Below are 55,402 nucleotides of genomic sequence, written 5' to 3' on the forward strand. Positions count from 1 at the left end.
CTACGGCTCGGCCTTCACGCTGGCGCTGAGTGTGGTGTCGGCAGCGCTGGTGGGGGTGGGCGTGGCAGCACGGGCCGCTCGGCCCCTGGCAACCGCTGCCTGAGCGGGAGAGGCGAAGCGGTCCCTCGTTGGTGGATCGTCGGCGGGGCATCGATCAATGGGCCCGGTGCGCCAGGGGTTCTGGGCGCGGGTCAGCGCATGGATGGGGCTTGTGTTGCAATCGCTGTCGACTGCGCTGGGGCCTTTGAATGGCCTGCAGTGTGCAGCCCCCCAACACCATAAGGACCCCCCATGACCCACCCCATCTACAACGCCAGCATCCCTGTCTTCCGCCAGATGCTGGGTTCCCTGAAAGACGTGCTGGCCAAGACCGAGGCCCACGCCACGGCGCGCAAGATCGAGCCGGACGCTTTGCTGCAGGCGCGGCTGTTCCCCGACATGTTTCCGCTGGCCCGCCAGGTGCTGATTGCCTGCGACTTCGCCAAAGGCGTGGCCGCACGCCTGGCCGGGGTGGAGGTGCCGTCCTTCCCCGACGCCGAGCGCCCCGGTTTTGCCGACCTGAATGAACGCCTCGACGCCGTGCTGGCGTTTGTCGAAGGCCTGCCAGAGGCGGCGTTTGCCGATGCCGCCACGCGCCAGATCACCATCCAGCCCGGCACGCCGCGCGAGAAGCAGTTTGTGGGCGAACACTACCTGCTGCACTACGGCCTGCCGCAGTTTTTCTTCCACGTGAACGCGACCTACGCCATTGCGCGCCACAACGGCGTGGAACTGGGCAAGCGCGACTACATGGGCAAATACTGATCCGTACGCCTGAAAGGCAGCCCGGGGTGACCTGGGCCTGCCTTGTCCCCGGGCCAACCGGCACCCATGCCACAGGCCAGGGCGCAGAAGGTTCCTCAAGGGCCGCTACTGCGCGTAGTTCAGTGGCAGCGCGGTGGTGAACTTGATTTCTTCCATCGCAAAACTCGAACTCACGTCCGACAGCGCCACGGCCTGCGTGAGCCGCTTGTAGACCGCGTCGTAGGCACGGATGTCGGGCACCACCACGCGCAGCAGGTAGTCCACGTCCCCGCTCATGCGGTAGAACTCGACGATCTCGGGAATCCCCATCACGGTATCCCGCAGGGTCTCGAACCATTGCTGGTGGTGCTGGCTGGTCTTGACCGCCACGAACACCGTCACACCCACATTCACCTTGCACGGGTCCACCAGGGCGACGTGGCGGGTGATGTAGCCCTTCTCGCGCAGCCACTGAACGCGCCGCCAGCAGGGTGTGTTGGACAGGTGCACGGCCTCGGCCAGCTCGGCCAGCGGTGTCTCGGCATTTTGCTGCAGCATCGCCAGCAGTTGGCGGTCAATGGAATCCAAATTCTGTTTCACGGCAAATATGAAAAATCGTTTCTCATATTTGGCGCTAATCGGGGCATAAAAGCAAAATGATTCCGGGACCCGTGCCACATACTGAACAGGTGTTTCTGGCACGGAATCTGCGGTTCTATTGCCGCAGATCCTGGGCCCTGCATCCATTGTGGTGCAGGCAAGTCCGCCCACCGTGGCCCGCTGCCAGGGCCCGCTTTGTTCCTCCCGTTCTTCCAAGGATTTCATTCATGGCGCCTTCTGTCTTTCGACGCAACCCTTTTGCCACGGGCCTGAGCATCGCCGCACTGGCCGTGCTTGCCGCCTGTGGTGGCAATGACGGCCCCACGACCCCGGTGGCCACACCCGAACCCACCGAGCAGTACGTGCCGCCCGAGCCGCCCTCAGGCTACACCCCCAAAGCCATCAGCTACGCCAACAAAGACATGGTGGCTGCGGCCAACCCATTGGCGGTGAAGGCGGGCGTGGACATCCTGGCCAAGGGTGGCACCGCCACGGATGCCGCCATTGCGGTGCAGATGGTGCTGAACCTGGTGGAGCCGCAGTCGTCGGGCATAGGGGGCGGAGCCTTCATGCTGCATTACGACAAGGGCGCGAACAAACTGTTGGCCTACGATGGCCGCGAGACCGCACCCAAGGCCGCTACGCCCAACCTGTTCATCGGCGCCGATGGCAAGCCGCTGGCGTTCCTGGCGGCGGTGGATGGTGGCCTGTCAGTCGGTACGCCGGGTGTGTTGCGCATGCTCGAAGCCGCCCACAAGGCGCACGGCAAGCTGCCATGGAAGGACCTGTTCGAGCCCGCGATCAAGCTCAGTGAAGAAGGTTTTGCGATTTCGCCGCGCATGAGTGTGTCGATCGCAGGCTCGGCCGCACGCATCAAGGCGCAGGGCGAGCCCGGCGCCAGCTACTTTCTCAACGCCGATGGCACGGCCAAGGCAGCAGGCACGCTGCTCAAGAACCCGGAGCTGGCAGCCACGCTCAAGGCCATTGCGGCTGGCGGCGCCAACGCGTTCTACCAGGGCGACATCGCCAAGGACATCGTGGCCAAGGTGGCCAGCCACCCCACCAACCCCGGCAAGCTGGCGCTCGATGACCTGAGCGGCTACACCCACAAGGTGCGCGAACCCGTGTGTGGCGTGTACCGCGTGTTGTACCGCGTGTGTGGCATGCCCGCGCCCAGCTCGGGTGGCATTGCCGTGCTGCAGACACTGGGGTTGCTGCAGGGCTTTGACCTGGCGGCCATGAAGCCCAACACGCTCGATTCGGTGCATGTAGTGTCCGAGGCCTACCGCCTGGCCTATGCGGACCGCGCCCTGTACGTGGCCGACCCCGACTTTGTGAGCGTGCCCCAAGCGGGCCTGATCAACGCCGACTACATCAAGGAGCGTGCCAAGCTCATCAGCCTGCAAAAGAGCATCGGCGTGCCCGTGGCCGGCACGCCACCGGGGGTGAGCGGCGCCAAGGGGCAGGACAACTCGCTGGCCCTGCCATCGACCACGCACCTGTCCATCATCGACAGTGCAGGCAACGCGGTGTCCATGACGACCACCATCGAGAACGGCTTTGGCAGCCTGCAGATGGTGCGCGGCTTCTTGCTGAACAACCAGCTCACCGACTTCTCGTTCACGGCCACCGACGCGGCGGGCAACCCCATCGCCAACAGCGTGCAGCCCGGCAAGCGCCCCCGCAGTTCGATGGCGCCCACCATCGTCTTCAACGCCACCACGGGTGACCTCGAAGGCGTGGTCGGCTCGCCCGGCGGCAGCGCCATCATCCAGTACACCGCCAAGACCATCCTGGGCATGACGGACTGGGGCCTGAACGTGCAGCAGGCCGTCAACCTGCCGAACTTTGGTGCGCAGACCAACGCCACCACGTCCATCGAAAAGGGCTCGGTCATCGACACTGCTGCCATCCGCGACGGCCTCAAGGCGCGCGGCCACACCGTGGCGCAGGCCGACACGTTCACCAGCGGCCTGCACGGTGCGGTGTTCAATGGCCTGCGGTCCAACGGCAATGCGGGCCTGCTGGCGCGCAACCCCGGCGCCGGGACCTATGCAGGTGGTGCCGATCCACGCCGTGAGGGGATCGCGCTGGGCAACAACTGAAGCGCGGCGAGGTGACCGGTTCTGCCCCTGATGGGGTCGAGCCGACGCACGGAAGGGCTGTCTGGTGGGCTACCGGGCAGCCTTTTTCTTTGGAGGCTCTGTGGCCGCCGCCGGATGTTGTTCGCCCGCCAGCGTGCGCAGCAAGGCAGTGAAGGTGGCCGTGGGGCCCATGTTGTCGTCCGCACGGTAGACCAGGGTGAGCGGCACATCCAGCCGCCCGCCATCCACCAGCGACCGGTAGGCGATGGCGTGGCGGTGCACGCCCAGCATGGACGACGGCACCACGGAAATGCCGGTGCCCGCAGCCACGAGGTTGAGGTTGGTCAGCATGCGTGCCACTTCGGCCACCACACGGGGGCGCACGCCCTGTTCGCTGCACAGCGTGAGCAGGTTGGCGTATAGGCCGGGCGCGCCCGGGCGGCGCACCAGGATCATGGGCTCGGCCTCCAGGTCGGCGATCTGAATGGGCAGCGGCTTGCCGCGCCGTTGGCGTTGTGCCAGCGGGTGGTCGATGGGCAGCGCCACCATGGCGGGCTCGTGCTGCAGCGTGTCGAACGCCAAGCCCGCAGGCCGCGCCACCGGCACGCGCAGCAGGCCGCAGTGCAGGCGTCCATCGGCGACGGCCTCGGTGATCTCGGCGGCATTGTTCTCGCCAATCTCCAGCACCAGGCCCGGGTGGCGCGCGCGGCACTCACGCAGCGCAAACGGCGTGAACTCATGGGCCGCGGCGGAACTGGTGAACGCAATCGCCAGCCGCCCGGTTTTGCCCTCGGCCAGCAACTGCATGCGGCTTTGCAGCGCATCGAAGTCGTGCACCAGGCGCGTGGCGTCAGCTTGTAGTGCGCGGCCCGCTTCGGTCAGTGTCACGCCCTTGGCATGGCGCTTGAACAAAGCCATGCCCACCGTGTTTTCAAGCAGCTTGATCTGCTGGCTCAGCGGTGGCTGGGCCATGCCCAGCTGCTCGGCGGCGCGCGTCATGTGCCCGGCGTCTGCAACAGCGAGAAAGTAGCGGAGCTGGCGGATGTCCATGTCAGCGGTGCGATGGCGTAAGTAGTGATCTCATACGTAAATCGTATCGAAGATGGTGGATGGACCTATTTGACGTATCGGAACTCCGTTTCTACGATGCGCAGCAGCTACCCACCAGAACCATCATTCAACGGAGACTTTCCCCATGGCTGCTTTTCCGCCGCTTCGCGCCTGGCCCCGCTGGACCGGGGCTGCGCCGGTCGCCCTGGCGGCTGCTGTTTTGGCTGCCTGTGCGCCGGTTGCCACCCAACCCCAGGCGGTGGCCGAGGCAGCACCCGCCGCCACGCCCTGCCCCAAGGACTTGACGCCCATCGCCCGCTGCCTGTCGGGCAAGGATTCCGCAGGGGCGTATTACCTGATTGCCATGCCGCAGCAGTGGAACGGCCACCTGGTGCTGCACGCCCACGGCGGCCCGGCGCTGGGCGCGCCCAAGATGGAGCGCGCGGTGGAGGACCTGGAGCGGTGGTCCATCATGGTCCGCGCGGGCTATGCCTGGGCGGGCAGCACCTTCCGCCAGGGCGGCGTGGAGGTGCGCGCGGCGGCCGAAGACACCGAGCGCCTGCGGCAGATTTTTGTGCAGCAGGTGGCCCAGCCGCAGCGCACCATCCTGCATGGCCAGTCCTGGGGCGCCAGCGTGGCGGCCAAGGGGGCCGAGATGTTCCAGGCCACGGCGACTAGTGGCAAACGCCCTTACGACGCTGTGCTGCTCACCAGCGGCGTGGTGGCAGGCGGCACGCGTTCGTACGATTTCCGCACCGATCTGCGCGTGGTCTACCAATACCTGTGCAACAACCACCCCCGGCCCACCGAGGCGGCGTACCCGCTCAACATCGGCCTGCCGCGCGATGCGGCCATGACGCAGGCGGATCTGGCGGCGCGCGTGAACGAATGCCTGGCGCTGAACAAATCCGCTGCAGAGCGCACGCCCGAGCAGCAGCGCAAACTCAAGACCCTTGTCGACGTGATCCGCATCCCCGCCAGCTCCATCCAGGGCCACATGAACTGGGCCACGTTCCACTACCGCGATGTGGTGCAGCACCGCGCCGGGGGTGCGAGCCCGTTTGGCAACCAGGGCGTGCAGTACAAGGGCTCACCCGACGATGCGGCCTTGAATGCCGCCGTGCTGCGCTACCGCGCGGACCCCGCCGCCGTGGCGCGGTTTGCGCAGGACACGGACCTCAGTGGTCGCATCCCCGTGCCGGTGCTCACCGTGAAAGGTGTAGACGACCCCACGGCCTTTGTCGAGCTGGACACGGCTTTCAAGGCCACCATGGAGCAAGGCGGCAGTGCGGCGCGCCTGGTGCAGACCTTCACCCAGCACCATACCCACAGCTACCTGAGCGACCCCACCTACCCGACGCTGATGACCGCCTTGCTGCGCTGGGTGGACGGAGGTGTGAAGCCCACGCCCGAGGGCATCGCAGCGCAGTGCCCGGCCTTCGAGGCGCATTTCGGCAAGGGGTGTGCGTTCCTTCCCGGCTATGTGCCTGCGGCGCTGAGCACCCGCGTGGCCGACCGCGAACGGCCCTGATGTTCGGGCAGGGGTAGCGCCGCTCTTCCCCATCATTTGTGACCTGAAATGTGGCTCCCTCCAGGGGCTGCTTTTTTCCATACTGGTGCGGTCCGGCAATAAAAAAGGCCCCGACATGCGGGGCCTTTTTTGGGGAGCGGGCTGTTTGTCGTTTAAGCAGCCACGGTCTTCAACGCTGCATTCAGCGTCTTGCTGGGGCGCATCACGGCGTCCAGCTTGGCGGTGTCGGGCAGGTAGTAGCCACCGATGTCGGCGGGTGCGCCCTGCACCGCAGCCAGCTCGGCCACGATGGTCTGTTCGTCAGCGGCCAGTTGTTTGGCCAGCGGCGCGAACAGCTTGGCCAGGTCGGCATCGTCGGTCTGCGCGGCCAGTTCCTGCGCCCAGTACAGGGCCAAGTAGAACTGGCTGCCGCGGTTGTCCAGCTGGCCGGTCTTGGGCGAAGGGTTCTTGTTGTTGTCCAGGAGCTTGCCTGTGGCGGCGTCCAGCGTCTTGGCCAGCACCTTGGCCTTGGCGTTGCCGGTCTTCAGGCCCAGGTCTTCCAGCGACACGGCCAGCGCCAGGAACTCGCCCAGCGAATCCCAGCGCAGGTGGTTTTCTTCCACCAGCTGCTGCACATGCTTGGGTGCGGAGCCGCCCGCGCCGGTTTCGTACATGCCGCCACCCGCCATCAGGGGCACGATGGACAGCATCTTGGCCGAGGTGCCCAGTTCCATGATGGGGAACAGGTCGGTCAGGTAGTCGCGCAGGATGTTGCCGGTGGCGCTGATGGTGTCCTGGCCACGGATCACGCGCTCCAGCGTGTAGCGCATCGCACGCACCTGGCTCATGATCTGGATGTCCAGGCCCGCCGTGTTGTGCTCGTGCAGGTACATCTTGACCTTGGTGATCAGCTGCGCTTCGTGCGGGCGGTACGAGTCAAGCCAGAACACCACGGGCATGCCGGAATTGCGCGCGCGATTCACGGCCAGCTTGACCCAGTCGCGGATCGCGGCGTCCTTGACCTGGCACATGCGCCAGATGTCGCCGGCTTCCACGTTCTGGGAGAGCAGCACTTCGCCGGTGGCCAGATCGGTGATGTTGGCCACGCCGTCTTCGGTGATCTCAAACGTCTTGTCGTGCGAGCCGTACTCTTCGGCCTGCTGGGCCATCAGGCCCACGTTGGGCACCGTGCCCATGGTCTTGGGGTCGAACGCGCCGTGCCACTTGCAGAAGTTGATGATCTCCTGGTAGATGCGGGCGAAGGTCGATTCGGGCATCACGGCCTTCACGTCCTTCAGGCGGCCGTCGGCTCCCCACATCTTGCCGCCGTTGCGGATCATCGCGGGCATGGAGGCGTCCACGATGATGTCGTTGGGCGAGTGGAAATTGGTGATGCCCTTGGCCGAATCTACCATGGCCAGCTCGGGGCGGCCTTCGTGGCAGGCGTGCAGGTCCTTCAGGACTTCTTCGCGCTGGGCGGTGGGTAGCGTGGCGACCTTTTCGTACAGGTTGGCCATGCCGTTGTTCACGTTCACGCCCAGTTCTTCGAACAGCTTGCCGTGCTTGGCGAACGCGTCCTTGTAGAAGATCTTCACGCAGTGGCCGAACACGATGGGGTGGGACACCTTCATCATCGTGGCCTTCACGTGCAGCGAGAACATCACGCCGGTCTTGCGCGCGTCTTCGATTTCCTTCTCGTAGAACTCGACGAGCGCCTTCTTGCTCATGAACATGCTGTCGATGATTTCGCGGTCCAGCAGCGACACCTTTTGCTTGAGCACCACGGTCTTGCCGCTCTTGGTGATCAGCTCCATCTTCACGTCGCGGGCGCGGTCCAGCGTCATGGACTTTTCGCCATGGTAGAAGTCGCCAGCGTGCATGTGCGACACGTGCGAACGCGATGCCTGGCTCCAGTCGGCCATGCTGTGTGGGTTCTTGCGCGCGTATTCCTTCACGGCCTTGGGGGCGCGGCGGTCGGAGTTGCCTTCGCGCAGCACGGGGTTCACGGCCGAGCCGATGCAGCGGGCATAACGCGCGCGGATTGCTTTTTCTTCTTCGGTCTTGGGATCTTCAGGGTAGTCAGGGATCGCATAGCCCTTGCCCTGCAGTTCCTTGATGCAGGCCTGCAATTGGCCGACCGAGGCGCTGATGTTGGGCAGCTTGATGATGTTGGCATCGGCCTGCAAGGTCTTCTTGCCCAGCTCTGCCAGGGTGTTGGGTACCTTCTGTTCGGCGGTCAGCGATTCGGGGAACTCGCCCAGCACGCGTGCGGCCACGGAGATGTCGCTCTCGGTCACGTTGATGCCCGCGGGCGCCGCAAAGGTGCGGATGATGGGCAGGAAGGAAGCCGTGGCCAGACGGGGGGCTTCGTCGGTCAGGGTGTAGATGATGGTCGGTTGCTGGGTCGTCATGGCTTGTCTCACGAAACAGAGTGTGTAAATGCCCTCGGCTGCGTTGCAGCGGGGCCAAACGCGGATGCTCTCTGATTCTCCTTGCTCGGGGCTGTCTGTGCCCGCTGTTTTTGCAATCGAATCTCACAATGCAAAATTATCATAAGCCTGTGGCACTTTTTTTCACCAAAAAGGTGGTAATCACCCTTCTGCCACGAGCGGTTTGGGTGGGTGGGCACAGCCGTATAGTCACTCCGCGCGGGCTATGAAAAGCCTGCTGGGACCGCCACCACGCGGCCCGGCGTGACTGCAAACCGGACCCAGCTGCCAGGAAGTGCAGTGGGTGATGTGCCGGTAAACGCCCCAAAGGCGGGCAGGATCAGCTGCCCCTCTCCCCAGCCAAAACAAGGCGCCCGCAGGGAATCGCGCCCGGGGCCGTTCAGTCGCAGAGTGGGGTGCAGATGGCCTGCCAGCACGGTGTGGCCGACGACAGCGTGCGGGTGGTGGCAGGCCAGCAAAGGTGTGTCGGCATGGGGCAACCAGGGCTCGTTCACGATGGCCAGGGCCAACGGTGTAGGTGGGTCGCCCGCGTGCAGGTCGTGGTTGCCGCGCACCAGGGTCATCTGCAACTGCGCATGGCGCTCGCGCCACGGCAGCAACTGCTGCCACAGGGCATCGGCCGCACCGCTGCGGGCATGCAAAAAGTCGCCCAGAAAGACCAGGTGCTCCGCGCCCGTCACGGCCAGCACCGCGTCGAGCCTTGCCAGGTTGTCGGCCGTGGTGCCGTGTGGCACCGGCTGGCCCGCGCGGCGGAAGGTGGCCGCCTTGCCGAAGTGCACGTCGGCCACGAAGGCCATGCGCGCAGCGGGCCACCAGACGGCGCGCTGTGGCAGCAGCCACAGGACGGTGCCACAGGGCGGGGTGATGGCATGGGCGCCGGCAGGTGGGGATGCAAGCGAAGGGGTGGTGGTGTCGGTGTCTGCGGTCACGGGCAAGGTCGGTCATCGTCTTCGTCGTCGTGCTCAGAATCCGTGGCGTCCCCGGGGCCGGCGCGGCGCGGCACCGGCATCGCCGCGGCGTGCGCGCCGGGGGGATGCGGTGGCGCCGTCGGGGACGTCCCAGGCCATGTCGGCCGGGGCCACGGGATTATCGGCGTGGTGGGTGCCGGTGGTGTCGTCGGCCGCCTTCTCCAGCGCCTGCACCATGCGCGCCAGGCGGTCGGCCAGGGTCTCGGTGCTCAGGCGTTCGCGAAAGCGCTCCACCATCAGCGGCAGGGCGAACGGGGTGGGGCGTTCCAGCGCATGGATGGACAGGGCCTGTGCCTGCATGCCGCGCAGCGTGCGGGCCAGTCGCTCCATGTCGAGCTCGTTGGCCAGCAGCTCGGCGCGGGCCTGGGCCAGCAGCAGGTTGTCGGGGTCGTACTGCGCGAACACGTCGTAGTACAGCGACGACGAGGCCTGCAGCTGGCGGCTGCTGCGCTGCTCGCCCGGGTGGCTCTGGAAGATGAGGCCCGCGATGCGCGCGATCTCGCGAAAGCGCCGGCGCGCCATCTCGGTCGCGTTCAGGCTGGCGAGCACTTCGTCTTCGAGCCCGCTGCCGATGGTGGTGTGCGTGCCTTCGCCGATCAGGCGCGGCAGCAGCGCGGCCCAGTCCACGGGCTTGGCGGACAGCAGCTCCAGCCCATAGTCGTTGACGGCGATGGAGAAGGTGTTGGGCACCTGCTCCGATGCGCGCCACGCCAGCAGCCCCGCCAGGCCCAGGTGCACCAGGCGGCCCGCCAGCGGGTACAGGTACAGGTGCCAGCCTTCGCGCGTGTGCAGCGTCTCGGCCACCAGGCGGCTGGGCGTGGGCAGGGCCGACCAGGCGTGCTGCAGCGCGAGCAGCGGCTGGGCGCACTGCATCTCGGGCGATGCATAGACGCCGCGCTCGGCCTGCTCCAGCATCTCCAGCATGGCGTCGGCCAGTGTGTTCGACAGCGGCATGCGCCCACCGTTCCAGCGCGGCAGCGCGGCGCTGCCCTTGGGGGCGATGCGCACGTAGGCCGTCATCTGCTGGGTGCGCACCAGCTCCAGCAGGCGGCCCGCGAACATGAACACGTCGCCCTTGCGCAGCCGGGCGATGAAGCTCTCTTCCACCGAGCCCAGGCGCCCGCCGCTCACGAACTGCACCTGCATGCTGGCGTCGCTCACGATGGTGCCGATGTTGCTGCGGTGCCGGCGCGCGAGCCGCGCATCGGGCACGCGCCACACGCCTTCCTCATCGGGCGCGGCGCGCTGGAAATCGGGGTAGATGGCCAGCGAGGCACCGCCCTGGCGCACGAACTGCAGCGCCCACTGCCAGTCGTTGTCGGCCAGCTGCGCGTAGGCCGGGGCACGGCGCACTTCGGCCAGCAGCGCATCGGGTTCGAAGCCGCCGCCCAGGGCGATGGTGACCAGGTGCTGCACCAGCACATCGAGAGGCGCGCGGGGCGTGTGCCGGTCTTCGATGCGGCCCAGCGCCAGCGCATGGCGCGCTGCGGCAGCTTCCACCAGCTCCAGGCTGTGCGTGGGCACCAGCGTGATGCTCGACGTGCGCCCCGGCGCGTGGCCCGAGCGGCCCGCGCGCTGCACCAGCCGCCCCACGCCCTTGGCCGAGCCGATCTGCAGCACCTGCTCCACCGGCAAAAAATCCACGCCCAGGTCCAGGCTCGAGGTGCAGACCACCGCCTTGAGCAGACCGGCTTTCAGCCCGTTCTCTACCCAGGCCCGCACGTCCTGGCTCAACGACCCGTGGTGCAGCGCAATGGTGCCAGCCCAGTCGGGCCGCGCCTCCAGCAGCGCCTGGTACCAGCGCTCAGCCTGCGAGCGCGTGTTGGTGAAAACCAATGAAGAGGCGCAGGCCTCAATGGACTCCACCACCTGCGGCAGCAGTGCCAGGCCCATGTGCCCGGCCCAGGCAAAGCGGTCCACCTTGGCCGGCAGCATCACCTGCACCTGCAGCGCCTTGTCCACGCGGCCCTGCACCAGCACGGCCGGTGGTGCCGCGGGGGCGCCCGGGGCAGGGCGGGGCAGCAGCGTGTCCAGCGCCTCTTGCAGGTTGCCCAGCGTGGCCGACATGCCCCACACCTGCAACGCCGGGTTCCAGCCCGACAGGCGCGCCAGCGCCAGCTGCGCCTGCACGCCGCGCTTGTTGCCCACCAGCTCGTGCCATTCGTCCACGACCACCAGTTGCACGTGGCGCAGGCGCTCGTGGGCGTCGGCGCGGGCCAGCAGCAGCGACACGCTTTCGGGTGTGGTCACCAGCAGCGTGGGCAGGCGCCGGTCTTGTGCGGCGCGCTCGCCGCTGGCGGTGTCGCCGGTGCGCAGGCCATTGGTCCAGTCCGGCGCCAGATCGGGCAGGGGCGCGACCAGCGCACGCAGGGTATCGGCCGCCAGGGCGCGCATGGGGGTGATCCACAGCACCGTGAGCGGCGGCGCTGCCGCGCGGCGTGTGCGCAGGGCCGTGCGCGCACTGGCGTCTGCAGCGGGTGCCACGGGCGCGCCTGCCAGCGCCAGGTGCTGCAGCGCGCCCAGCCACACGGCATAGGTCTTGCCCGCGCCGGTGGTGGCATGCAGCAGGCCCGACCGGCCCTCGCCCAGGGCGCGCCACACCTCCTGCTGAAAGCCGAAGGGCTGCCAGCCGCGCGCGGCCATCCACCCTGCGGCCGCACTGGCGGCCACCGTGGGCAGCGGCTTGCGCCGGCGGCGGGCCGTGCTCATGCGGCAGTGTCCTGCCTTGGTAGCAGCGCCATCAGCGTCTGCAAGGTATCGGCCTCGGCCACGGTCTTGTCCTGGCGCCAGCGCAGCATGCGCGGGAAGCGCACGGCGATGCCGCTCTTGTGCCGCGGGCTCCTGCCGATGCCCTCGAAGCCGAGCTCGAAGACCATGGTTGCATCCACGCTGCGCACGGGCCCGAAGCTCTCGCGCGTGGTCTTGCGGATGATGGCGTCCACCTGCCCGATCTCCACGTCCGTCAGGCCCGAGTAGGCCTTGGCGAACGGCACCAGCTGGCGCTCTGGGTCGTCGGGCGGCCCGTTCCACACGGCAAAGGTGTAGTCGCTGTACAGGCTGGCGCGGCGGCCGTGGCCGCGCTGGGCGTAGATCAGCACGGCGTCCACGCTCATCGGGTCGATCTTCCACTTCCACCACACGCCCACGTCCTTGGTACGGCCCACGCCGTAGTGCGCCTGGCGGTGCTTGAGCATGAAGCCCTCGGTGCCCATGCCGCGCGCGGCTTCGCGCTGGTGCGCCAGGTCCGGCCAGTCGGCGCCGTGCAGCAGCGTGCTCAGGCGCAGGCCCGGTTGCGCAGCGGGAGCGATCGCCGCCGGGTCGGGCTGCAGTGTGGCCTCCAGCAGTGCCCGGCGTGCCTGCTGGGGTTGCTGGCGCAGGTCCTGGCCCGCATGTTCGAGCAGGTCGTAGGTCACCAGCACCACGGGCAGCTCGCGCAGCAGCTTGGGGCCCAGCGTCTTGCGGCCCAGGCGCTTTTGTAGGTCGGCGAAGGGGCGGGGCTGGGGCTCATCGGGCAGCCACACCAGGATCTCGCCATCGACCACCGAGCCATCGGGCAGCTGCGCCATCGCAGCCTCGGCCAGCTCGGGGAAGCGGTCGGTCACCAGTTCTTCGCCACGCGACCACACCCACACCGCGCCGCCGCGCCGCACGATCTGCGCGCGGATGCCGTCCCACTTCCACTCCACCAGCCAGTCGCCGGGCGCGCCGAGCAGCGCGGGCATCTCGGGCACGGGCTGGCTGAACGGGTGGGCCAGGAAGAAGGGGTAGGGCTGGCCTGCCATGCCGGCATCCACGGCATCGCCCGCGTCGCCATCCGCAGCCTCGCCCACGGGCGCCACCAGCGCGCTGTAGTCGTCTGCTGTGGGCTGCCGGCCGATCTGCGTGTAGCCCATCAGCCGGTGAGCGATGCGCTTGGGGTCCAGGGCGCTCACCGTGGCCAACGCCTGCGTGACCTGCAGGCGCGACACCCCCACGCGGAAGTTGCCGGTGATGAGCTTGAAGTACACGAAGCGCTGCTCCGGCGCCAGCATGCCCCACTGCGCGCGCAGGCGGGCATCGGCCTCCTCGGGTGGCAGGGTGCGCAGGGGCAGCAGCTGCGCCATCCACTCGGCCAGCGGCAGGTCCACCGGCTGCGCCGGCGGGGGCAGCAGCAGGGCCAGCGTTTCGGCCAGGTCGCCCACGGCCTGGTAGCTCTCTTCAAACAGCCACTCCGGCAGGCCCGCCGCCTCCTGCGCCAGGGCTTTGAGGCGCTTGGTGGGGACCATCTGGCGCGGCTTGCCACCGGCCAAAAAGTAGGAGGCCCAGGCTGCATCGGCCGGCGGCGCCACGCGCAGATAAGCCACCAGCGCCGCCAGCTTGGCCGACTGCCCGGTGGTGGCATCGAGCGCCTGGAACAGCTCGGCAAACGCCCTCATGGCGTGGGCTCCGGGGGCTCGGCGCTGCCCTGCTCAGCGTTGGCAGAGGTAGCAGATGCGGAAGCGTCAGCGGCGGAGGAATCAGATGCGGAAGAGGGCGCTCCCGCGTTGCTGTCATCCTCGTTGTCGTCCGCCCCGTACTCGGTGGCAAACACCTGCGCGTCCAGGCCCTGCTCGCACAGCCAGCGAACCATCACCTCGGTGCTGCCGTGGGTCACGATGACGCGCTCGGCCCCGGTGGCGCCGATGGCCTTTTGCAGGCTGGGCCAGTCGGCGTGGTCGCTCATCACAAAGCCCCGATCGACGCCTCGTCGGCGGCGCGCGCCGCGCACCAGCATCCAGCCGCTGGCAAAGGCATCGGAATGCTCGCCAAAGCGCTTGAGCCAGGGCGTGCCCGCCGCCGAGGGCGGTGCCAGCACCAGCGCGCGGCGCAACTCGGCCTTGGTGACGCCCGGGTCCGTCACGCGCAGGGTGGGCGGCAGCGCCACGCCCGCCGCGCGGTACACGGCATTGAGCGGGTCCACTGCGCCATGCACGATGATGGGGCCGATGCCTGCATCCACCCCATGCAGCAGGCGCTGCGCCTTGCCGAAGGCGTAGGCATACAGCACGCTGGCCTTGCCCGATGCCGCATTCGCGGCCCACCAGGCATTGATGTCGGCGAACAGCACGGGCTGCGACGGCCAGCGGTAGATGGGCAGGCCAAAGGTCGATTCGGTGATGAAGGTGTGGCAGCGTACCGGCTCGAACGGCGGGCAGGTGCCGTCGTCCTCGAGCTTGTAGTCGCCCGAGGCCACCCACACCTGGCCGCCATGCTCGATGCGCACCTGCGCCGAGCCCAGCACGTGCCCCGCGGGGTGCAGCGACACGCGCACGCCCTGCTGGTCGATGACATCGCCATAGCCCAGCGTCTGCAGGTCGATGTCCGCACCCAGTCGGTTGCGCAGCGTGCCCTCGCTGTCCGTGTGCGCCAGATAGTGGGCCGAGCCCATGCGCGCATGGTCCGAATGTGCATGTGTGATCACAGCCCGGCTGACCGGCCGCCAGGGGTCGATGTAGAAGTCGCCGGGTGGGCAGTACAGGCCTTCAGGGCGGTGGACGATGAGGTCGCTGCGGGGCATGGTCAGGGCATCGTAGGCGGCAGTTCAAAGCCGGGGAGTGGACTGGGGATTGCGGGAGGGAGTTTTGTCACTAAAATTTGAATAAAAACTGCCGCTAGCGCTTATCTATAAAGCGCTGACAGCTATGAATATGTGAGTAACCGCTGATCGCCGACACTACAGAGCGGCGGCACCTCGTTTCAACCCCATCATCCTGCGCGCCCCCTTCCCGTCTGCAGGCCAACACCGCTTTTGTATGCGCACCGAACTCGCCCGCCCGTCAGACGCCGCCGCCATTGCTGCGGTGCTGCGCGAGGCCGCGCAGTGGCTGGTAGACCGCCATATGCCGCTGTGGGCTGTGGCCGATTTCAGTGATGAAAGCGTGCAGCAGGACGTGGATGGCGGGCTGTATGTAGTGGCCAAAGTGGACGGCGCGGTGGTGGGTGTGGTGCGTTTTCAGCGCGAAGACCTGACCTTCTGGCCGGATGCGGAGCCGGGCACCTCCGCGTTTTTGCACAAGCTGGCCGTGCGTCGGGCATGGGCGGGGCAGGGGGTGTCTGCGGCACTGCTGGCGTTTGGGCGTGAACACGCGCGCAGTCTGGGCCTGCGTACCCTTCGGCTGGACTGCGTCGCCGACCGGCAACCGCTGCGCACGCTGTATGAGGACTTTGGTTTTACCCTGCACGACCGTGTGTGGAAAGGCCGCAGGGAATTTGCGCGGTACCAGATCGTGTTGTAGGCAGCGTCTGCCGACCATCCACCAAGGAGCAATGCATGCGCCGAGTTTGTGTGTCCTTCCGGTTTTTCATGGGGTGTTCGGTGGTGGCCGCCATGGTCCCGTCCCTGGCGCTTGCCCAGGGCGCTGGCAGCCCGGCCGCGCGCACCAACGCCTTCAACGACCCCTTCGTCCAGGTCACGAGCGCCATCCCGCAATGCCCCGTGCCCGAGGGCCCGCTCTACACCGAGGCCGAGGTGCGCGAGCTGGCGCACACGCGCTCGCAGCATGGCGGCAGCTGCCACCGCGTGGGGCGCTGCCGGCTGCCCAACTCCTACCTGTACGACGCGGAGCTCATTCCGCGCGTGCAGCGCTATATCCGCGAGGAGGGGCGTTTTGACGACACCAGCGTGTGGGTGCTGGGCGAGCGGCGGCTGGTCACGCTGATGGGCTGCGTGCAGTCCGAGGCGCAGTCGCTGGCGCTCGAGAAAGCCGTGGGGCTGGTGGATGACGTGATGGGTGTCATCAACCTGCTGCAGGTGGGCACGGCGCGCGAGGGCGCGCGCTACCCCCTTGCGCCCGCGCGCCCCTGACGGGGCTTCATTCACAGGGGTGGGACCCGGTGCGACCAGGGTTCGGCCTGTTCCAGTTCATAGGCCAGTGCGAACAGGGTCTGCTCGTCGCCGACCCGCGCCGCGAAATGGCTGCCGATGGGCAGGCCGCGCTCGCTCAGCCCCAGCGGGACCGACATCGCTGGCGTGCCCGCCACGTTGTGCAGCGGCGTGTACGACGCATAGCGCATCAGCCGGGCCCACAGCGTGGCGCCGGGCACGGTGGGGGCGAGCCACCCCAGCGGTGGCGGCTCGCTAGCGGCCACCGGGCTGAGCACGACATCCACGGCGTCGAACCAGGCATTCACCTGCGCGCCCACGGCGGCAAAGTGCGCGCCGGCGCGTGCCGCCGCGCCGGCGGGGAGCGCGCGCGCGTGCCGTGCCAGGTGCAGGGTCCAGGGCTCCAGCAGCGTGTCGGGCGGGCGGCCCGTGCCCTCGGCCTGCTGCAGCGCCCGTTCGGCGCCGCCGCTCCAGGCGACCATGAAGGCATCGAAGAACCGCTCGCCGTCGATGCCATGCGCAAAGGGCTGCACCTGGTGCCCAAGCCGTTCGCACAGCCGCGCGACCCGGGTGACTTCCTGCAGCACCGCGGGGTCCGGCATCTCGCCAAAGAGGTTCTGCGGCGCGAAGCCAATGCGCAGGCGCCGGGCCGAGGGCCCGTGCACCGCGGGCATGGGCGGCAGCGGCGCGGCGCCATCGCCGCGCTGGTTCCACCAGAACAGCGTGGCGCTGTCGCGCACCGTGCGGCTCACCGCGTGGTCGACACCGGCATCGCGCGGGCCGGAGCCCTGCATGCGCGAGCGGCTGGGCTTGAGCCCGAACAGCCCGCAGCACGAGGCGGGGATGCGGATCGAGCCGCCGCCATCCGTCGCGTGCGCCATGGGCAGCATGCCCGCGGCCACGGCCGCCGCGGCGCCGCCCGAGGAACCACCCGGGGAGTGCAGCGGGTTCCAGGGATTGCGGACCGGGCCGCCAAGCAGGGGCTCGGTGGTGGCGCTGAGCTGGAACTCGGGCGTTGCCGTCTTGCCGATGGCGATCAGCCCGCTGGCTTCGCAGCGTGCCACCAGCGGTGACGAGGCGCTGGAAAGCGCCGCGTCCGCCTGCAGGCGCGAGCCGCTGCGCCGGTGCGTGCCTTGCAGGTCGACCGCGTCCTTGTAGGCAAACGGCACGCCCCAGAAGGGCCCGGCGGAGGGCGGCCCCTGCCATTGGCCGCGGGCCCGGTCGGGGCAGAGTTCCACCAGCGCCTGCAGCCTGGGGTTGATGTCCGCCACGCGCGCCAGGCTGGCCTGCACCAGCTGCGCGGGTTGCAGATGGCCCGCCCGCACCAGCGCTGCCTGGGACGTGGCATCAAGCGCCAGCAGGCCGGGGGGGGCGCCGTGGGCGAAAGCGGGGCGCAGGGGTGCGCCCAGTGCGGTCAGGCCCATCAGGCCCAGAAGATCTCGTCGTTGCATGGTGTGTGCACAGTGAATGGAGGAGAGGGCCATCGTCTCTGGGCCGGGCCGCGCGAGCTTGTATAAACGCGCCATGGCCGCGCTTTTTTGCTACCACCTGCTGCCCGCCTGCCTGGGCGATATCGACGAACGCCCCGACGCGCTGCTCGCGCGGGCCGTGCGCACGCAGGTGCAGGGCTTCGTCACCCACCAGGCGTATGTGGCGCAGGTGCTGCGCGGCGGCCCGGAGGCGCGCGGGCAAGAGGCTCGGCGGGAGGCACGCCTTGCACTGCTGTGTGCGCTGGACCTGAACCCGGTGCAGGCGCTCCTGGCGCCCCCGGCCGCCGTGGGCCGTGGGCCATCTGCGTTCGTGGACCGCTGGAACGCCTACAACCGCATGGCGCCCCTGGGCGTCAACACGCAGCTCGATGGCCAGGGAGCGCTGCGGCGGGAATCCCCCGCGCTGCCAGACCGTGCGCTGCGTGCCGCGGCGCAGCGCAGTGCCGACATCCGCGCGGGCATTGCCGCGTCGTGCGTGAGCGTGCTTGCGCGCGGCAGCACCCGCAGCAGCCCGGCGGATGCGCCGCGCACGCTGCAGTCCCTGGCGCGGCGGCTGGGGTGCGCGAACGAGGTGCTGGACCTGCTGGCCTGGTGGCGCGAGGAGCCCGCCCTGGTCCTGTCCGACGCCGCCTGCCGCCTGGGTCGCAGCGCGCGCCAGCTGCAACGCGATCTGGCCCGGCACGGCCTGGGCTTTGCCACGCTGCGCCAGGCCGCCCGCATCGAACAGGCGCAGCAGGCCCTGCTTGGCGGCGCGGCCAGCCTGACGGGCATCGCGCATGCCGCAGGGTTCTTCGACTCCGCGCACTTCGTGCACGGCTGGCAGCGTGCCTGTGGCATCAGCCCCAGCCAGTACCGGCAGCTGGCCGGTCGCCAGGACACCCAGGGCGCTCTCTGCGCCCCGGGGGCCGTGCGCAGAGGGGTGGATTTCGTGGAAAACGCGCAGTAGGTTTGGCGGCCCGCTGCGGCATATTGCGGCTTCCATCCTTGCAAAGGAAAACATATGTCCCGTAGGTTCCAGAGCTTTCTTCCTCCCCTGTCTCAGCGCACCGTTTTGTCCCGCGTTGCGGTAGTGGCGCGGCACCCTGCCTACCCGCAGCCCGCCACGCCCCGTGGGGCCAGCACCGCGCGGCCAGGCCGCCGCTGGCTCGTGCCCGCGCTGGCCATGGCGGCGTGGGTGGCCGCGATGCCGGGCGCGCACGCCAAGACGTTCCGCTGGGCCGGGTCCAGCGATATCCAGACCATGGACATCCACTCGCAGAACAGCGCCTTGGGCAACGGCATCCATGCGGCGGTGTATGAGTCGCTGGTGATGTTCAACAGCCGCACCCTCAAGGTCGATCCGCTGTTGGCCACCTCGTGGCAGCAGGTCAGCCCCACGCAGATGCGCTTCAAGTTGCGCCAGGGCGTGAAGTTCAGCGACGGCTCGGCCATGACGGCCGATGACGTGGTGTATTCGCTGCAGCGCGCGATGAGCAAGACGTCCACCTACGCCATCTACACCCAGGGCATGGACCGCGTCGCCAAGGTGGACGGCGAGACCCTCGACATCTTCCTGAAGAACCCCAACCCTGTGCTGCTCAACCAGCTGACCGAGCTGCGCGTGATGAGCAAGGCCTGGGCCGAGAAGAACAACTCGGTGGAGCCCAAGGACATCAAGGCCAAGGACGAAACCTATTCGCACCGCAATGCCATGGGCACCGGGCCGTTCGTGCTCAAGGAATGGGTGCCCGACCAGAAGATCGTGTTTGCCGCCAACCCCCACTGGTGGAATGCCGGCAAGGCGGAAGGCAACGTGACCGAGATCACCTATACCCCCATCAAGTCCGAAGCCACACGCATTGCCGCGCTGCTCTCGGGTGAGGTGGACATGGTGCGCGACACCAGCATTCAGGACTTGGCCCGCCTGCGTGCCCACCCGAGCCTCAAGGTCATGGAGATGGTGGAGAACCGCACCGTGTACCTGGCCCTGGACCAGTTCCGCGATGAGCTGCCCGGCAGCAACATCAAGGGCAAGAACCCACTCAAAGACCTTCGCGTGCGCAAGGCGCTGTACCAGTCCATTGACAGCGCCACGCTGCAGCGCGTGACCATGCGCGGCATGTCCAAACCCACCGGCGCCATGGTGTCGCCCCTGGTCAACGGCTGGACAGAAACCGTGGACAAGCGCCTGCCCTACGACGCCAGCGCCGCCAAGGATTTGCTGGCCCAGGCGGGCTACAAGGACGGCTTCGAGGTGGACTTTGCCTGCAGCAACAACGCCATCGTGCAGGACGAAGAGCTGTGCCAGGCCATCACATCCATGTGGTCACGCATCGGCGTGAAGGCCAAGCTGCGCACGCTGCCCGCCGTCACCTACTACCCCATGGCCCAGCGCCACGAAGCCAGCATCGCGATGCTGAGCTGGGGCGTGCCCACGTTTGATGCGCTGTACACCCTGCAGTCGCTGGTGCGCACCAAGACCACGGGTGGCGACGGCAACTACAACCTGGGCCGCTACAGCAACGAACGCATGGACTACATCGTGGACCGCGTGAAGACCGAGACCGACCTGCCCGTGCGCAACCGCTTGCTCACCGAAGGCCTGCAACTGCAAAACGATACCGTGGCCCACATCCCCCTGCACAACCAGATGCTGGCCTGGGCCATGAAGAAAAACGTGGAGCTGGTGCAGCGGCCGGACAACCGGATTGACTGGCGGTTGATCAAGGTGAACTGACGGGCAGGGGGCGAAAGGCCGTCCGTTGACGGACGGCCTTTCGCGGCGCGCTCACGCTGGCAGATTCAGCCGCAGCACGCTGTTTTCGCTGCCGACGTACAGGCTGTTGGCATCCGGGCCTGGGCTGATGAATTTCACCAGGTTCAGATTGGCGGGCAGCGCACCCAGGCGCACGCCGACCGGTGTGGGCTGGTTTTGCCCTGCCAGCAATTCCAGGCCTTTGGCCACGGTAAAGCGGTAGACGCCGCATGCGCTGGACAGAAAGACCTCGCCAGGGCGGCTGGGCAGGGTGCACAGTTGGTGGTAGTGCCCGGAGATGAAGCTCTGTATGTTGACTGAAGGTAGGGCGAACGACTGCCGGTTGGTGCCTTCGAGCCGTACCAGCTCCGGCACAGAGCCCACGAGGCGCGTGCGGCCCTCCGACAGCACGGGCCGGTTGCACAGCACCCACCAGACGGGCGAACTTCCCCCCTCGAACGCGATGTCTGTCACATCCATGTACCAAGGTCGCTGGTCCAGCGGCGGGTAGCTGGCAGCCGTGTGGACCAACTGCGGGTCGCCAACGACCAGCTTCACCTGTCCGCTGGCGCTGACAGTGCCGATCAATGAGGTGCCGGATCCGTAGGGCCGCGAATCCAGCACGAAAGGCAAGGTGCGGGTGGCAAACCACAGCAGGCCCGTGGAGTCGGTCCGCAGAACCTTCAACCCTGAGACACCCGCAAAAAGCGGGCTTGTCACCCAGCTTTCCCAGGCCGAGTTGCCCGCGCTCTTGGAGGCGCGCAGCAGCGTGTTGTTGGCTGGGTTGTGGGTGACCAGGTAGCCGTACGCGCTGGCCAGCTGTTGGTAGCCGGACGAGAACGTGCTCGACAGGGACGTCACCTGGCCTGCGGGCGTAATAACCCGCAGAGGCGTGGGCGTGGTCCGGTTTGGCGGAGTGCCTTGCAGTGGGATTTCCGCCAGCGTAGCTACATAGATGGGGCCCGATGCATCGGAGGTGGCGTACGCACCTCTTACAAAGTCAAAGCGGGCTGCGCCCCCTGTGCCATCGACATACCCGCGTTGCTCGGACAGGCCGACCCAGGGTCGGGCTACCGCATTGGCCCCTTTCACGCGGTCCAGCACAAAGAGCACGCCAGGGCTCTCGGTGGTTTGCGCGCCCTCTGGCTCGGCTGAGCCGCTCGCTACCAAGTTGCCATTGGTGGGGTTGGAGACGGCTGTACTTACCCACCCCGGCATTGGCCAGATGTCTGAGCGCGTTCCGTCCAACGCGTAGTGGGCCAGGGTGTTGGAGGCGGAGTCGAAAGCCCAATACGTGTCCACCGCACCTTTGAGGGGGGCGAATGGCTCGGGATGCCCCACCCCTTGCCAATTGTGCGAAAGAACAGTCCAAGAATATCCGCCCAAGGGCGTCAGCGTCAATTCCGCCCATTCCACACGGCTGTTCTGGACATCTCTGGTGAACCGGCGCACCGCCCCTGTGGCGGAGGCCACCAGGCGGCTGTTGTCAGGGGCTGGCAGCAAGGAGGTCAGGGTTCCATCGGGACTCACGGTGCGCAGCAAGTAGCCCGAAGCATTGCGCGGGCGGTCCAAAAAGTACACCAAGCCGTCGCGGGCCAGCAGCGGGCTATCAAAGGCTCGGACCCTGGCTGCTGGGCCTTTGCCGTCCTGCAGCGGACCTTCCGTCGACTGGCCCGCCAAGGCAACCAGTCCTTCGTTGTTGAACAGCGAAAGAAGGACGCCCACGGTGTTCCGCATGGTGTGGGCAATCAGATAACGGTCCTGCGCATCGACCACCCCAGATATATCGTCCTGCTGTGGGCTGAGGGCGAAGTACGACAGCGCGCCTTCGGCAGAGACCCTTCCGACCCTCTGTTCGGAGGAGTGCCAGCCGACAAACCAGAGGTTTCCCTTGCTGTCGAACGCGTGTCCAGTCATTGACACCGGCAGCCGGGCGTCTGTCGAGGTGCCTGCAAGGAAACCCGCGCCCCCCAGTGCGCCGGCCGACAGGCTGAGCAAGGCCGACCCAGGTGCCGGAGGCGGTGCGGGCGTAGGGGCCGGTGACGAGGAACCGTCTCCTCCTCCGCAAGCAGAAAGAGAAAGCCCTGAGACTGTCATCCACAAAGCAAAGTGGCGGCGCGTAAGGGCAGAAGAAACTGTCTCATTTGAAGTGCGCATGAACAATCTTTTGAAGATAAGAAAGCCCTGCTTATAAAGCACGACGTTGCAAATGAGGAGGTTGTTACAAGGGGTTGCAGTGGCGCGCGCGGCCCGTGGGGGTGGACATGCAGAGGTTCCCTAGCGCGCAGGCTGCAGCATGATGATCGCCATGCCCGCCAGCGCCACCAGCACGCCTGCCACATCCCAGGGCGTGGGGGGAATGCCATCCACCACCCAAAGCCAGGCCAGCGCCGCGCCGATATAGACCCCGCCATAGGCCGCATACACGCGACCCGCGCCTGCGGTGTCATGCAGCGTGAGCAGCCACGCGAAAAGCGCGAGGCTCAGCGCTGCAGGCAGCAGCAGCCACATCGGCTTGCCCTGTTTGAGCCACAGCCAGGGCAGGTAGCAGCCCACGATTTCAGCCAGGGCGGTGGCGATGAAGAGCAGGAAGGTCTTCATCATTTTTCGGAACCCCGAATGGCGGTGGATGGTGGTGCGTCTGGGCTGACTGCCAGCCACTGGCGCAACGCCAGTTCACCCTTGGCGGTGAAGTGCACCACGCGCGAGCCCTGTGCGCGGTGCGCCCATCCGCCGTCGAAGAGGCGTTGCAGCAGCGCAGCGCCCAGCGCGCCGCCCAGGTGGTGGCGGCGCTCACTCCAGTCCAGGCAAGGGCGACACAGCATGCGCCGCTGCTGCGCCAGGGCAGGGGTGTCGATTCCCACCTGCGCAAACCATTGCGCGCCTGCGGGCGTCACCGCCGCACCCTGGGGCGTGGCCTGCAGCAGACCCTGGCGCACCAGGGCCTCGTAGAACTGCACGCCCACTTCGCCGGCCAGATGGTCGTAGCACATGCGCGCGCGGCGCAAGGCGGGCTCGCGTGGGCTGGAGCGCAGGCGCACCGCGCCTGCACGGAAGGCCACGTTCATCAGCGATTCCAGCAGGTGTGCCACATCGCGGTCGGCCAGTCGGAAGTAGCGGTGGCGGCCCTGGTGCTCGACGGTCAGCAGGCCGGCATCAAGCAGCTTGGCCAGGTGGGCGCTGATGGTCTGCTTGGTCACGCCTGCGACCGCCGCCAGTTCGGTGGCAGTGAGTGCGCGGTCGGACATCAATGCAGTCAGGACTTCGGCGCGACCCGCGTCGCCGATGAGTGCAGCAATGCGTGCAATGTGAGGGCCATCTTTCATGGTTCGATGTTGGACGAACCATCACAGGTCGTCAAGCGCCTATCGTTGAACCCTTACTCACAAAGCAACTGCGCGACCCACCATGATCACCTGCTTTATCCGTTACGACATCGACCCCTTCCAGCGCGAGCTGTTTGCCGAATACGCGCGCCGCTGGGGCCAGATCATCCCGCGCTGCGGGGGCCATCTGATCGGCTATTTTCTGCCGCATGAGGGCAGCAACTACGAGGCCTGGGGGCTCATCGGCTTTGAGTCGCTGGCTGCTTACGAGGCCTACCGCGCCCGCCTGCGCTCCGACCCCGAAGGCCGTGCCAACTTCGCCATGGCGCAGGAAAAGCGCTTCATCCTGCGCGAGGAGCGCACGTTCACGCAGGGCGTGGAAGGCACGCTGGGCCTGCCCGCACACCCGTTGGAGCTCAGGGCATGATCGCTGTCATTTTCGAGGTACAGCCCGCTCCGGGCCAGCAGGACGCTTATCTGGGCGCTGCCGCTGCGTTGCGGCCTTTGCTGGAGCAGATCGACGGGTTTATCTCCATCGAACGGTTCGAGAGCCTCAGTGCTCCCGGCCAACTGCTGTCGCTTTCGTTCTGGCGTGACGAGGAGGCAGTGGCGCAATGGCGCCAGATGGAAGCCCACCGCGCCACGCAGAAAGCCGGCCGCGAGCGGATCTTCGACAACTACCGCCTGCGCGTTGCCGCCGTGGTGCGCGACTACGGCATGCATGACCGCAATCAGGCTCCCGCAGATTCACGGTTAGTGCACACCTGACGGGAGCCTGCGCTCCCGGCTACGACGGCCGTGCTGCCGGGCAAGCCTCGCCATGGCCGCGTTTCGAACTGTGGTGGTCTGCACAAGCGCAGGAGAAAGGGGGTTGCCACCCAGATTTGCTGCCGAGTCAGCGCCCACCGGCGACGGATGCGGAGACGGGAGAGATCCGCAGGAGGGGCAGGCCTTCAGCAAGGTGACACAGCGCCGCTCAGGCTGCCCTGGCACAGGTGCAGGCTGATGCGCGCCCGGTTGAACAAGAGATCGCACAGCCACGCATACACCAGCGCGATGTAAGCCAGCTGGGCCCAGCCCACATAGCTGCCGAACACGATGGTCTGCAGCCAGTTCTGGCCCCAGAGGTAGACAGCGCTGCTCGCCAGCGTTGCCACGAGGAGTGTGGCGGTGGCCGGCACCAGCGATGCCCCAGCTGCGCCGTGGGGTCGCCGCCATGCAGCCAGGCCCAGCAGGGCGAATGCCAGGGCGTTGGCGCCGCTGAAGATGCGCAATTCGCGCAGTAGCTTCTCGGCTGTGTCCATGTAGGCGCTGCGGATCAGTCCATCGAGCTGTGACTGCATTTGCTGCGCGGTGCCGATCTGCAACTCGAGCCGCTGCTGGTGACGTTTGCGGCATTCGCAGGCCGGAATCCCCATTTCGGCCGCAATGGTGGCGACCCGGGCGGGCAATCCCGCAGACAGCGCTTTGCGCGCGGCGTCGATCTCCTGTTCCTTGCCGCGCAAGAAGACCCGTGCCTGCGCGCTCAGGAAGCGTTCGTCCAGGGCTCTGAGCTTCTCGCCGGTCTTGTGCTCGATGTGCTGACGGATCAGCTCGCGCGCACCGCGTTCAATCCAGGTGGGTTGCAGCAGCGATACCAGCAGCAACCCGCCGAAGGCGGCGCTGCCCAGCAGGGAGAGCAAGAGGACAAAAGATCGAAACAAGGTGCAGGTCTCCGGTTTTCAGTTCGATGCGGGTCGTACACCGGCACATCCGCTGTCCTGGGCCAGCCGGCCGAGTGCGGGCTCAGTCAGCCGGTAGCTGAGCCGTTCGGCCACCCGTTCGGCACCCAGGCTTTCGTAGAACAGGATTCCCCTGGCGTTTGAAGCTTTCACAGGCCAGTCGATTCGGCGGCAGCCGTGGTCAAAGGCATATCGGGCGAGCCCGGACATGAGCGCCCGGCCAGCCCCTTGGCTTCTCTCGGCCGAACTCACATACAGCTCTTTCAACTGGCATTGCCTGCGCTGGTCTTCGGCAAACTCGACCAGCGAATACACCAGCGAGAACGCAGCAAAGCCCACTACCACCCCATCGCCGCGCGAAGCCACCAGCAAACGCTGGGAGGAGCCGGGCGCCAGGAGGTTCTGGCGGAGATGCTCCATCACCACCTGCCGAGCGGGCGTGGCGCCTTCGTTGTAGAAGGCGTGCAGTTCGCACAGCAGGTCCACCAGCGATGCATGCTGGTGTTCGGCGACGAGGGCGACCTGAAGTGGGTGTTCCGTGGGGCTGACGTTCTGCATGGGCTTTTGAAGCTTGGAGGTTTCAGCGAGACAACATGCGATTTCTGACAGGGTGCAGTGTGGACGAGCCCCATACCGCTGCCCGAAAGTTGTCCAACGTGATGACCCTGAGGAGGCCCCTGGGCGCTGCCCACCACCCGCCAAGGTGGTGCAGGCCAAGGCCCTGGGAGAGGCACATTACCGCACCGCAGGCCTTGATCTTTAGCCAGGACTGCCGTGGATCATGGCAACTGTTGTGGTGCGTCGGGTGCCCCATCTACCTGGACTTTCACGGCAATCACTTCCATGCACACGCGGTAGCGTTGGCTGATGCCATAGCGCACGGGCCTGAAGCCACATTCGGCCAGCAATGCGTACAGGCGATCACGGTCAAAGTTGTGATAGTGCTCAATCTCACCCCAGTACGGGTTCGCATTGTTGGCATCCAATGCTTTCCAGACAAAGGAGCCCAGGTTGGGCATGGAGATCAGCAGCACGCCGCCCGGTTGCAACAGCCGGTGGGCGGCATGCAGGCCGACCTTGGGAAACGGCATGTGCTCCAGCACATCCGCCATGCTGATCACACTGGCGGGGTGCGGCAGCTCAAACCCCGTGACATCCTGGCAATGGGCTGTGACACCCCATCTGCGCAACTCTTCCACCGATTGCGGACGCAGGTCCAGGCCCACGGGATCGAAGCCGTACTCCTGCGCGGTGAACAGAAGTGATGCATTCCCAAACCCCACGTCCAGCCACGTGCCTCCGGTCTGGTAGGACAGCACCTTCTCGACCATCTGCGCAGACACATAGCGCTGCCGTTCCAGGTCATAGCCCACCACCTGGGATTCATTGGTGCCACGGAAAACGATATTCAGTGCTGCTTCGGTGTAGTAGCCGCTCCGAAAAACATGCTGGCACGCCGTGCATTGGCTCCAATGCATGGTGCGAGAGAGTTCTTGGCTGTAGCGAGGGTGGTGGGAACAGTCCGCACTGCGCAGTGGCCGAAAGGCTTTGCTCTCACACAACGGGCATGCCTGGTACTCGATCAACTCACCGGCCAGGACTGCGGGGGTGTTTGCGGGGGGGCGGTAAGTCACCGGCGCAGCGGGGAAGGAGTATTTGATCATTGCTTCATTCTAGGAGGCGCGGGACGCCGAGACTTGCGCGCCGCAAGAATGTGATCAGCGCCACAGGGCCGCCTGCTCCACCCAGTGCGGACCACAAGAAGCATGTTCGGACTAGCGATTGTTTTAGGGATGATTTTGCTGCGCACGTGCCCCGTGACACTTCAGGCATTCCAGATGCCTGCTAGGAACGAAGCGCCGGAAATCCCCGAGCCGCCCTGCGCGCGAAGGCCGAGCGTCAGACACATCACTCCCGCAGGGAAGACACGAAGAATCAATGGCTCTAGCGCTTGAGCTGGAGGGTTGCTGGAAGACGCCCCTCGATCAACATCCTCGGCCTCAGGTCTTGCGCGTCGCCTTGAGGGACGCCGTTTTGCGCCATGTATTGCCCTGATCAACGGTCATGGAGCTCTCCCAGGCAAAGGAGTCAGGCGCAATCTCGAAGAAGCGAATTTTCGTGTGCACACGGTGGCCGTTCGGCAGGGTGGCGATGGCGTCGAGGAGCATTTCACCGTCCTTGGAGGTCCCATGCCACTCGGTCGGCACGGCCGGTTGAAGCGCTTGAAGGCCAACGATCTCCCAACGCTTGGTGATCTCAGAATACGTGCGCAGAGTGACGAATGAGGACACAGGCACACCCGTCGGACCCAGCGCCTGGAAGTCGTCCATGATCATCCGACCCTCATTCAGTGGCTTTGCACTCCACAAAGCCCGGTAGTTGAACGCAGGAGTGCCATCCTCCTTGTATCGGGACGCCTCGACGTTCCAGTCGCCTATGAGGAAGTCGAACTGCTTTGCTTCGGACGCCGGGCCTTGGAGATAGCGGGCTATTTCGGGAGGTATTTGTTCAGCTGGGGCTTGGTGGGTCATGTGAGAAGGTGGGCGGTACGATGAAAGCGCAACGCCAACAAATTGCTATAAAAATAAGAGCTTATAGCGCATAACAGACAAGCGCCAGAGGCCAAAAAAGCTTCAAATCCACGCTGTATCAATGGGCTGTGATTGCGAAGAAGCTTGCAGGCACATGAGCAAACAGCGCGCCGCAGCACCTCGCTCACAGCGCAAAAATCTTCCCCGGATTCAGGATGTTCTTCGGGTCCAGCGCCCGCTTGATGGCGCGCATCATGTCCACCGCGCCAGCCCCGGTTTCATCGAGCAGGAAGCCCATCTTGTGCAAGCCCACGCCGTGCTCGCCCGTGCAGGTGCCGCCCATGCTCAGCGCGCGGGCCACCAGCTTGTGGTTCAGGTCTTCCGCGGTCACGCGTTCTTCCGGGATGTTGGGGTCGAGCAGGTAGCCAAAGTGGAAGTTGCCGTCGCCCACATGGCCCACCAGGAAGTAAGGGATGCCGCTGTCCTCGGCCTCCTGCACCGAGTCGAGCAGGCAGTCGGCCAGGCGGCTGATAGGCACGCAGGTGTCGGTGCTGATGGCGCGGCAGCCGGGGCGGCTTTGCACTGCGGCAAAGTAGGCGTTGTGCCGCGCGGTCCACAGACGGGTGCGCTCTTCGGGCGTGCTGGCCCATTCGAAGGCATTGCCGCCAAACTCGGTGGCGATGTCTTGCACGGTCTCTGCCTGTTCCTTCACGCTCGATGGCGAGCCGTGGAATTCCATGAGCAGCATGGGTTCCTCGCGCAGGGTGAGCTTGCTGTGCGCGTTGACCATGCGCACCGTGTGGTGGTCGATGAGTTCCACGCGCGCGATGGGCACACCGAGCTGGATGGTCTGGATCACGGTGTGCACGGCGGCCTCGATGCTCGGGAACGAGCAGATCGCGGCGCTCACGGCTTCGGGCAGCGGGTACAGGCGAACGGTGATCTCGGTCATGATGCCCAGCGTGCCCTCGCTGCCCACCAGCAGGCGCGTGAGGTCGTAGCCCGCGCTGCTCTTTTTGGCGCGGGTGCCGGTGTGGATGACTTCGCCGCTGGCGGTGACCACTTGCAGCGCCAGCACGTTCTCGCGCATGGTGCCGTAGCGCACGGCGTTGGTGCCGCTGGCGCGCGTGGCGCTCATGCCGCCAATGCTGGCGTCGGCGCCGGGGTCGATGGGAAAGAACAGGCCCGTGTCCTTGATCGCATCGTTCAATGCCTTGCGCGTGATGCCGGGCTGCACGGTCACGGTGAGGTCTTCGGCATTGATGCTCAACACCTGGTTCATGCGGCTCACGTCAATGCTGATGCCGCCCTGCACGGCCAGCAGGTGGCCCTCGAGCGACGAACCCGCGCCGTAGGGAATCACCGGCACCTCGTACTGGCTGGCCAGCTTCACGGCGTCGGCCACGTCCTGGGTGCTCTCGGCAAACACCACCGCCGAGGGAGGTGGCGCCTGGAAAGAGCCCTCGTCCCGGCCATGCTGCTCGCGCACGGCCTGGGCCAGCGAACACCGCGCACCAAAGCGGGTCTGCAGCGCTTCGATAAGGGCCTGGGGCACTTCGCGCAGGTTGATTTCAGGCAGGAGGTGGGCTGTGGTGGTGGGGGCGTTCATGGGTTGTCTCCAGGGTGGTCAAAAAGAATACCACCGGCCTTTGCGTGGCGCCATGGGCGTGGTCAGGCAGGTGCAAGCTAGGCCGGACCCCGCGGGTGCGCAAGGCGTGCTGGCATTGGGCGCCGTGGTGCGGGTATTCACGGGCTTGTTCGCGGATGTTTGCTTAAATACATTACGTTTGAAATGTATATTGTGACGATGCCATGAACCACCGTGTTTCCCCCAAGGCCGGGGTGCGCCGCACGCATGCCGAGCGCAGCGCTGCCACCCGCCAGCACCTGATCGCCACGGCCATCGATGTGATCCAGAACCGCAGCCTGGAGGAGATGTCCATCCATGAGCTGGCCAAGTCCGCAGGCATGACGTCAGGAGCGGTGCAGCACCACTTCGAGTCCAAGGCGGTGCTGATGATGAATGTGCTCAGCGAGCTGATCGAGTCCAGCGTGTTGTCGGGCGCACTCTGGCCCGACAGCGCACTCGCGTCCCGCGAGAGGGCCACCCGTTTCGTGCAGGCCGTTTGGGGCTTGGTCTATGCGCAGCCGCGCTTCATCGTGGCGTGGAACATCTATCTGGGCTGCCGCAACCAGCCGGAGGTGCTGGGCCACATTGCCGAGCTGCGCCAGAGCGTGCAGGCGCGCATGCGCGACGGGTTCTTCACGGCCTTTCCCGAACTGGCCACCGATGCCAATCGCGATGGCCTGCTGGGCCTGGTGCTGTCGTCGCTGCGCGGGCTGGGGATGTTGCAGCTTTTTGCACCTGCGCAGCAGAGCACGCCGGACGCTGCACAACAGGCCCAGCTGGCCTGCCTGGCCGACCTGATCGCCACCCGCTGCGAAGCTGCAGCCTCCAGCGCCGCATCCGCCAAGGCGCAAGCGCGCCGCCGCTAGGCCCTGGCTCCCGCCGCATCGGCGCGCCCCTGCGCAACGCCGTCCCATTGCCACCAAAAAACCCCAGGAGACAAAACACCATGGCCTTTTCCTTCCCCCGCGCACCGCACATCCCGCTGCTGGCCGCCCTCGTGCTGTTGGCAGGCGCCGCACTGGCCCAGCCGGGCGCCTACCCTGCCAAGCCGATCCAGCTCATTGCGCAGCAGCCGCCTGGCAGTGGCTCGGACGCCATGACCCGCGTGTGGGCCGACTGCGCCGCACGTGAATTGGGCCAAGCGGTGGTGGTGCAAAACAAGCCGGGGGCCAACGGCGTCCTGGCAATCAACTATCTCAAGGGCCAGCCCGCCGATGGCTACAACCTGCTGAGCATCGGCATGTCGCAGATGACGATCACGCCGTATGTGTACAAGCAGCCGCCGTACGACCCGCTGCGCGACTTCGATGGAGTGGCCGTGCTGGGCACGTCGCCGTTGGTGCTGGCCGTGCCTGCGGGGCAGGGCATCGCCAGCCTGGCCGATCTGCAAAAACTCGCGCGCGCCACGCCGGGTGGCGTCAACTTTGGGTCGCCGGGCAAGGGCAGCCCGGCGCACCTGCTGACTTCAGCGCTCATCGAGCGCCTGGGCGTGGCTGGCACCCATGTGCCCTTTGTGGGCGAAGGCGCGGGCCTCACGGCGCTGATGGGGCAGCAGATCCATGCGATGACCCTGGTCATTGGCACGGCCGCAGCCCAGGTCAAGGCGGGCAAGCTGGTGCCGCTGGCGCTGTTTGGCGCGCAGCGCTCGCCGCTGCTGCCGGATGTGCCCACCATTGCCGAGGCGTTGCCCTCTGCTGCCGACCTGGCGCGGCCCGCGTGGATTGCGGTGGTGGCCAAGGCCGGCACGCCACCCGAGCTGCTGACCAGGCTCAACGCCGTCACGGAAAAGTGCCGGGGCGATGCGCAGTACAAATCGCGACTGGAAGCCATGAACGTCACGCTTACAGCCTCCGTGCCGGGTGACGTGCGCACCTGGGCCTCGCGCGATGCGGCGGTGTGGCGCCCCCTGATCGACAAGCTGGGCCTGGCCACGGAATGAACGGGTCCGCAGAGGCCCCGCTCGTCACGCTGCCCCACGGCGGGCGCCTGCGTGGTGTGTGGGATGCGGGTGTGCGCGTGTTTCGGGGTGTGCCCTATGCGCTGGCCCCGGCCGGGCCCTTGCGTTTTGCGGCGCCGGTGCCCGTGCTGCCGTGGTCCGGGGTGCGCGATGCTTGCACGTTTGCCCCGGTGGCCCCCCAACTGGCCCGCACCGCAAGGGCCGATGCGCCCATGTTGGGTGGCGAGGACTGCCTGGCCGTCAACGTGTGGGCGCCGTCTTCGAAGTCGGGTGCGGGCCTGCCGGTGTTGGTGTGGGTGCACGGCGGCGGCTTCTTTCGCGGGTCGGCGAGCGAGCCGCTGTACGACGGCGCTTCGTTCGCCCGGCAAGGGCTGGTGTTTGTGTCGCTGCAGTACCGGCTGGGCATGGATGGGTTCATGCACTTCGAGGGCGAGGACGACGGTGCCCCCGCCAACCGGGGTTTGCTGGACCAGATCGCTGCGCTGCAATGGGTGCAGGACCATATCCACGCTTGGGGTGGCGACCCGGCGCAGGTCACGGTATTCGGCCAGTCGGCGGGCGCGGGTGCGCTGGCGTGCCTGCTGGGCATGCCAGCTTCGCGCGGCTTGTTCCAGAGGGTCATCCTGCAAAGCCCGAGCGTGGCCTGCCAAACGCTGGACGAAGCCGCCGCCATACGCCGCGCAGTGGCTTCATTGGTGGGCGTGGCGCCGAGCCGCACGGCAATGGCCTCGGCCCCCATCGGCTCGGTGCTTCATGCCGTCCACAGGCTGGCAGCCGATCCTTCGCTGCGGGTTCGGCATGGCATCGGGGGCCGCAACTTCTTTCCGCTCCGCCCTGTGGTGGATGGGCAAGTGCTGGCTGCGCCGCCGCTGCAGGCGATACGCCAGCAATGGATGGCCCAACCACCGGACCTGCAGGTGCTGGTGGGCAGCAATGTGGACGAGATGCGCCTGTACCACGTGCCCGGCGGTGCCATCGACCGCGTGACCGAGGTACAGGCGCTGGCTTTTGCGCAGGATGCTGGCTTGTCCACGGAGGCGGTTCACGCCTGTTGGGCGCTGCTGCCGCCTGCCCAGCAGACACCGGGCGAGCTGCTGTCGGCCTTGCAGTCTGATTTCTACTACCGCGTGCCCGCACAGCGCATCGCGGCGCTGGCCAGCGAATGGGCCCAAAGCGCCCACCGCTATGAGTTTGGCTGGGCGTCTCCCCAGTGGCAGGGGCGATTGGGCGCGGCGCATGCGGTCGAGTTGCCGTTTGTGTTTGGCAACCTCCACACCACGCAGGGGCAAGAGTTCACAGGGGTCGCACCGCCTGCCAATTTGGCGCAGGCCATGCACCAAAGCTGGGCGAGTTTTGCACGCCAGGGCGACCCCGGGTGGGCGCGGTATGGCGGCGACACACCCTGGGTGCAACATTTCAACACTGCATCGCGCTGCGAAATCCATAGCGAACCTGTGAGATTCAACCTGTGGCAGGGCATTCTTTGAGCAGGGAAACTGAAGTCCGCTGATCCTGACGGAGGCCGCTGCAGGGTGGTGCGCCACACTGGTGCATCCATCTTGTATACCAGTTGGCACGGAACCTGCAGTCGATGGACGGCAATGACCACCGCCACCGAGATCAGCAACCGCATCATCGAAGCCGTGATGGCGCAAAAGCTCGCGCCCGGCTCCCGCCTGGGCGAGCAGCAACTGGCGATGCTGTTCGACTGCAGCCGCACCATCGTGCGCGAGGCGCTCACGCGGCTGTCCACGCGTGGCATCGTCACCGTGAGCGCGCGTCGTGGCTGGTATGTGATCGAGCCTTCCGAAGACGAGGCACGCGAGGCCTTCGAGGCCCGCCGCGTGATCGAGCTCGGCCTGCTGCACCAGCTCAAGACGGTGGACAAAGGCGCCGTGCGCCAGCTCAAAGCCCACCTGCAGCGCGAGAAGGCGGCGCTCGCAGGCAGCGACGTGGGCGTGCGCAGTTTCCTGCTGGGCGACTTCCACGTGTGCCTAGCCGAGTGCCTGGGCAACAGCCTGCTGGCCGATACGCTGCGCGACTTCACGGCGCGCACCACGCTGATCGCCATGCTCTACCAGTCGTCGCACGACGCGGCGCAGTCCTGCGCCGACCACGTGCGCATCGTCGAGGCGCTGGAGGCGGGCGACATCGCCCATGCCGAGGCGCTCATGTCCGAACACATTGGCTCGGTGCAATCCGCGCTGCGCCTGCAGGCCAGCACCGACCCGCTGGCCGGGCTGCGCGATGCGCTGGCCCCGGTGCGCAAGAGCACCGCCGCAGCGGACACCACCGCGCAGCCCCGGCAACGCAAGCCCCGCGCTGCGTCCAAGAGTTCTACCCCGAAAGCGTCCGACCAGGACGCAGCACCCGCCGACGCATCCACCTACCTAGGAGCCCTGCTATGACCGCCCCCCGTGCCTTTGTTTCCTCGACCCGCCGCCTGACACTGGGCGTGCTCGCCGCCACGGGCCTGTCGGCCGCGCTGATGGCCCCTGCCGCCCACGCGCAGAACGCGCTGGACAACATCCTCAAGGCCAAGGAAATCAAGATCGCCATCCCCACCGACTATCCGCCCTACGGCTTTGTCGGCACCGACCTCAAGCCCCAGGGCCTGGATGTCGAGATGGCCAACTACATCGCCACCAAGCTGGGCGTGAAAGTCGAGCTGATTCCCGTGACCAGCGCCAACCGCATCCCCTACCTGCAGACGCAGAAGGCCGACCTCGTGATCTCCACGCTGGGCAAGAACCCCGAGCGCGAGAAGGTCATCGACTTCACTGCGGCCTACGCGCCGTTCTTCCAGGCTGTGTTTGCCAGCAAGAGCCTGAACATCAAGAGTTTTGCCGACCTCACGGGCAAGTCGGTGGCCGTGACCCGTGGCGCCATGGAGGACCAGGAACTGGCGAAGGTCGCGCCCGCGGGCGTGGACGTGAAGCGTTTTGAAGACCACGCGGCCAGCATCTCGGCCTTCGTGTCGGGCCAGACGCAGGCCATTGCCACCAGCGCCTCCACGGCCGGCACCATCATGGTCAAGAACCCCAACCTGCAGACCGAATACAAGCTGCTGCTCAAGGACAGCCCCAACTTCATTGGCGTGGCCAAGGGCGAGGACAAGCTGCGCCTCAAGGTGAACGAAATCATTGCCGAAGCCCGCAAGGCCGGCGACATCGACAAGATGTCCAGCAAGTGGCTCGGCCGCCCGGCAGGCGATCTGCCCCTGTGATCGCCTTCTTCGCCCTTCGCTGAACGAACCGAACAGGCCCGTGGCGCGACAAGCGCCACGGGGCACCCGCACCATGCTGATTGCGCTTGATTTTTCTGCCGTGCTGTCCTCCTGGCCGCTGCTGGTGCGCGGCGTGGTCTGGACCATTGGGCTCACCATCGTGGGCACCGTACTCGGACTGCTGCTGGGCACGGCCTGTGCCTGGGCGCGCGCCCGCAACCTGGGGCCGCGTGCGCTGCCGCTGCGCTGGGCCGTGGCCGCGTATGTGGAGCTGGTGCGCAACACACCCTTCATCGTGCAGCTGTTTTTCCTGTTCTTCGGCCTGCCGGCGCTGGGGCTCAAGCTTTCGCCCGAGGTGGCCTCCGTGCTGGCCATGGTGATCAACCTGGGCGCGTATTCGGCCGAGATCATCCGCGCCGGCATCGAGGCTACGCCCCGTGGCCAGATCGAGGCCGCGCAGAGCCTGGCACTCACGCCAGGCCAGACCTTCCGGCGCGTGGTGCTGCCACCCGCGCTGCTCAAGGTGTGGCCGGCCATGGTGAGCCAGATCATCATCGTGATGCTGGGCTCGGCCGTGTGTGGCCAGATCTCCACGCCCGAGCTGAGCTACGCCGCCAACCTGATCTCCAGCAACACCTTCCGTGCGTTCGAGGCTTTCATCCTGGCCACGCTGGTGTACCTGGCGTTGTCGATGCTGACCCGCCGCCTGCTCATCTGGGTGGGCGCCCGATTCTTGGTGGGGAGATAAGCCATGGTGGAATTTTCTCTGTGGGACATCCTGCGCAACCTGCTGATGGCCGCGCGCTGGACGGTATCTCTCTCGCTCATCGCCTTCATCGGCGGCGGCCTGGTGGGCTTGCTGCTGCTGGTGCTGCGCCTGTCCAAAGTGCGGGGCACCGAGCGCTTGATCGGTGCCTATGTGCAGGTGTTCCAGGGCACGCCGCTGCTCATGCAGCTGTTCCTCGCGTACTTCGGCATTGCGCTCTTTGGCATCAAGACCTCGCCGTGGACGGCCGCTGCCGTGGCGCTCACGCTCTACACCAGCGCCTACCTCACGGAGATCTGGCGCGGCTGCGTGGCTTCCATCCCCAAGGGCCAGTGGGAGGCGGCGCAGAGCCTGGCCCTGAACTTTGGCGAGCAACTGCGCCACGTGGTGCTGCCGCAGGCACTGCGCATTGCGGTGCCGCCCACGGTGGGCTTTCTGGTGCAGGTGATCAAGGGCACGGCGCTGGCGTCGGTGATCGGTTTTGTCGAGCTGACCAAGGCCGGCAGCATGATCTCCAACGCCACCTACCAGCCCTTTCTGGTCTACGCCTGCGTAGCCCTGCTGTACTTTGTTTTGTGCTTCCCGGTGAGTCTGGTGGCGCAGTCCCTTGAAAGGAAACTCCATGGCAACCGCAGTTGATACAACCCCGGCTCCCGCCCACGACGGCATCGTGGTGGGCACACCGCCCATCGTGGACATCACGGCCCTGCGCAAGTCCTATGGCACGAATGAGGTGCTCAAGGGCATCGACCTCAAAGTGCAAAAGGGCGAGGTGATCGCCATCATCGGCAAAAGCGGCTCGGGCAAGAGCACGCTGCTGCGCTGCGTGAACGGGCTGGAGGTTTTTCAGGAGGGCGCCCTCAGCGTCAACGGCAAAAGGCTCATGCACGACAGCCCCACGGCCATGCGTGAGCTGCGCCAGCAGGTGGGCATGATTTTTCAGAGCTTCAACCTGTTTCCGCACCTTTCGGTGGGCCGCAACATCATGCTGGCCCCCACGCTGGTGAAGTCGCGCGATGCCGCCACGGCCGCAGCGCAGGCGCGCAAGCTGCTCGACCGCGTGGGCCTGGCCGAAAAGTTTGACGCCATGCCCGACCAGCTTTCAGGTGGGCAACAGCAGCGCGTGGCCATAGCGCGCGCCCTGGCCATGGAGCCCCAGGTGCTGCTGTGCGATGAGATCACCTCGGCGCTGGACCCTGAGCTGGTGGGTGAGGTGCTGCGCGTGGTGGAGTCCCTGGCCCTCGAAGGCATGACGCTGATGATGGTCACACACGAAATGGCCTTCGCCCGGAAGGTGAGCGACCGCGTGATCTTCATGCACCAGGGCCGCGTGCATGAAACCGGTACGCCGGCCGAACTGTTTGGCAATCCCCAAACGGCGGAGCTGCAGCAGTTTCTGTCGTCGCTGCACGACTGAAAACGGAGCCCTGCGCGTTCAACGTTCAAAAGCTCGCCTGCGGACTGGAAAGCTCCAGGGCAGGCGGGCTCGCAGGCCCCAATGGCCCGCTACACCACAGAGGTCACCCAAAGGCTGGCACCAATGCCAGGCCAGGGGTCCCCACTCAAAATGCTCAGGACAGCAGACCCTTCTCGAATTCTGCGGGCGACAGCGATCCGCTCTGGTCGACATCCAGTTCCTTGAAACGCTGGCTGATGGCGGGCAGCTGGGCTGCTTCCTTCTCGGTCAGCTTGCCATCCTTGTCGGCGTCGGCGCGGTTGAATGCCGTGGTGGCCGCCATGGAAGGGTTGCCGGTGCCAGGGCCATACGAATATTTGGAGTCCGCCTGGGGCGCTGTCCTGCTGGCGGGGGCGGGCTGGGGCGAAGCCGAAGTGGTCTGTGCTTGCAATGCGCCCGCACCGCCCAGGGAGATGGCGGCGAAAAGCATCACGCTGCGCGTGTCGAACGAATAGGTGCGTCGTTGCAGTGCTTTCATGGAAGCTAAGCTCCTTCGAAGTTGAACAGGGTTTCATTGCACCGCAGCACGCCTGCCAAGGCCAGCACTCTTGCCTGCTGTTGCCCGGGCCAACATTTGCCAGCGTGGTGTAACCACCCGCAGCCCTTTTGTGTCGCAACCTTGCGCCGATGTACCAAAAAGTTGTGGCCGCTGATGGGGCTTGCTGGATGACTGGCATGCCGGGGCATGTCCTACACGGCCCGGGTTGCTTCCCTCAAAACAATGGCCTTCTGCATCCTCCGCTGGATGGATGTTGTTCATTGTTTATCCCAAGGAGCCTTCCATGAAAAAGCAAACCGTTGTTGCCGCCCTCGTTGCCCTGGCCTGCACTGCCGCCCTCGCCCAGGCGCCGGCTGGCAACACAGCGCGCCCGCCCTCTGAAGTGAGCCCTTCAGCTTCTGGTGGCGCTGCTGCGAGCAATGCCCAAAACAAGGTCGACCAGCGTGCCAGCCAGAGCACGGCCGCGCCCGCCGACCCCGCCAAGGGCGATGGCCGTGGTGCCCCGGTGGCCGAAATCAACCCCAGTGCTTCCGGTGGCAAGGCTGCCGCCAAGGCAGACACACGCACCAATGCACGCCTGATGGATTCCAACGGCGATGGCACCGTGTCGCGCCAGGAATGGGACACCTACCACGCCAATGCGTGGAACAACATGAAGCCTTCCAACGCAGGTGTCTCCACCGCAGACGTCGACAAGCTCAACCGCACGACGGCCACCCACTGACGCAGCGCCAGGCAACTGAGGGACCCGTCCACTGCGCCATGGCGCAGCAGCGCCCCTTGCATCGCGTGTGCAAGGGGTTTTTTCATGGACAAGCGAGGGTCCGCGCGCCGACGGTGGGACGGCCGCCGCGTGGTAGCGGAAAATCAGGGAAGCTGCCCTTGTTCGCAGCGCTCCTCCCCGCACTCTCCACCGACCAAGGCACCCATGGGCAACCGACTCACACAGATCGCCACGCGCACCGGCGACGCCGGCACCACCGGCCTGGGCAACAACGAACGGGTCTCCAAAGACAACCTGCGCATCCACGCCCTCGGGGATGTGGATGAACTCAATTCCCACATCGGCCTGCTGCTGTGCGAGCGCTTGCCGGACGATGTGCGCAACCTGCTCGTCGAGGTGCAGCACCAGCTGTTCAACCTGGGGGGCGAGCTGTCGATTCCCGGCTTTGAACTGCTCAAGCCGGAAGCGGTGCTGGCACTGGACGAAGCCCTGGCCCACCACAACGCCGCGTTGCCGCGCCTGCAGGAATTCATCCTGCCCGCGGGCACCCGTGCCGCCGCGCAGGCCCATGTCTGCCGCACGGTGGCGCGCCGCGCAGAGCGTGTGGTGGTGGCGCTGGGCAATGCGGAACCCATCCACGACGCGCCCCGGCAATACCTCAACCGCCTGTCCGACCTGATGTTCGTGCTGGCCCGCGTACTCAACCGCATGGATGGCGGCGATGACGTGTACTGGAAAAGCGAGCGCCTGGCGCAGCAGAATGCTACTGAATAGATAGCTTATTGCGCTTGTCCAGTAAGCGCTAGAGGGTGATTTTGCTAGTAATCTGACCCTTGCCTTTGCAACTGGCGCTGCCCAAGCCAGGGCAACCGAGCAAGGGCCGCCCCGCGGAGAGGGCTGCGTCCCCATTACCGAATCGCGCAGCGATTCAAGAGAAGGGGGAAGGCGCGCAGCGCCTCAGGGGGATGCACCCTACCTCGGTGCGAGGATCGCCATGGTCAGCCGTGACACGCAGGTCAACTCGCCTGCCTCGTTGACCATGTCGATGTGCCACACATGCGTGGTGCGCCCGATGTGGATGGGCCGCGCGGTGGCCGTTACCCAGCCGCTGGTGGCAGAGCGCAGGTGGTTGGCGTTGATGTCCAGGCCCACGGCGTTGTGCCCCTCGGGGCTGGCGTAGTAGGCGCCCACCGAGCCCAGCGACTCCGCCAGCACCACGCTCACGCCGCCATGCAGCAGCCCGAACGGTTGTTTGGTGCGCTGGTCCACCGGCACGCGGCCGCGCAGGAAGTCGTCACCCAGCTCGATGATCTCGATGCCCAGGTGCGAGGCAGCGGTGTTGTGGTGGTCGGCGTTGAGTCGAGCCAGGTCGACAGGCTTTTTCCAGATGGGCATGGTGGCTTCGGTCAGCAGTGGGAAGAAACCACCCATTGTGCCCATAGCGTCTGCGCCGCTGTTACCGACGCCGTCCGGCCCAGCGCCACCGTGGAACTGGCTTCGCCAGGCCACCTGAGGCATCCCCCTTGGGGGCGCCTCGGAGGTTACCCGACGAGTTTGCCGTTGGCACCCATCACGCCCAGATCCAGGAAGCGCGAGCCCACATAGGGTGCGCCGCCGGCATAGTCGATGGACAGGCCACCCAGGTCGTTGCTGCGGATGCCGGCCAGCGCGGTGCGCAGCTTGGCGCGTGTCAGGTCGCGGCCCGCGCGGTCCAGGCCCTCGGTCAGCACGCGGGCATTCACGTAGCCTTCAAAGCTGCGGGCCGAGAATTCCTGGAACCCCAGCGCCCGCATGGCTTTCTGGTAGTCGCGCACCACGGCCACGCTGGTGCGGCCTGCGTCGGGCAGCACCATCGACAGCGCAATGCCCGATGCCTTGCCACCCAGTTGGCGCAGGTTGTCGCCCGACAGGGCCACGCTGGTAGCGGCCAGCGGCGTGCTGGGCGAGACTTTCTTGAACTCATTGACCAGCGTGGCGGTGATGTCGCCTGCCGTGCCCAGCAGCACGGCATTGGGCTTGGCGGCCACGGCCTTGCCCACCACGTCGGCCACCTGCGCGCCCTGGGCGTCAAGCTTGAAAGCCTTGGGCGTGGGCTGCTTGGCCGCTGCCATGGCCTTGTTCACGTCGGCCAGAAACTCGCGGCCAAACGCTGTGTCCTGGTACACGATGGCCAGGTCGGTGATGCCCATGGACACCAGCTTTTGCGCCAGGCGCTGGGCTTCATCGGTGTAGCTGGCGCGCACGTGGAACACCGAGCGGTACTCGGCCTTGCGCAGCGAGGTGGCGCCGCTTTGTGGTGCCACGTAAGGGATCTGCGCTTCGTCCACCAGCGGCAGGATGCGCTGGTTGTTGGCCGTGCCCATGCACGAGATCAGCGAGACCACGTTGGCGTCGGCAATCAGCTTGCGCGCGTTGTCTTCGGAGCGGGCGGCGTCGTAGCCGTCGTCCAGCGCCAGCAGCTTGATCTCGCGGCCATGGATGTTGCGTGCATTGGCGTGGGCGATGCCCGCATCCAGCCCCTGCTTGAGCTCCTTGCCCAGGCTGGCGAGCGCGCCGGTCAGTCCGATGGAGCAGCCGATGGTCACGCTCTTGGCGTCCATGGGGTCTTGCACGCCCACGGCGCGCGACGACGTGGCAAGCAGCAGGCCGGTGCTGGCGGCGACAAGGGATTGGGTGAACTGACGGCGTTGCATGGTGAAGAAAACTCGCAGACAAAAAAACACAACCAGCCCCTACGGGGCTGGTGTTGGAGGGAAAACTGGGGGTGAAGGGGTCGAGCGACCTAGGGTTAACCCTTATTTTAGCCGGAGATCTGTGGCAACCCGCTGTAGTCCCTGTCCCTGTCCCTGTCCCGGGCCAGGGAATCGGCGCGCCCTCCGGTGCGGGTGCCCGGTGTTCAGGTGGAAGGGGCTTGCCGCATGTTGCCGGTCTCCACATACCGCTGATGCCACGACAGCGCCTCGCCCAGCAGGTGGGGTGTGTGCTGGCCCAGGGCGCCCCGCTTGGCGCGGGCCACGTATTCGTGCAGGGCAGGGCGGAAGTCGGGGTGGGCGCAGCGGTCGATGATGAGCTCGGCCCGCTGCGTGGGCGAGTGGCCGCGCAGGTCGGCCAGGCCCTGTTCGGTGACGAGGATCTGCACATCGTGCTCGGTGTGGTCCACATGCGAGGCCATGGGCACGATGCACGAGATGCTGCCGTTCTTGGCCAGCGACGGTGTCATGAAGATCGACAGGTAGGCGTTGCGCGCAAAGTCGCCCGAGCCGCCGATGCCGTTCATGATGGCCGAGCCCATGATGTGGGTGGAGTTCACGTTGCCGTAGATGTCGGCCTCGATCATGCCGTTCATCGCGATCAGGCCCATGCGGCGGATCAGCTCGGGGTGGTTGCTGATCTCCTGCGGGCGCAGCACGATGCGCTGCTTGTAGAAGTCGATGCGCTCGTTGAAGTCCTGCATCGCCGCCGGGCTCAGCGACAGGGCGGTGGCCGAGGCACTGGCGAGCGTGCCCGAGCGCAGCATGTCCAGCATGCCGTCCTGCAGCACCTCGGTGTAGGCCGTGAGGTTCTCGAACGGCCCGTGGTTCAGCCCCGCCAGCACCGCGTTGGCGATGTTGCCCACGCCCGACTGCAGCGGCAGCAGGTCCCGGGGCAGCCGACCCTTCTTCACCTCGTGCTGCAGGAACTCGATGATGTGGCCCGCGATGCGGTTCGAGGTGTCGTCGGGTGCGGCGTAGACCGAGTTGCGGTCGGGCTGGTTCGTCACCACCACCGCGATCACCTTGGACGGGTCGCAGCGCAGGTAGGGCTCGCCAATGCGCTCGTCGGGCCGCGTCATCGGAATGGGCTTGCGGTGTGGCGGCACGTCGGTGCCGTAGTAGATGTCGTGCATGCCTTCGAGCCCCGGGTTGTGCCAGGCATTCACTTCCAGAATCACCTTGTCGGCCTGGTCCAACCAGGTCTTGTTGTTGCCCACCGAGGACGAGGGAATCAGCCGCCCGTCGGGCAACACGCCCGCCACCTCGACCACGGCCACGTCGAGCTTGCCCAGGAAGCCAAACCACACGAACTGCGCCACATGCGACAGGTGGATGTCCACATACTGCATCTGCCCCGCATTGATCTGGCGGCGCACGGTGGGATCGGACTGGTAGGGCAGGCGCATCTCGATGCCGTCCACCTGGGCCAGCGCGCCGTCCAGCTCAGGCGCGGTGCTGGCGCCCGTCCACAGGCCGATCTTGAAGCCATGGCCCTGCGCGTTCAGGCTCTCGATGCGGCGGGCCAGCGCGCCCGGCACCGCCTTGGGGTAGCCCGCGCCGGTAAAGCCGCTCATGCCCACATGGGCACCGGCGGGGATCAGGGCGGCCGCTTCATCGGCGGACATGGTGCGGGAGAGAAAGTCCGGGTACAACACCCGATCGGCCAAAGTCATGAACGTGCTCCGTGGGGGGATCGGCAAACAGGTGCGGAGAAACGGCTGCGCCCGGTGCGCGGGGTGCCTCATTGCACTGCCCACTGTCTGCAAAGACGCTGATCGTAGCAAGCGAGCATGCCGAAATGCGGGTTTACCCTGATTTTGATGCCGACCGGTCCCTGGCCACCGTGCCCGCGCTGGCTGCCGATGGCCGGGCAGGGCGGTTAGCATCTGCGGCACCGGCCACCGCTGAGCCGCCGGCCTCTTTTTATCGACCACCCATGACATCCGCACCGTCCTGCCCGTCTTGCCGCCAGCCGATGGAAGTACACCAGTTCGCCAGCAACCTGGGAGGGGCGCTGGAGCTGGACATCTGCTTTGCCTGCCAAGGCCTGTGGTTTGACCGGCACGAAAACCTCAAGCTCACCCCCGCGTCGGTGGTCGAATTGTTCCGCCTGCTGCACGAGCACCGCATTGACCATCACCAGCCCCTGAGCGACCGCATGGCCTGCCCGCGCTGCGTGAAGCCGCTGGAAAAAGGGTTTGATGTGGTGCGCAGCGGCCGCTACATGATCTACCGTTGCGGGCGCCAGCACGGCCGCTTCAGCACGTTCTCCTCCTTCATGGTCGAAAAAGGCTTTGTGCGCCACATGACGCGGCCCGAGATCGACGACTTGGCCAAGCGCGTGGGCGCCATCTATTGCACCAGCTGCGGTGCCCCTGTGGACATCCGCAAGGACCACGCCTGCCCCTACTGCCGGGCCGCGTTCTCGCTGATCGACCCCGAGGCCGTGGTGCGCGCCATGGAGGGCTATGCCAAAGCCAGCAGTCCGCGCGCCATGCCCTCCAGCCCGGTGGACATCGGCGACGCGCTGGTGGCCCTGGAGCGCGACCGCACGCGCGCCGAGCGTGAGCGGCAAAAGCGGGCGTTTACCGGCACCAGCGATGCCGATGACAGTTCATTCACGGGCGACCTGCTGTCGGCCGGGGTGGCCTTGGTGTGGGCGGTGATCAACACCAGGAGCCATCACTGAGGGTTTCCAAGGTGGAGCATCACAACGCCTCCCACCACGCAAACCAGGCCCAGTGCCTTGGTGGTGTCCACTGGCTCGCCAAACAGTGCAATCCCCACGATGGCCGTGGCCGCCGTGCCGCTTGCGGCCCAGACCGCATAGGTGATGCCCATGTCCAGTTGGCGCATGGCCACCGCCATGAGCCAGATGGCGAGCGCGTAGCACGCAGCGGCCATGCCGGATGGGAGGGGTCTGGAAAAGCCATCGGAGCACTTGAGCGCGACCGTTCCGACAACTTTTGCAATGACGCTGGCTGCGACAAGCAGCCAGGCCGATAGGTTTGGATTCATGGGGCACCTCTGCCGAACATGCCCGTTTGTCACTTGTACCGAGTGACACGGGCAGTACGGTGAAGCGGTACCCAGGTGGTGAAGGGCCGCAGTGTAGTCACGCCCTTGCGTTCCATCAAGAACATCACATCCAGGCCCTGGCGGCCCCTTGCATTTGCGCAGATCATGGAGCGTTGACACAGCGGCAGCGCTGGATGGCGTGAAGGTGTCCCTTCACGCACCCAGCCCATCCGCCGCACCACCCCCCCAACCCGTTCACAATGGCGCAGGCCTGTGTTCTGGTGGGCCCTGTCGCACAACAACCAGCCGTGGCACCCGGTGGCCACAGGAGGAGAGGACCTTGCAGCCGCATCCGCCCCCAACCCGACGCCGTGCCCGTACACCCGCCGCCCCGGCGCGGCGCAAACCTGTGGATGTGGGGGGTGGCGCCGCCGCCTCTGACTCCGCTACCCCCTGCCTGCTGCAGCGCGCGCGTCTGCAGGCCGTGCCCAGCACCTTGCTGATCCCGCTGGCGGCGCGCGCGCGGGGGAGCCGCTACTTTCCCTGGCTGGCCTGTGACGACGCGGTGGCCACCAGCCTGGTGGACCGCCTGGGTGCCGACGTGGAATCGTGCCTGGACGACCTGCCCACGGTGCTGAACGTGCTGTGGCGCACGCGCGCCATCAAGGACGCGGGTCGCAGCTTTTTCCTCGCGCACCCGCAGGCCCGTGGTGTGAACCTGGGCTGTGGCCTGTCGCACCACTTCCAGTGGCTCGATACGGGCGCCAACCAGTGGCTGGATGCCGATCTGCCCGAGGTCATGGACCTGCGCGGGCAGCTGCTGCCGGTGCGCTGCCCGCGCACGCGCCAGGCCACGGTGGACCTCACCCAGCCCGGCTGGTGGCAGCGGCTGGGGCTCCCGCAGGGCGATGGCGCGGGTGTGCAGCCAGTGTTCATCGTCTGCGAAGGGGTGCTCATGTACTTTCAGCCCGCGCAAGTGCAGGCTGTGCTGCGCGAGTTTGCGCAGTGTGCGCCGGCAGGCTCGCGCCTGGTGCTCGATGTGATGACATACCGGGCCGTGGGCCATGCCGCGCAGCACGCGAGCGTGGGCCCCACGGGGGCGGAGTTCCACTGGGGCGTGGGCAACATGGACGAGCTGACCGCCGCGCACCCGCGCCTGGCGCTGCTGCGCCAGCAGAGCGTGTCGGAATGTTATGGCTGGCCGGGTGTGGTGCTGGAAACGCTGTGGTGGCCGTGGCTGGGCGCGCCGCTGTACGGCTTGGTCACCTTGGGCGTGGGAGATGGCTCCCCCTGAGGGGGACGCCACCGGTGGGCGGGCAAAGCCAGTTCCGCGGTGGCGCTGGCGCTGGGCGCGCCGGTTGCAAAGCTTGTGTTACTGCCTGGGCGCCAGTGCTCGCATCCATCGTGGCGCCTGGCCCGTGAGCTGCCCCACGATGGCGGCCTGCAGCGGCGGCAGCCGCTGCGCGCCCTGCAGCACCAGCTGCCGCAGCAGGCGCGGCACGGGGCGCGTGTCGGTATACAGCCGCACGATGGCATTGGTGCCCTCGTACATCGGCCAGGCGTGGCGGTGGTGCGCCCGCGCATAGGTGGCCAGGGTTTCGGTATTGCCGATGTCGTGGCCCTGGCTGCGGGCTGCCACCACGGCGGCTGTCAGGCGCTCCACACCGGCCAGACCCAGGTTGTAGCCATGCGCCGTCACAGGGTGCATGCCCACGGCGGCATCGCCCAGCAACGCGCAGCGGTGGTCTGCAAAGCGCTGCGCATACACGGCCACCAGCGGGTACGCGTGGCGCTCGCCTTCCAGCTGCAAAGGCCCCAGGCGGTCGCCCAGCTGGGCCTGCACCGTGGCTGCGAAGGCCTGCGGGCTCTGGGCCATCAGCGCTGCTGCATCGGCGGTGCCTGCCGTGACCACCACCGAGCACAGTGCATGCCCCTCTTGGGGGTCATCCGGCAAGGGCAGCACCGCCAGCGTGCGTTCGTAGCCAAAACACTCGTGCGCCACGTCACCGTGCGGCTGGGCATGGCGCATGCGGCAGACGATCACGGTGCGGCCAAAGTCCGTCATGCGTGCGCCAATGCCCAACTGCCGCCGCGTGGCCGAGAAGCGGCTGTCCGCCGCCACCAGCAGTGGGGCCTGCAGACGCTGCGGCGGTGCCGCAGGGCCACCGGCGGGCGCACCGACGGGCGCATGTGGCAGGTACTCCAGCTCGGCGTGGGTGGACTGCGTGGCCACGCGCACCACCTGGGCGCCGGTCACGATGCGCACACCCGGGGTGCGTGCCGCCACGGCATAGGCCGTGCGGCGCAGTGCGTGGTTGGGCACGATGAAGCCCAGGGCCGGGAGCCCCGTGCCTTGCGTGCCCAGCTGCAGGGCGCTGCGCTGGCCCAACGGGCCGTCGTGCACCTGCGCTTCGCGGATGGTGCCCACCTCGTCCGTTGCCAGGCCCGCCCAGGTGCCCAGCCGCTGCAGCGTGGCCACGCTGGGGTGGGTGAGGGCGATCTCCCGGCCATCGGGCGCGGGGTGGGCCAGCGCGGCCTCGGGCTGCTGTTCGACCACGGTGGCGGTGAACCCGGCCTGCGCCAGGGAAATGGCCAGCGACAGGCCCGCAGGGCCCGCGCCGACGATGAGGACGTCGCTGTGTGAGGAGGAGGTCATGGCAGGAAGACCGGGCGAAACCGCCCGGCACCCACCCTGCAACGGTGGGGTGGGGCCTGCCATTGTGGGCGGGCACCCGGCGCGGCGATTTGCCCTGTATCAAGGCACCATGCCTGAATGCTATTAATTGAATAGCAAAAAAATGATGTGGGATAAGCGCCAGGGCCTAAAAAAACCGAAAAGTATGGCGCTCTACGAGCGTGCTGGCTTGCGCGCGCCCTTGGCGGGCTTCTTCCTGGCGCCACCCGCCGGTTTGCCGCGCAGGTGCAGCCCCCAGGTGATCAGCACCCACAGGTACGCCGCCAGCACGCTGTAGGCCGCCACCGCGGCCAGCGACAGCGGGGGTGCGGCGATGGAGCGCGGGTTGGCCATGGTCTCCAGCAGCTGGCGTGTGCCCGTGCCCAGCACCGGCATGGCCGCCGCGCTGCCCGAGCGCGCCATGCGCGCCGCCATGAAGATGAAGAACTCCATCAGCAACGCGCCGATGACCAGGCAGGCCAGCAGGGCCAGCAGTTGCGCAAACGCCCTGCGGTCGCCCTTGGCCAGGAAGTAGATGGCCGACACCAGCACCAGGGCGGGCAGCAGCAGGGCCAGGGCAGGCCAGGCGGACATGAGGAGATGCATCGGAAGAATCTGGGGGTCGAGAGGGGGCTGGCAGCGTCGGGGCTGCGGACTGCGAATGATAGAGGAGGCCCCCGGTCCCCGGCGGCCCCCATGGCGGGGCCCGCCCGTGCCATGGCTACGGGTGCGCGTCTGCCACAGCCGTGTTGTCGTGCTGCCCCTGGCGGAAGGTGTTTGGTGTGCAGCCCAGTAGCGCGCGGAACGAGGCGATGTACGCGGCGGGGCTCTCGAACTGCAGGGCGTGCGCGATGGCCTTGACCGGCCGGCCCGAGGCCAGCAGGTCGAGCGAGGCAATGATGCGCGCACGCTGGCGCCAGGCGCGAAAGCTCAGACCCGCCTCCGCCGTGAAGCGCCGGGTGAACGTGCGGTCGGACATGGCGGCCTCGGCCGCGAGTTCGTGCAGCGGGAGCTGCCACTGGTGGGCCTGCAGCAACAGCGCGAGCGCGCGCCGCAACCCTTCGCTGGCAGGCATCGGCAGGTGGGTGGGCAGGCAGGGCGTGTGCTGCAGCGTGTGCAGCAGCAGGGACACCATCAGCTGCCGCGTGGGGTGGTCGAACCCGCCGTTGAAGAGCCCCAGCACCAGCTGCTGGATCAGCGGCGACGCGACCACGGCGTGCACCTCGTCCCGGCGCGCAAACGATGCGCACTGCGCCACCAGCGCCGGCTGGCAGTACACCGTGCGCAGGTCGGTGGCAGAGAGCACTTCGATCGCATGGGGGTGGTGCGGGGGTACCCACAGCGCGCGCTGCGGCGGCACGGTCCAGCGCGCGTGGGGTGTCTCCACCAGCATCACGCCCCGCGTGGCAAACACCAGCTGGCCGCTGCGGTGCTGGTGCACGGGCAAACGTGTGCCCGCCGCGTGCGTTTTGGCCAGCGTGGCCCACAGGCCGGCGTCTTGGCGTTCTGGCGATGTTTGTTGGCGTTCTGGTGCTGACATGCCGTCCTATTATGAAACCACCTTCTCGCCACACCTCCCCAAAACCCGCCCCCCCAGCCCATGCACACCACCACCTTCCTTGTCCATGCGGGCCGCGAGACGGCCCACGCCGTCCAGGCCATCAACCCGCCGCTGGTGCGGGCCTCGACCGTCGTGTTCGACACCCTGGCCGCCTACAAACACGCGCACCACCAGACCGTGTTCGATTCGCCGCGCTACGGCCGCTCGGGCACCTCCACCACGTTTGAGCTGCAGCGCTGCATGGCCGCGTTGTCGGGCGCAGAAACCTGCCTGGCCACGGCCAGCGGGCTGGCGGCCATCGTGGCCGTGCTGAGCGCCCATGCCGGGCCGGGCCGCCACCTGCTGCTGAACCAGGGCGTGTACGGGCCGACGCGCATCTTCTGCGACCAGGAGCTGGTGCCGCAGGGCACCACCGTCGAGTACTTTCCGGAAGGCGCCGACATCACGCCCTACCTGCGGGACAACACCAGCCTGGTCTACATCGAGACCCCCGCGTCGCTGACCATGGAGATGCTGGACGCGCGCGCCGTGTGCGCGGCGGCGCGCCAGCGCCACATCCCGGTGGCGGTGGACGCCACCTGGGGCACGCCGGTGTTCCTGGATGCCCACGCCCTGGGCGTGCATATCGCCATCCATTCGGCCACCAAATACATCAACGGGCATTCCGACCTCATGCTGGGGCTCATCACGGGGTCGCACGCAGACCTGGCCAGCACCCGGCGCTTTTGCGACCGCAGCGGCGCACATGCGGCGCCCGATGTGTGCTGGCTGGCGCTGCGCGGCCTGCGCACGCTGGCAGTGCGGCTCGAACGCCACCAGCAGACCGCTCTGGCGATGGCACAGTGGCTGCAACAGCAGCCACAGGTCCGGCGCGTGCTGTTCCCGGCGCTCCCCTCCGACCCGGGCCACGCGCTTTGGCGCGCGCAGTTTTCGGGCGCTGCGGGGCCGTTCACCTTCGAGCTGGCGCCATGCAGCGAAGCCGCATTTGCGGCGTTCATCGACGCGCTTGCGCTCTTCAGCCTGGGCACGAGCTGGGGCGGGTACGAAAGCCTGGTGTTGCCCGCCGTGCCCTACGACCTGCGCCACCTGGCCACGCTGCCCGACGCGGGCCGCCTGGTCCGCCTGCATGTGGGGCTGGAAGACGCCGCTGACCTGCGCGCGGATCTGGCACAAGCGCTCAGCGGTCTGGGCTGACAGCCCCCTGGCTCGCCACGAAGTCCACCACCGACTGCAGCACATCGGGCTGCTGCAGGATCTTGCGGTGCCCCAGCCCCTCGGTGGCGAGCAGCGTGGCGCCCGGGATGTGGTCGCGGTAGGCCTCACCGTCGGCAAAACGGTTGATGCGGTCGCCCCGGTCGTGCACGACCAGGGTGGGCAGGGTGATGCGTGGGCCCACGGCCGGGGGCTCGAACTGGCGCATCAGGATGCCCTCGCGGGCCTCGATGCGCCGCTGCATCGCGGCACGCGTGCGCTCGGACAGGCCGAACACCTGCGCAAACAGGCGTGTGTATTCGTGGGGCGATGCGGGCGGCGCCAGCAGCACCAGCCGCCCGGTGGCCAAGCCCCGGCTGGCTGCGTGGGCGGCCGCATTGGCGGCCAGCGAATGGGCCACCACGGCGCGGGGCGCCGAGTCCTGCGCATGCAGGCGCGCGGTGGTGTATTCAATGGCGCGCGCAAACTGCGGCAGGTTGCTCACACGGCCCCGGCTGCCGCCGTGTGCGGGCAGGTCCACCAGCACGGGGCGCAAGCCCCGCGCGGCCAGTGCGTCGGCCAGCGGCAGCATCTGGCGCGCATGCCCGCCCCAGCCGTGCAGCAGCAACACCGCCGGACCATGGGGCTGGGCGCTGGGGGTGTACAGCGTGATCTCTGCGTCTTCGAACGGCCAACGTTCGGTGCGCCAGCCGCTGGCCGGTGCCGCCTGGTGGCCGGGTTTGCGCAAGGGCAGCGGCGTACCAAACAGGCGGTAGGCCGCGCGCACGGCCAGGGCGGGCCACAGGCGCTCGGTGGCACCCAGCGCCAGGCGCAGCAGCCGCAGGGCCGGATGCCCGCCGTAGAAGTTGGACGTGGCTTGCAGGGCAGTCGAGGGGTTCATGGTGGGGCTCCTGAAGGGTTGGGGTTGGCACGCGCCGGGCTGTGGGTCGGCGCGTGGTGAAAGGTCAGTAGAAGATCCAGTCCCGGTTGCTGCGTGGGAGGCTGGCGAGTGTCTGGCGCACCGCATGGACGGCGCCCGCTGCGGCCACGATGGCCGCCATGCCCAGGAAGATGAAGAAGCTCAGCATGGTGTTTCCTTTCTTCGCACGGTTGTGCGAAATTGGGACAAAGAAGAACAAGAGGTATCCATCGCGCAATAGCACGGAGAGCGGGAGGATCAGGTGGACTGATAACTCTTGACGAGGCGCGCCCAGGACGCCTCGGTGCGTGGCACTGCCTGCGGATCGCGCAGGAAGCGGACGTCGTGCAACAAGCCCATGATCATGGAATAGATCTCGCCCACCAGCTGTTCCTGCGGGGTGTCGGCGGGCAGGTGCCCGGCCTCGATGGCCTGCAGCACAGTGCGGCGCAGTGCCGCGCGCCAGCGGGTGATCTCGGAGTGCAGCAGGTCGCGCAGCTCGCCTTCGCGGTCGTCCAGCTCGAAAGCGCCCGCGGTGTAGATGCAGCCGGTGAACGCCTCCACATCGCGCGTGCGTGCAATCCAGCGGCGCACGATCTCGTTGAGGCGTGGCAGGCCCTTGGGGTGCTGCATGGCAGGCACAAACACATCCGCCAGAAAGCGGCGCCCGAACTCCTCGATCACGGCCTTCTGCAGCGCCTCGCGCGAGCCGGCGCGCGAGAACACGCCGCTCTTGGACAGCCCCACGCGGTCGGCCACGGCCTGCAGCGTGATCGACTCCAGCCCTTCGGCCGCAGCCAGGTCCAGCGCGGCGCCCACAATGGCGGCGCGGGTGAGTTCTGATTTCTGGGTCTTGGCATCCATGGGGCAGAATTTAGCACAACTGTGCGAAATTAGCCAAGCCCTGGTGTCAGCAGTGTTTTGGAAGCCGGTAGCGCGAAGAGCCCCGGTGCGCCGCCGGGGCTCTGCAGCGCGTCACTGGGCCAGGGCCGCGATCTGCACGGAAGTCAGCGCCCCGCTGTAGAGGCGGAAATCCTGCATGCGGCCCGCAAAGTACGGGTCGGACCCGTACTGCGCGCGGCCCAGCCAGTTCTGCGTGGTGGCGCCCAGCTGGTGGGGTGCAAAGGGCGCATCCGCAAGGGTGCCGGTGGCCTGCCCGTCCACAAAGAGGGCCACGGTGTTGCCCCGGCGGGTCACTGCCAGGTGCACCCACCGGCCTGTGCCCAGCGCCACCGAGGACGTGACGTTTTCCTCGCCGAAATAGGTGGTGCCAGTGGAGGCAAAGCGCAGCGTGCTGGTGTTGGCGAGCAGTGCCAGGTAGGCGACGTCGCTGGAGCCGACGTCAAACACGCGGGCGTTCCCGGCGCTCGCGCTTTGCCGGTAGACCCAGGCTGCGACCGTGAAGTCGGCCATGTCTTTCATGATGCCCGTGGGCAGGGCCACGTGGCCGCTGGTGCCGTCGAGGGCCACGGCGCTGCTGCCCGCCGTGCGGCCCGTGCCCCACGACGTGCCGCCCACCAGGCGGCCATGCAGCGCGTTGCCGCTCTGGTCGGTGGCCGTTGTGCCACTGCCTTCGTTCAAGGGCAGGTGCAGCCTCAGCTGCGGCGCGGTGGCGACGTTGCGCACTTCGGCACCCGTGAGACGCCCCGTTGGGGTGACTGCCACGATGCGGTAGTGCCAGGTGCCGGCGCCGGGTGTGTCGGTATGGGTGCGTTCCTCGCCCACGGTGGTGAGTGTGGTGAACGGGCCCGACGCTGCGGGTGCGCGCTGCACCTCGTAGGCCGTGGCGTAGGCGCTGCCCCACCACGACAGCAGCACCTGGCCGTTGACGAGGTAGGCCGTGAGCCCGCTGGGCGCGGCGCCTTGGGCGATGGGTGGGAGCGAGAAGGTCAGGGTGCCCATGCCGGGGTCATCCCCTGTGCCGCGCGGCTCCGGCCGCAGCTTAGCCGCAAGTGCGGTCACGTAGGGCGCGGAGAGTCCTTTGCGGTTGACGTAATGGTTGTACAGCACTTCCCAGCAGGGGCGATGGTTCGGACGGCTGGCCGCTGACACGGCGGTGAAGACGCCCTGCCGGTTGGTATACCGGAAAAACGGCAACGTCGGGTACACGCCACCCGCATCGGCCAGGTTGCTGGCCGCCACGTATTCGGCGGCCGAGAGCAGCCGGTTGTTCCAGTAGCCGTACAGATCGTCGCCCTGCGACCAGGCCATCTCGCACAGCGCACCGCACAGCGACATGCCGAGCGTGGCATGCCCCTGGTCGCGCCCGCTCTCCTGCCATTGCCCCAGGTGCCCGGGGTGGATGGCGTAGACGTTGTGCGCGGCCGCGCCATTGCCCCGGCCGCTCTTGTAGTAGTCGATGGCCTCGTTGTACAGGTCGCGCCGGTCACAGCAGATGCCGATGGCCATGATGGCGTTGATGTTGCACAGATCCCAGTTGGCCCAGTAGTTGGTGATGTTGGCGCCGTTGTGTTCCACCAGGAAGCGGCGGCTCAGCGGGTAAAACACTTCCAGCAGCAGTTTCTGGAACCGGGCCAGGCCTTCGGGCGACCAGCCGGAGTAGCTGCGCAGGAGTTCCACCGTGTTGGCCCACTGGTAGCCGTAGATGCCAGCGGCGAGGTAGCGGTCCGCATTGCCGGTGAGCGTGGTCATGGTGCTCGACCACGCATCCAGGAAAGCCACGGCACGGTCGGCATAGGCGTTGTCCTGGGAGACCTTCCAGCGCAGCGCCAGCTGGTAGGCCCTCTGCATGTCCTTGATCATGGTGCCGAAGTTCTGCCCATCGCCGCCACGGATCACCACGGCCAGCGGGTGGGGCCACATATCGCCGTTCAGCGAGGAATGCCCCGAAAACTGAAGCGCGTTCCAGCCACTCACCCAAGGCGCAGCGTTCTCGGCAATCTTGGCGCGCATGCGCGCAAAGTCAGCATCCGTGTGCAGCCCGCCCGGGTGCACAAAGGCACTGGGGGCTGGTGGCGGTGGCGGTGGCGGTGGCGGTGGCGGTGGCGGTGGCGGTGGCGCCGCAGGCGGAGGAGGGGGCGCAGGTGGAGGAGGGGGCGCAGGTGGAGGGGGCGAAGCCGGTGGCGGTGGCGCGGTGGGTGGTGTAGAGGGTGGTGCGGTGGTAGGGGGGGCCGTTGGGGCTGGCGGCGCTGCGGGAGAGGGCGGCGTGGTGCCGGGCGTCGGGGCGGGTGGAGGTGCATCCCCCCCAATCGGCGCCGAACTGGTGGGTGGCCCGTTGGTGGCGTCGGCCGGGTTGCCGCCACAGGCCACCAGCGTGCCTGCCAGGGGCATGGCGGCCATGCCCTTGAGAACGCGGCGCCGCACCGCGAAGTTCTTGTTGTTGTGATTCATGTGTCTGGATAGGTATCCGCCGGTAGGGGCGGGCAATGGCACACAGCCATGCGGCCAAAAGGGGATGCAATGCAAATCTTGTGCCGGTGCGATGTTTCTGCTAGCCAGTCGCCCACACGGAGGGCGGCTGGGCGCTGACGGCGGCGCTGGGGGCAAAGCGTGCTTCCATTTTTGTCAGACCGAGGCCCGGGGTGGCGAAGACCGCACCACGGCGCCCCGTGTCAAGCGGGCGACGGGCCCGTCTGGCCGGGCGGCGGTCGCACTGGTACGCTGCGTCGCCATGGAGACAACACCAACCACCCCGCCTTTCATTCCCCAGATCCGGCTGTACCAGAACTGGCTTCGCGACGAGCGCGGGCTCGCGTTCGACAGCTATGACGCCCTGTGGCGCTGGTCCACCACCGAGCTGGACGCCTTCTGGCAAAGCGTGTGGGACTACTTCGAGATCGAATCTCCCACGCCCCACACCGCCGTGCTGGGCAAGAACACCATGCCCGGCGCCCAGTGGTTTCCGGGTGCCCAGGTCAACTACGCGCGGCAGGCGCTGCGCCATGTGGACGCCGCCCACGCCGCCGGCCTGCCCGCCATCATCAGCCGCAACGAAAAAGGCCATCACCGCGAGTTGAGCTGGCCTGAGCTGCGCCGCCAGGTCGCGTCGCTGGCCCTGCACCTCAAGGCCCAGGGCGTGTCGCCCGGCGACCGCGTGGCTGCCTACCTGCCCAACGTGCCCGAGGCCATGGTCGCCTTCCTGGCCACGGTGAGCATCGGCGGCGTGTGGAGCATCTGCGCGCCCGATATGGGGACGCATGCGGTGCTTGACCGGTTCCGGCAGATCGAGCCCAAGGTGCTCATCAGCGTGGATGGCGTGACCTACGGCGGGCGTGACCACGACCGCACGGGCGTGCTGGCCGAACTGCGCGCCGACCTGCCCAGCGTGCAGCACGTGGTGGTGCTGGGCAATCTTGATGCTTCTGTTTCGATAGCTGGTTGCGCAGGATGGAAAAGCGCTACAGCTCAAAATGACACTGAAACTGTGGCCTTCGAACCGATGTGGCTACCGTTCGACCACCCGCTGTGGATCGTCTATTCCAGCGGCACCACGGGGCTGCCCAAGCCCATCGTGCACGGCCATGGCGGCACGGTGCTGGTGGCGCTGCAGCTCAAGGTGCTGCACAACGACATCGGCTGCAGCTACGCGCCCAACAGCTTCGGCGAGCGCTACCACTGGTACAGCTCCACAGGCTGGGTGATGTGGAATGCGCAGCTCTCGGGTTTGCTGTCGGGCACCACCTGCGTGATCTACGACGGCAACCCGGGCGGCAGCAAGGAGAACCCCGACTGGGGCGTGCTGTGGCGCTTTGCGGCCGAGACGGGGGTGACCTTTTTCGGCGCGGGCGCGGCGTTTTTTGCCAACTGCATGAAGGCGGGCATCACGCTCGCGGACTATGGCGACTTGACGCGCATCCGCGCGCTGGGCACCACCGGCTCGCCGCTGTCGCCCGAGGTGCAGGAATGGGGCACCGCGCAGTTCGAGGCCATTGGTACGCACGATATCTGGTGGAACAACATCTCGGGCGGTACCGACTTCT

52 protein-coding genes (2 of these 52 only partly in view) are annotated in these 55,402 nt (G+C 67.0%); 24 read left to right on the forward strand and 28 right to left on the reverse strand.

The window, feature by feature from the left end; all coding sequences use genetic code 11:
- Positions 1-103: the final stretch of an MFS transporter gene (locus ASE52_RS17560; protein ID WP_010465136.1), read on the forward strand. Its footprint begins 1,166 nt before the window's first position; 103 of the gene's 1,269 nt are visible here — the last part of the coding sequence; its start codon lies beyond the left edge, outside the window; its stop codon occupies positions 101-103.
- 188 nt (positions 104-291) lie between these two features.
- Positions 292-804 carry a DUF1993 domain-containing protein gene (locus ASE52_RS17565; protein ID WP_010465138.1) on the forward strand — a complete coding sequence of 171 codons (513 nt, stop codon included), beginning with the start codon at positions 292-294 and terminating at the stop codon, positions 802-804.
- 105 nt (positions 805-909) lie between these two features.
- Here ASE52_RS17565 and ASE52_RS17570 read toward each other — a convergent pair whose 3' ends face one another.
- On the reverse strand, positions 910-1,371 hold the full coding sequence (locus ASE52_RS17570; RefSeq protein WP_057227924.1) for an Lrp/AsnC family transcriptional regulator: 462 nt from the start codon (positions 1,369-1,371) through the stop codon (positions 910-912).
- A 239-nt stretch (positions 1,372-1,610) separates the two neighbouring features.
- On the opposite strand from ASE52_RS17570, the gene ggt reads away from it, so the two are divergent.
- Positions 1,611-3,488 (forward strand): gamma-glutamyltransferase, encoded by a 1,878-nt coding sequence (ggt, locus tag ASE52_RS17575; RefSeq protein WP_057227926.1) that lies wholly within the window; start codon positions 1,611-1,613, stop codon positions 3,486-3,488.
- A gap of 69 nt (positions 3,489-3,557) precedes the next feature.
- Here the strand turns inward: ggt and ASE52_RS17580 are convergent, their stop codons facing one another.
- On the reverse strand, positions 3,558-4,517 hold the full coding sequence (locus ASE52_RS17580; RefSeq protein WP_057227928.1) for a LysR family transcriptional regulator: 960 nt from the start codon (positions 4,515-4,517) through the stop codon (positions 3,558-3,560).
- Between the two features lie 145 nt (positions 4,518-4,662).
- Here ASE52_RS17580 and ASE52_RS17585 point away from each other — a divergent pair, with 145 nt between their 5' ends.
- Entirely contained in the window at positions 4,663-6,048 is a 1,386-nt protein-coding gene (locus ASE52_RS17585; protein WP_057227930.1) for a hypothetical protein, read from the forward strand.
- Positions 6,049-6,200: 152 nt separating this feature from the next.
- Here the strand turns inward: ASE52_RS17585 and ASE52_RS17590 are convergent, their stop codons facing one another.
- The 5 genes from ASE52_RS17590 to ASE52_RS17610 all read right to left on the reverse strand — a co-directional run bounded on the left by ASE52_RS17590 (position 6,201) and on the right by ASE52_RS17610 (position 14,981).
- Positions 6,201-8,438 carry an NADP-dependent isocitrate dehydrogenase gene (locus ASE52_RS17590; protein WP_010465148.1) on the reverse strand — a complete coding sequence of 746 codons (2,238 nt, stop codon included), beginning with the start codon at positions 8,436-8,438 and terminating at the stop codon, positions 6,201-6,203.
- 242 nt (positions 8,439-8,680) lie between these two features.
- Positions 8,681-9,406 (reverse strand): ligase-associated DNA damage response endonuclease PdeM, encoded by a 726-nt coding sequence (gene pdeM / locus ASE52_RS17595; RefSeq protein ID WP_181147548.1) that lies wholly within the window; start codon positions 9,404-9,406, stop codon positions 8,681-8,683.
- A 33-nt stretch (positions 9,407-9,439) separates the two neighbouring features.
- Positions 9,440-12,154 carry a ligase-associated DNA damage response DEXH box helicase gene (locus tag ASE52_RS17600; protein ID WP_057227932.1) on the reverse strand — a complete coding sequence of 905 codons (2,715 nt, stop codon included), beginning with the start codon at positions 12,152-12,154 and terminating at the stop codon, positions 9,440-9,442.
- Positions 12,151-13,860, reverse strand: coding sequence for an ATP-dependent DNA ligase (locus tag ASE52_RS17605; RefSeq protein ID WP_057227934.1), 1,710 nt, complete (start codon positions 13,858-13,860; stop codon positions 12,151-12,153). Before ASE52_RS17605 ends, ASE52_RS17600 begins: the two co-directional genes overlap by 4 nt.
- Positions 13,857-14,981, reverse strand: coding sequence for a ligase-associated DNA damage response exonuclease (locus ASE52_RS17610; protein WP_057227935.1), 1,125 nt, complete (start codon positions 14,979-14,981; stop codon positions 13,857-13,859). The genes ASE52_RS17605 and ASE52_RS17610 overlap by 4 nt, the downstream gene beginning before the upstream one ends.
- 235 nt (positions 14,982-15,216) lie before the next feature.
- Between ASE52_RS17610 and ASE52_RS17615 the strand changes: the two genes are divergently transcribed.
- Together ASE52_RS17615 and ASE52_RS17620 are read left to right on the forward strand one after the other, a co-directional pair.
- The gene (locus tag ASE52_RS17615) at positions 15,217-15,699 is read left to right on the forward strand and encodes a GNAT family N-acetyltransferase (RefSeq protein WP_057227937.1); all 483 of its coding nucleotides are present in this window, start codon (positions 15,217-15,219) and stop codon (positions 15,697-15,699) included.
- Positions 15,700-15,734: 35 nt separating this feature from the next.
- Positions 15,735-16,268 carry a BON domain-containing protein gene (locus ASE52_RS17620; RefSeq protein ID WP_057227940.1) on the forward strand — a complete coding sequence of 178 codons (534 nt, stop codon included), beginning with the start codon at positions 15,735-15,737 and terminating at the stop codon, positions 16,266-16,268.
- 11 nt (positions 16,269-16,279) lie between these two features.
- Here the strand turns inward: ASE52_RS17620 and ASE52_RS17625 are convergent, their stop codons facing one another.
- Positions 16,280-17,737 (reverse strand): amidase family protein, encoded by a 1,458-nt coding sequence (locus ASE52_RS17625; protein WP_198928121.1) that lies wholly within the window; start codon positions 17,735-17,737, stop codon positions 16,280-16,282.
- Positions 17,738-17,810: 73 nt separating this feature from the next.
- Between ASE52_RS17625 and ASE52_RS17630 the strand changes: the two genes are divergently transcribed.
- Together ASE52_RS17630 and ASE52_RS17635 are read left to right on the forward strand one after the other, a co-directional pair.
- The gene (locus ASE52_RS17630; protein WP_010465164.1) at positions 17,811-18,722 is read left to right on the forward strand and encodes a helix-turn-helix transcriptional regulator; all 912 of its coding nucleotides are present in this window, start codon (positions 17,811-17,813) and stop codon (positions 18,720-18,722) included.
- Positions 18,723-18,938: 216 nt separating this feature from the next.
- On the forward strand, positions 18,939-20,492 hold the full coding sequence (locus ASE52_RS17635; protein ID WP_057228542.1) for an ABC transporter substrate-binding protein: 1,554 nt from the start codon (positions 18,939-18,941) through the stop codon (positions 20,490-20,492).
- 51 nt (positions 20,493-20,543) lie between these two features.
- Here ASE52_RS17635 and ASE52_RS17640 read toward each other — a convergent pair whose 3' ends face one another.
- From ASE52_RS17640 to ASE52_RS17650, 3 genes are all read right to left on the reverse strand, one after another.
- Positions 20,544-22,247: a hypothetical protein gene (locus ASE52_RS17640; RefSeq protein ID WP_241777040.1), complete on the reverse strand. Its 1,704-nt coding sequence runs from the start codon at positions 22,245-22,247 to the stop codon at positions 20,544-20,546.
- Positions 22,248-22,787: 540 nt separating this feature from the next.
- Complete coding sequence (locus ASE52_RS17645) at positions 22,788-23,111, reverse strand: YnfA family protein (RefSeq protein WP_057227946.1); 324 nt, start codon at positions 23,109-23,111, stop codon at positions 22,788-22,790.
- Positions 23,111-23,836, reverse strand: a complete 726-nt coding sequence (locus ASE52_RS17650; RefSeq protein WP_057227948.1) for a helix-turn-helix domain-containing protein — start codon at positions 23,834-23,836, stop codon at positions 23,111-23,113. The genes ASE52_RS17645 and ASE52_RS17650 overlap by 1 nt, the downstream gene beginning before the upstream one ends.
- An 82-nt stretch (positions 23,837-23,918) precedes the next feature.
- Here ASE52_RS17650 and ASE52_RS17655 point away from each other — a divergent pair, with 82 nt between their 5' ends.
- Complete coding sequence (locus ASE52_RS17655; protein WP_057227950.1) at positions 23,919-24,263, forward strand: NIPSNAP family protein; 345 nt, start codon at positions 23,919-23,921, stop codon at positions 24,261-24,263.
- Positions 24,260-24,604 (forward strand): antibiotic biosynthesis monooxygenase, encoded by a 345-nt coding sequence (locus tag ASE52_RS17660; protein WP_057227952.1) that lies wholly within the window; start codon positions 24,260-24,262, stop codon positions 24,602-24,604. Before ASE52_RS17655 ends, ASE52_RS17660 begins: the two co-directional genes overlap by 4 nt.
- Before the next feature lie 185 nt (positions 24,605-24,789).
- On the opposite strand, the gene ASE52_RS17665 is transcribed toward ASE52_RS17660, so the two are convergent.
- The 5 genes from ASE52_RS17665 to ASE52_RS17685 all read right to left on the reverse strand — a co-directional run bounded on the left by ASE52_RS17665 (position 24,790) and on the right by ASE52_RS17685 (position 29,697).
- The gene (locus ASE52_RS17665) at positions 24,790-25,539 is read right to left on the reverse strand and encodes a hypothetical protein (RefSeq protein ID WP_057227954.1); all 750 of its coding nucleotides are present in this window, start codon (positions 25,537-25,539) and stop codon (positions 24,790-24,792) included.
- An 18-nt stretch (positions 25,540-25,557) separates the two neighbouring features.
- Entirely contained in the window at positions 25,558-26,115 is a 558-nt protein-coding gene (locus ASE52_RS17670) for a GNAT family N-acetyltransferase (RefSeq protein ID WP_057227956.1), read from the reverse strand.
- 221 nt (positions 26,116-26,336) lie between these two features.
- Positions 26,337-27,035 carry a class I SAM-dependent methyltransferase gene (locus ASE52_RS17675; protein WP_057227958.1) on the reverse strand — a complete coding sequence of 233 codons (699 nt, stop codon included), beginning with the start codon at positions 27,033-27,035 and terminating at the stop codon, positions 26,337-26,339.
- 522 nt (positions 27,036-27,557) lie between these two features.
- Entirely contained in the window at positions 27,558-28,088 is a 531-nt protein-coding gene (locus ASE52_RS17680) for a hypothetical protein (protein ID WP_057227960.1), read from the reverse strand.
- 184 nt (positions 28,089-28,272) lie between these two features.
- The gene (locus ASE52_RS17685) at positions 28,273-29,697 is read right to left on the reverse strand and encodes an FAD-linked oxidase C-terminal domain-containing protein (protein WP_057227962.1); all 1,425 of its coding nucleotides are present in this window, start codon (positions 29,695-29,697) and stop codon (positions 28,273-28,275) included.
- Positions 29,698-29,900: 203 nt separating this feature from the next.
- Here ASE52_RS17685 and ASE52_RS17690 point away from each other — a divergent pair, with 203 nt between their 5' ends.
- The 8 genes from ASE52_RS17690 to ASE52_RS17725 all read left to right on the forward strand — a co-directional run bounded on the left by ASE52_RS17690 (position 29,901) and on the right by ASE52_RS17725 (position 37,084).
- Entirely contained in the window at positions 29,901-30,584 is a 684-nt protein-coding gene (locus tag ASE52_RS17690; RefSeq protein WP_057227964.1) for a TetR family transcriptional regulator, read from the forward strand.
- An 80-nt stretch (positions 30,585-30,664) separates the two neighbouring features.
- A complete protein-coding gene (locus ASE52_RS17695) occupies positions 30,665-31,657 on the forward strand; it encodes a tripartite tricarboxylate transporter substrate binding protein (protein WP_057227966.1) in 993 nt (330 codons plus the stop codon).
- Positions 31,654-33,162 (forward strand): carboxylesterase family protein, encoded by a 1,509-nt coding sequence (locus tag ASE52_RS17700; protein WP_057227968.1) that lies wholly within the window; start codon positions 31,654-31,656, stop codon positions 33,160-33,162. Before ASE52_RS17695 ends, ASE52_RS17700 begins: the two co-directional genes overlap by 4 nt.
- A 114-nt stretch (positions 33,163-33,276) precedes the next feature.
- Positions 33,277-34,083 carry a GntR family transcriptional regulator gene (locus ASE52_RS17705; RefSeq protein WP_010465192.1) on the forward strand — a complete coding sequence of 269 codons (807 nt, stop codon included), beginning with the start codon at positions 33,277-33,279 and terminating at the stop codon, positions 34,081-34,083.
- Complete coding sequence (locus tag ASE52_RS17710; RefSeq protein WP_010465194.1) at positions 34,080-34,901, forward strand: transporter substrate-binding domain-containing protein; 822 nt, start codon at positions 34,080-34,082, stop codon at positions 34,899-34,901. The genes ASE52_RS17705 and ASE52_RS17710 overlap by 4 nt, the downstream gene beginning before the upstream one ends.
- A gap of 73 nt (positions 34,902-34,974) precedes the next feature.
- Complete coding sequence (locus ASE52_RS17715) at positions 34,975-35,649, forward strand: amino acid ABC transporter permease (RefSeq protein WP_057228544.1); 675 nt, start codon at positions 34,975-34,977, stop codon at positions 35,647-35,649.
- Between the two features lie 3 nt (positions 35,650-35,652).
- The gene (locus ASE52_RS17720; RefSeq protein ID WP_057227970.1) at positions 35,653-36,306 is read left to right on the forward strand and encodes an amino acid ABC transporter permease; all 654 of its coding nucleotides are present in this window, start codon (positions 35,653-35,655) and stop codon (positions 36,304-36,306) included.
- Entirely contained in the window at positions 36,290-37,084 is a 795-nt protein-coding gene (locus ASE52_RS17725; RefSeq protein WP_057227972.1) for an amino acid ABC transporter ATP-binding protein, read from the forward strand. The genes ASE52_RS17720 and ASE52_RS17725 overlap by 17 nt, the downstream gene beginning before the upstream one ends.
- Positions 37,085-37,238: 154 nt before the next feature.
- On the opposite strand, the gene ASE52_RS17730 is transcribed toward ASE52_RS17725, so the two are convergent.
- Entirely contained in the window at positions 37,239-37,601 is a 363-nt protein-coding gene (locus ASE52_RS17730) for a calcium-binding protein (RefSeq protein ID WP_010465201.1), read from the reverse strand.
- 304 nt (positions 37,602-37,905) lie between these two features.
- Between ASE52_RS17730 and ASE52_RS17735 the strand changes: the two genes are divergently transcribed.
- Both ASE52_RS17735 and ASE52_RS17740 read left to right on the forward strand, forming a co-directional pair.
- Positions 37,906-38,346 (forward strand): hypothetical protein, encoded by a 441-nt coding sequence (locus tag ASE52_RS17735; RefSeq protein WP_010465203.1) that lies wholly within the window; start codon positions 37,906-37,908, stop codon positions 38,344-38,346.
- A gap of 204 nt (positions 38,347-38,550) precedes the next feature.
- Positions 38,551-39,120 carry a cob(I)yrinic acid a,c-diamide adenosyltransferase gene (locus tag ASE52_RS17740; RefSeq protein ID WP_010465205.1) on the forward strand — a complete coding sequence of 190 codons (570 nt, stop codon included), beginning with the start codon at positions 38,551-38,553 and terminating at the stop codon, positions 39,118-39,120.
- Between the two features lie 198 nt (positions 39,121-39,318).
- Here the strand turns inward: ASE52_RS17740 and ASE52_RS17745 are convergent, their stop codons facing one another.
- The 3 genes from ASE52_RS17745 to ASE52_RS17755 all read right to left on the reverse strand — a co-directional run bounded on the left by ASE52_RS17745 (position 39,319) and on the right by ASE52_RS17755 (position 42,772).
- Positions 39,319-39,741: a hotdog fold thioesterase gene (locus ASE52_RS17745; protein ID WP_010465207.1), complete on the reverse strand. Its 423-nt coding sequence runs from the start codon at positions 39,739-39,741 to the stop codon at positions 39,319-39,321.
- Positions 39,742-39,887: 146 nt separating this feature from the next.
- A complete protein-coding gene (locus ASE52_RS17750) occupies positions 39,888-41,039 on the reverse strand; it encodes an ABC transporter substrate-binding protein (protein ID WP_010465208.1) in 1,152 nt (383 codons plus the stop codon).
- 203 nt (positions 41,040-41,242) lie between these two features.
- On the reverse strand, positions 41,243-42,772 hold the full coding sequence (locus ASE52_RS17755; protein WP_057227974.1) for an acetyl-CoA hydrolase/transferase family protein: 1,530 nt from the start codon (positions 42,770-42,772) through the stop codon (positions 41,243-41,245).
- Positions 42,773-43,035: 263 nt separating this feature from the next.
- On the opposite strand from ASE52_RS17755, the gene ASE52_RS17760 reads away from it, so the two are divergent.
- A complete protein-coding gene (locus ASE52_RS17760) occupies positions 43,036-43,788 on the forward strand; it encodes a zf-TFIIB domain-containing protein (protein ID WP_057227976.1) in 753 nt (250 codons plus the stop codon).
- Here the strand turns inward: ASE52_RS17760 and ASE52_RS17765 are convergent.
- Positions 43,782-44,117 (reverse strand): multidrug efflux SMR transporter, encoded by a 336-nt coding sequence (locus tag ASE52_RS17765; RefSeq protein WP_057227978.1) that lies wholly within the window; start codon positions 44,115-44,117, stop codon positions 43,782-43,784. The two genes, ASE52_RS17760 and ASE52_RS17765, sit on opposite strands and share 7 nt — an antisense overlap.
- 340 nt (positions 44,118-44,457) lie before the next feature.
- Here ASE52_RS17765 and ASE52_RS17770 point away from each other — a divergent pair, with 340 nt between their 5' ends.
- Positions 44,458-45,411 carry a class I SAM-dependent methyltransferase gene (locus tag ASE52_RS17770; protein ID WP_241777041.1) on the forward strand — a complete coding sequence of 318 codons (954 nt, stop codon included), beginning with the start codon at positions 44,458-44,460 and terminating at the stop codon, positions 45,409-45,411.
- Between the two features lie 78 nt (positions 45,412-45,489).
- On the opposite strand, the gene ubiM is transcribed toward ASE52_RS17770, so the two are convergent.
- From ubiM to ASE52_RS17785, 3 genes are all read right to left on the reverse strand, one after another.
- A complete protein-coding gene (ubiM, locus tag ASE52_RS17775; RefSeq protein WP_057227983.1) occupies positions 45,490-46,773 on the reverse strand; it encodes a 5-demethoxyubiquinol-8 5-hydroxylase UbiM in 1,284 nt (427 codons plus the stop codon).
- 192 nt (positions 46,774-46,965) lie between these two features.
- Positions 46,966-47,385 carry a hypothetical protein gene (locus ASE52_RS17780; protein WP_082606922.1) on the reverse strand — a complete coding sequence of 140 codons (420 nt, stop codon included), beginning with the start codon at positions 47,383-47,385 and terminating at the stop codon, positions 46,966-46,968.
- 127 nt (positions 47,386-47,512) lie between these two features.
- On the reverse strand, positions 47,513-48,331 hold the full coding sequence (locus ASE52_RS17785; RefSeq protein ID WP_010465220.1) for a helix-turn-helix transcriptional regulator: 819 nt from the start codon (positions 48,329-48,331) through the stop codon (positions 47,513-47,515).
- 60 nt (positions 48,332-48,391) lie between these two features.
- Between ASE52_RS17785 and ASE52_RS17790 the strand changes: the two genes are divergently transcribed.
- On the forward strand, positions 48,392-49,546 hold the full coding sequence (locus ASE52_RS17790; protein ID WP_057227987.1) for a PLP-dependent aspartate aminotransferase family protein: 1,155 nt from the start codon (positions 48,392-48,394) through the stop codon (positions 49,544-49,546).
- Here ASE52_RS17790 and ASE52_RS17795 read toward each other — a convergent pair.
- From ASE52_RS17795 to ASE52_RS17805, 4 genes are all read right to left on the reverse strand, one after another.
- Positions 49,530-50,444 (reverse strand): alpha/beta hydrolase, encoded by a 915-nt coding sequence (locus ASE52_RS17795; RefSeq protein ID WP_010465222.1) that lies wholly within the window; start codon positions 50,442-50,444, stop codon positions 49,530-49,532. The genes ASE52_RS17790 and ASE52_RS17795 overlap by 17 nt on opposite strands.
- A 64-nt stretch (positions 50,445-50,508) precedes the next feature.
- The gene (locus ASE52_RS26440; protein ID WP_258070063.1) at positions 50,509-50,631 is read right to left on the reverse strand and encodes a hypothetical protein; all 123 of its coding nucleotides are present in this window, start codon (positions 50,629-50,631) and stop codon (positions 50,509-50,511) included.
- A gap of 89 nt (positions 50,632-50,720) precedes the next feature.
- A complete protein-coding gene (locus tag ASE52_RS17800; RefSeq protein ID WP_057227989.1) occupies positions 50,721-51,326 on the reverse strand; it encodes a TetR family transcriptional regulator in 606 nt (201 codons plus the stop codon).
- A gap of 111 nt (positions 51,327-51,437) precedes the next feature.
- The gene (locus ASE52_RS17805; RefSeq protein ID WP_241777042.1) at positions 51,438-53,813 is read right to left on the reverse strand and encodes a LamG-like jellyroll fold domain-containing protein; all 2,376 of its coding nucleotides are present in this window, start codon (positions 53,811-53,813) and stop codon (positions 51,438-51,440) included.
- Between the two features lie 280 nt (positions 53,814-54,093).
- Here ASE52_RS17805 and ASE52_RS17810 point away from each other — a divergent pair, with 280 nt between their 5' ends.
- Positions 54,094-55,402 carry the 5' portion of an acetoacetate--CoA ligase gene (locus ASE52_RS17810; protein WP_057227993.1) on the forward strand. It continues 767 nt past the right edge of the window, so 1,309 of the gene's 2,076 nt are visible here — the first part of the coding sequence; it begins with the start codon at positions 54,094-54,096; its stop codon lies beyond the right edge, outside the window.

Source organism: Acidovorax sp. Root275, from assembly GCF_001428965.1.
Classification (GTDB): Bacteria; Pseudomonadota; Gammaproteobacteria; order Burkholderiales; family Burkholderiaceae_C; genus Acidovorax; species Acidovorax radicis.

Bases quoted from the DNA above. Each gene is read 5' to 3' on its own strand.
- ASE52_RS17565 (WP_010465138.1), top strand. From the start codon at position 292: ATGACCCACCCCATCTACAACGCCAGCATCCCTGTCTTCCGCCAGATG.
- ggt (WP_057227926.1), top strand. From the start codon at position 1,611: ATGGCGCCTTCTGTCTTTCGACGCAACCCTTTTGCCACGGGCCTGAGC.
- ASE52_RS17580 (WP_057227928.1), bottom strand. From the start codon at position 4,517: ATGGACATCCGCCAGCTCCGCTACTTTCTCGCTGTTGCAGACGCCGGG.
- ASE52_RS17585 (WP_057227930.1), top strand. From the start codon at position 4,663: ATGGCTGCTTTTCCGCCGCTTCGCGCCTGGCCCCGCTGGACCGGGGCT.
- ASE52_RS17590 (WP_010465148.1), bottom strand. From the start codon at position 8,438: ATGACGACCCAGCAACCGACCATCATCTACACCCTGACCGACGAAGCC.
- ASE52_RS17600 (WP_057227932.1), bottom strand. From the start codon at position 12,154: ATGAGCACGGCCCGCCGCCGGCGCAAGCCGCTGCCCACGGTGGCCGCC.
- ASE52_RS17605 (WP_057227934.1), bottom strand. From the start codon at position 13,860: ATGAGGGCGTTTGCCGAGCTGTTCCAGGCGCTCGATGCCACCACCGGG.
- ASE52_RS17610 (WP_057227935.1), bottom strand. From the start codon at position 14,981: ATGCCCCGCAGCGACCTCATCGTCCACCGCCCTGAAGGCCTGTACTGC.
- ASE52_RS17615 (WP_057227937.1), top strand. From the start codon at position 15,217: ATGCGCACCGAACTCGCCCGCCCGTCAGACGCCGCCGCCATTGCTGCG.
- ASE52_RS17620 (WP_057227940.1), top strand. From the start codon at position 15,735: ATGCGCCGAGTTTGTGTGTCCTTCCGGTTTTTCATGGGGTGTTCGGTG.
- ASE52_RS17625 (WP_198928121.1), bottom strand. From the start codon at position 17,737: ATGCAACGACGAGATCTTCTGGGCCTGATGGGCCTGACCGCACTGGGC.
- ASE52_RS17630 (WP_010465164.1), top strand. From the start codon at position 17,811: ATGGCCGCGCTTTTTTGCTACCACCTGCTGCCCGCCTGCCTGGGCGAT.
- ASE52_RS17635 (WP_057228542.1), top strand. From the start codon at position 18,939: ATGGCGGCGTGGGTGGCCGCGATGCCGGGCGCGCACGCCAAGACGTTC.
- ASE52_RS17640 (WP_241777040.1), bottom strand. From the start codon at position 22,247: ATGCGGAACACCGTGGGCGTCCTTCTTTCGCTGTTCAACAACGAAGGA.
- ASE52_RS17645 (WP_057227946.1), bottom strand. From the start codon at position 23,111: ATGAAGACCTTCCTGCTCTTCATCGCCACCGCCCTGGCTGAAATCGTG.
- ASE52_RS17650 (WP_057227948.1), bottom strand. From the start codon at position 23,836: ATGAAAGATGGCCCTCACATTGCACGCATTGCTGCACTCATCGGCGAC.
- ASE52_RS17655 (WP_057227950.1), top strand. From the start codon at position 23,919: ATGATCACCTGCTTTATCCGTTACGACATCGACCCCTTCCAGCGCGAG.
- ASE52_RS17660 (WP_057227952.1), top strand. From the start codon at position 24,260: ATGATCGCTGTCATTTTCGAGGTACAGCCCGCTCCGGGCCAGCAGGAC.
- ASE52_RS17670 (WP_057227956.1), bottom strand. From the start codon at position 26,115: ATGCAGAACGTCAGCCCCACGGAACACCCACTTCAGGTCGCCCTCGTC.
- ASE52_RS17675 (WP_057227958.1), bottom strand. From the start codon at position 27,035: ATGCATTGGAGCCAATGCACGGCGTGCCAGCATGTTTTTCGGAGCGGC.
- ASE52_RS17680 (WP_057227960.1), bottom strand. From the start codon at position 28,088: ATGACCCACCAAGCCCCAGCTGAACAAATACCTCCCGAAATAGCCCGC.
- ASE52_RS17685 (WP_057227962.1), bottom strand. From the start codon at position 29,697: ATGAACGCCCCCACCACCACAGCCCACCTCCTGCCTGAAATCAACCTG.
- ASE52_RS17690 (WP_057227964.1), top strand. From the start codon at position 29,901: ATGAACCACCGTGTTTCCCCCAAGGCCGGGGTGCGCCGCACGCATGCC.
- ASE52_RS17695 (WP_057227966.1), top strand. From the start codon at position 30,665: ATGGCCTTTTCCTTCCCCCGCGCACCGCACATCCCGCTGCTGGCCGCC.
- ASE52_RS17700 (WP_057227968.1), top strand. From the start codon at position 31,654: ATGAACGGGTCCGCAGAGGCCCCGCTCGTCACGCTGCCCCACGGCGGG.
- ASE52_RS17705 (WP_010465192.1), top strand. From the start codon at position 33,277: ATGACCACCGCCACCGAGATCAGCAACCGCATCATCGAAGCCGTGATG.
- ASE52_RS17710 (WP_010465194.1), top strand. From the start codon at position 34,080: ATGACCGCCCCCCGTGCCTTTGTTTCCTCGACCCGCCGCCTGACACTG.
- ASE52_RS17715 (WP_057228544.1), top strand. From the start codon at position 34,975: ATGCTGATTGCGCTTGATTTTTCTGCCGTGCTGTCCTCCTGGCCGCTG.
- ASE52_RS17720 (WP_057227970.1), top strand. From the start codon at position 35,653: ATGGTGGAATTTTCTCTGTGGGACATCCTGCGCAACCTGCTGATGGCC.
- ASE52_RS17725 (WP_057227972.1), top strand. From the start codon at position 36,290: ATGGCAACCGCAGTTGATACAACCCCGGCTCCCGCCCACGACGGCATC.
- ASE52_RS17730 (WP_010465201.1), bottom strand. From the start codon at position 37,601: ATGAAAGCACTGCAACGACGCACCTATTCGTTCGACACGCGCAGCGTG.
- ASE52_RS17735 (WP_010465203.1), top strand. From the start codon at position 37,906: ATGAAAAAGCAAACCGTTGTTGCCGCCCTCGTTGCCCTGGCCTGCACT.
- ASE52_RS17740 (WP_010465205.1), top strand. From the start codon at position 38,551: ATGGGCAACCGACTCACACAGATCGCCACGCGCACCGGCGACGCCGGC.
- ASE52_RS17745 (WP_010465207.1), bottom strand. From the start codon at position 39,741: ATGCCCATCTGGAAAAAGCCTGTCGACCTGGCTCGACTCAACGCCGAC.
- ASE52_RS17750 (WP_010465208.1), bottom strand. From the start codon at position 41,039: ATGCAACGCCGTCAGTTCACCCAATCCCTTGTCGCCGCCAGCACCGGC.
- ASE52_RS17755 (WP_057227974.1), bottom strand. From the start codon at position 42,772: ATGACTTTGGCCGATCGGGTGTTGTACCCGGACTTTCTCTCCCGCACC.
- ASE52_RS17760 (WP_057227976.1), top strand. From the start codon at position 43,036: ATGACATCCGCACCGTCCTGCCCGTCTTGCCGCCAGCCGATGGAAGTA.
- ASE52_RS17765 (WP_057227978.1), bottom strand. From the start codon at position 44,117: ATGAATCCAAACCTATCGGCCTGGCTGCTTGTCGCAGCCAGCGTCATT.
- ubiM (WP_057227983.1), bottom strand. From the start codon at position 46,773: ATGACCTCCTCCTCACACAGCGACGTCCTCATCGTCGGCGCGGGCCCT.
- ASE52_RS17780 (WP_082606922.1), bottom strand. From the start codon at position 47,385: ATGTCCGCCTGGCCTGCCCTGGCCCTGCTGCTGCCCGCCCTGGTGCTG.
- ASE52_RS17785 (WP_010465220.1), bottom strand. From the start codon at position 48,331: ATGTCAGCACCAGAACGCCAACAAACATCGCCAGAACGCCAAGACGCC.
- ASE52_RS17790 (WP_057227987.1), top strand. From the start codon at position 48,392: ATGCACACCACCACCTTCCTTGTCCATGCGGGCCGCGAGACGGCCCAC.
- ASE52_RS17795 (WP_010465222.1), bottom strand. From the start codon at position 50,444: ATGAACCCCTCGACTGCCCTGCAAGCCACGTCCAACTTCTACGGCGGG.
- ASE52_RS26440 (WP_258070063.1), bottom strand. From the start codon at position 50,631: ATGCTGAGCTTCTTCATCTTCCTGGGCATGGCGGCCATCGTGGCCGCA.
- ASE52_RS17800 (WP_057227989.1), bottom strand. From the start codon at position 51,326: ATGGATGCCAAGACCCAGAAATCAGAACTCACCCGCGCCGCCATTGTG.
- ASE52_RS17805 (WP_241777042.1), bottom strand. From the start codon at position 53,813: ATGAATCACAACAACAAGAACTTCGCGGTGCGGCGCCGCGTTCTCAAG.